Origin of the sequence: Janthinobacterium lividum (assembly GCF_011601275.1) — a bacterium.
Taxonomy (GTDB): domain Bacteria; phylum Pseudomonadota; class Gammaproteobacteria; order Burkholderiales; family Burkholderiaceae_D; genus Janthinobacterium; species Janthinobacterium lividum_E.
Genome location: NZ_JAAOLY010000025.1, coordinates 1 through 57,671, shown reverse-complemented (window position 1 = coordinate 57,671; position 57,671 = coordinate 1). Strand labels below are relative to the sequence as shown.

Below are 57,671 nucleotides of genomic sequence, written 5' to 3'. Positions count from 1 at the left end.
TTCTTCGGCCTGTCGAACGACGTGTACTTCCAGGTGGGCTTGCTCACGGTGGTGGGCCTGTCGGCGAAGAATGCGATTCTGATCGTCGAGTTTGCCAAGGAAATGCAGGAATCGGGCATGTCGCTGCTGGACGCGACCTTGCATGCGGTGCGTCTGCGTCTGCGTCCAATTCTGATGACGTCGATTGCCTTCGGCCTGGGCGTGTTGCCACTGGCTATTTCCAGCGGCGCCGGTTCCGGCAGCCAGAACGCCATCGGTATCGGCGTGCTGGGCGGTATGTTGACGGCCACGTTCCTCGGTATCTTCTTCGTGCCGGTGTTCTTCGTGCTGGTGCGCGGCTTCTTCTCGAAGTCGGACGCGCCGACCACGCCGGCGACGCCTGGTTCTCCAGCCGTCACGCTTTCTAAGGATGCGCATTAATATGAAAAAAACGCTACTCTCCATGGCGGCACTGGCCTTGCTGGCCGGTTGCAGCCTGGCTCCCACGTACGAGCGTCCGGCAGCGCCGGCGCCCACGGCGTGGCCGACCGGTCCTTCCTACAAGGCCGACACGGCCGCCGCCGATGCCAAGCCGGTGGCGGACGTCGCCTGGCGCGAGTTCTTTGCCGATGCGCGTTTGCGCCAGGTACTGGAACTGGCGCTGGCCAACAACCGCGACCTGCGCGTCTCGATCCTGAACATCGAGAAGGCGCGCGCCACGTACGGCATCGAACGCGCCGCCCTGATCCCGACCCTGTCGGCCTCGGGCGGCCAGTCGGCCACGCGCATCTCGAAAAACGCCAGCCCGACGGGTGAAGCGTCGATCAATCGCCAGTACACGGCGAACCTGGGCGTGTCGGCGTACGAGCTGGATTTCTTCGGCCGCGTGCGCAGCCTGTCAGACAGCGCGCTGGAACAATATCTGGGCACGGAAGAAGCACGCCGTGCGCAGCAGATCAGCCTGGTGGCCGAAGTGGCCAGCACCTATCTGAACCTGGTGGCCGACCAGCAGCGCCTGCGCGTGGCGCAAGATACCTTGAAGAGCCAGCAGTCGTCGTATGACCTGGCCGTGCGCCGCTTCAGTGCCGGCGCCACCTCGGGCCTGGACAAGTACGATGCCCAGACCAGTGTCGAATCGGCCCGTTCCGACGTGGCTGTCTACACCAGCCAGGTGGCGCTCGACCAGAACGCGCTGGTGCTGCTGGTGGGCGGCCCCGTGCCGGCCGAACTGCTGCCGCAAGGCGAGTTCGGCGCCGTGACGGCCCTGGCGGACATTCCGTCCGGCGTGCCATCGGACGTGCTGCAACGCCGTCCCGACGTGCTGGCGGCCGAGCGCACCCTGCGCGCGGCCAACGCCAACATCGGCGCGGCGCGCGCGGCCTTCTTCCCGCGCATTTCGCTGACGGCGACGGCGGGTTCGGTCAGCGACAACCTGTCCGGCCTGTTCAAGGGCGGCAGCGGCACGTGGAGTTTCCTGCCGCAGATCAGCTTGCCGATCTTCGATGGCGGCGTGAACCGCGCCAACCTCGATATCGCCAAGGTGCAGCGTGAAATCTCCGTGGCGCAATACGAAAAGGCGATCCAGGTCGCCTTCCGCGAAGTGTCCGATGCGCTGGCCCAGCGCGGCACCATCGACGAGCGCCTGCAGTCGCAGGTCTCGCTGGTCGAGGCGTCGACGAAGAGCTACACCATCCACGACGCGCGTTACAAGCAGGGCGCCGAGTCCTACCTGAACGCCCTGGTGGCCCAGCGGGCGCTGTACACGGCGCAGCAGAGCCTGATCACGGCGCGCCTGGCCAAATCGACCAACCTGGTTACCTTGTACAAGGTGCTGGGCGGCGGTTGGCAGCCTGAGCAGACAGCCGTCGCGGCGGCTGGCGGCGCCCAATAATCACGGGGACGCCGACGCCGGCCTTGCCCTTGTCCGCAGGGGGCAGGGCCGGCGCGCTACTGGAAAATCATGAACCAAGTTGAAAAGAAGCATCCGGACCCGGAGCGCGCCAACACGCGACGCAAGCAGGTGCTCGATGCGGCCGAAAGCTGCTTCAGCCGCCGCGGCTTTCACGGCGCCAGCATGGCCGAGATATCGAAAGCGGCCGGCATGAGCGCGGGCCACATCTATAATTATTTTGACAGCAAGGATGCGATTATCGCCGCCTTCGTCATGCAGAATACGGAGCGGGTGTCGAACCTGATGCAGGACCTGGCGCAGCGCGAAGACCCGCTGCAGTCGGTGATCGACAATGCGGGCGAGCATGTGCTCGAAGCCCTGGATCAGAAATCGTGGATGATGCCGCTGGAAATTTTTGCCGAAGCGTCGCGCAATCCGGTGATCGCGGAAATGCTGCAATGCTCTGACCAGCGTTCGCGCCAGTTATTCCTGGCCATCGTCCGCGACGCGCGCATCAAGCGCGGCTTGCCGGCCGACGAAGAAATGCTGCAAGGACGCCTCGATGCGCTGGTGGCCCTGTACCAAGGCTTGCCCGTGCGCTTCATTCATCATCCGGACGTCAAGGTCGAACCGCTGATCGCCGGTTTTCGCATCGTCCTCACGGCGCTGCTGCTGAGCGAATAGGGCGCCTGGCCGGGGCATGCAAAAAAGTTTGCGCTGTTCGATATGAATCATGCGCAAAGCATGGCAAAAACCTAAAAGCGTCTGCTATAATTCCCACCTCGTCGGGGCGTAGCGCAGCCTGGTAGCGTACATGCATGGGGTGCATGGGGTCGGAAGTTCGAATCTTCCCGTCCCGACCATAAGAATCAAAGACTTAGCAGTTTTTGTGCTGCTGAGATAGAAAGCTGTGTACACAGATGTGTACACAGCTTTTTTTGTGACTATTGTGTTCATGAGGATAGCTTAACGAGAGCAAAGTTTGCCTCCGTTGTAGTCGATCTCTTGAAGTCTTTTTTATTCTGCCGGAAACTTCAAACGCTGGCCTGGGGGTGTTGCCTCGGATGAAAAATGCCGGGCGTTCATCTTTTTTATGAGCGTTATTGTTCGCTTATCTACTGGGACTATTTCTTGGATTGTATAGCAGGAACTATTATCTGAGATTTTAGGAACACCCATAAAGCGCTCAACAGCAAAACCCCTCTTGATGGCTATCTCCCCCAATGACGCCGAGGTTGGGACCGTTGAACAAGCCGCTGGTACGCTTAAACGACAAGTGAACCATGGATATTGGGAGCGGTATTGTGCCGCTACTGTAACGATGGCATGTCGATATATACAGCTCGGCCGCTACAATTGCCTGTTTGCTGGCGGCTGCGGTGGTGAGCGCGCGACTTCGCTCAACTCGCTCATCTGGATCGCCAGGGTAAACGGTGTTGGCCATGATGCCTGGATGCGTCGTGCGCCGGCGCGCATCGCCGAACACTCGGCCAGCCGGGGCGATGACTTCCTGCTATGGAACCGTGCCAAAAAACTTCCCTGCACCTGTGCGCCGCTTACTTGCTGTTTGCATTCATCAATAAGGTGTTAGAGCATCGGCTCCAAGCAATGCTAGGAGGATACCTTTGCCAATGCCGGCACCGCATTTATGGATTCCGTGCCAAGAAGCTATCGCGCGCGTTTCGTTCGCTTGATAGCTTCTCCAAGCCGCTAACAAGCTCTGGTGGGATCGAGGCGTGGCATGCGACGCATCCGGCCAGGAAGAGATTCAGCATCCTCTTGGCCGTTGGCCCCTTGCTACCAATTGCAGACTCGAGCATTGGAATTGTCATGAGCGGATCTACAAGCAGCGCCGGAGTGGAAATATGCTGTCGCCACTGGTTCGAGAAAGCTGCATAGAATGCATCCAGCGAATAATCAAAGAATCGCCACGAGTTTTCTAGACGCTCGCCAGTCGTTCGAAATACTGTTTTTCGTAGTTCATCGGCGATAGCTGTTTGCTGAAGCTATGTCGACGCTTTGGATTGTAGAACATCTCAATGTAGTCAAAGATATCGCGACGGGCTTCTTCTCTTGTGTTGTAGGTTTTTCTGCGGATGCGTTCGCGTTTAAGCAATTGGAAGAAGCTCTCGGCGACGGCATTGTCATGGCAATTTCCGCGCCTACTCATGCTCTGTTGCAGATTGCGGGCTTTGAGGAAGTCCTGCCAATCGTAGCTACTAAATTGACTGCCCTGGTCGGAGTGCACCATCACGGTTTGTTTGGGCTGACGACGCCAGACAGCCATCAGCAACGCATTTAATGGCAGCTCACGATCCATACGCGGTCCCATCGACCAACCGATGACCTGCCTGGAGAACAGGTCAAGCACGGCAGCCAGAAACAGCCAGCCTTCATGGGTTCGGATATAGGTGATGTCGGTGACCCAGACGCGATTGGGCTCAGTCGGCGCAAACTGCCTTTGCAAATGTTTGGGCGCATGAACCGAACTGGGCCCGCTGCGTGTGCGTGGTCGGCGGTGGTACCCTGTTTGCGAACGTAAATGCTCTTGGCGCATCAATCGATGTATGCGATTGACGCCACACCCTTCACCAAGTTCGCGCAGGTCCTGCCAGACTTTACGATATCCATAGATTGAGCCGCTCTCCAGCCACGATTGTTTGACGTGACGCAGCAGTCGCTGGTCTTCAATGGCGCGCTCCGACTGCGGAACTTGTTGCCAGGCGTAGTAACCGCTGGGATGTACTTCCATCACTTTGCACAGTCGCCGTACCGGATAGCTTGACTGGTGCTCTTGCACAAAGGCGTACTTCACCCGGACTGCTTGGCAAAGTACGTTGCGGCCTTTTTTAAGATGTCGCGCGCTTCAGTTCGCTCTTCAGGCGTCGAATCTCCGCTTGCTGGTCGTCGACCGCTTTACGCTCGGCTGGCGGAACACTGAAACGCTTTATCCACTGATAGAGGCTGTGCTGACTTACGTCGAGCCGTGCTGCAACGTCCACAACCGCATGGCCACGTTCTGTGACCTGCTTGACTGCCTCAACTTTGAATTCATCGGTATATCGCTTATTGCTCATCACTTCTCCTGTTGGCCTAAATTATAGGCTGGAGAATGTCTAGGCTACTGGTGGCGATTCAAGCAACGCCTCGTCGACCAGCCACTGCATGTAGAACGGCGCCACCAGCGCGCACACCTGCAAGGCCAGGCCCAGTATCAGCAATTGCAGCAGGCCGCGCTTCAGGCCTACTACACGCCCCATTAGCGACAGCAGGGAAAACTGCTGTTTTTCCGCGGCCTTCTTGAAGGCGGCGGTGGGCGTCAGTTCCAGCGCCACGCCCGTAAAGTGTTTCGCCACTTCCGCCAGCGGCAGGCGCCGCTCGCCCACGGCCGGGTCGTGGATCACCGCATGGCTGCCGGAGACGGACTTGAGCACGACAAAATGATTCAAGTCCCAGTGCAGGATGGCAGGCAGCTTCAGCTCGGGCAGATGCTGCATGTCGAGTTTCAAGGGGCGCGTATGCAGGGCCAGCCCCTGCGCTATCGCCATCAGCCCTTTTAACGTGACGCCCTTGAGGGAGACGGAAAAGCGCCGGCGCATGCTGGAAATATCAGTCTGGTGGCCCCAGTAGCTGGCCACCATCGACAGGCAGGCCAGGCCGCATTCGGCCGCTTCCGTTTGCAGCAGGATGGGCAGGCGCTGGCTGCGCCAGAAGGACAGGTGGGCGAGATGAGGGAGATGCATGCAGCGCGGACGTAAAGTATTGTGGAAAATCAACATGGGGGCTTACAGGCGCCCGGAAATGCTGAACAGGGGTTCGAGCACCCATGCATACAGGCGCCGCTGTTCCAGCAGCACGCTGGCGTCAACCAGCATGCCCGACTTCAGGGGCAGGGTTTCGCCATACGCCTGCACGCTCTGGCGTTGCAGGCTTAAGCGGATGCGGTACAAGGGTTCGCCATTCGTGCCGCTGACGGTGCCCGGCACCGAAAGCTCTTCGGGCCGCAGTGAGGTGCTGGCCACTTCGCGCACCAGCGCCGGATATTGCCCGAATTTCTGGTACGGATACGCCTGGTAGCGCAGCAGCACCGTCATGCCCGGCTTGATGAAGCCTACCGAGCGCGACGGCGCGTAGATTTCCGCCTCCAGCTGGGCGCCTTGCGGCAGGACGGAAGCGAGCATGCTGTTGGCCGCCACCGTCTGGCCCAGTTCGGTGGTGATGGCCGTGACCATGCCATCCTGCGCTGCGCGCACCAGGATTTCACGGCGTACCTCGTTCTCCGTCAGGTCCTGTTCGATGGCGGAGACATTGCGCTGCAAGCCTTCCGTGCCGCGCTGCGCCTGCACCTGCAAGTCGCGCACGTCGGCTTCTGTAGTGGACAGGTCGCGCTGACTGGCAGACTTGGCACGCTGCAACTCAGCCAGACGCTGCTGCTGGTCCAGCAACTCGGCCTGCTTGTCTTGCAGCTGCGCTGACGAGATGTAATTGGTGGCGTTGAGTTCGCTGTAGCGCTTGTAGGACTGTTCCGCCAGAGTAATGCGGCGTTGTTGCATCGCAATCTGATCTTCCGTACGGGCAATTTCAGCTGCCAGATCACTGGCACGGCGTTGCCCAGCAGCCATGCGCTGGCTCGATTGCAGGCTGGACTGTTTCAGTTCCGCATCGTAGCTGTCGCGTCGGCTTCTTAATAAAGTGGACACGACTTCCTGGGGCGAACCGGCATTAGCGCTGCTGCGCTCGCCCGACAGCACGAACAGCACGTCGCCGGCGTGAACCGCTTGTCCTTCCTTGACTCGCACTGCGGCAATGACACCAGCTTGGGCCGCTATGATACGGATCACGCCGCTGGTCGGCAGCAGCATGCCCTGTGACTGCGCCTTGCGGGTAGTGCTGAAGAAAATGAAGAAGGCGATGATGGAAATGGTGATCGCCAGGAACAGATAGCTTACAGGACGCGTGAGTATCACCGTACCGTAATGCCGGGTGCTTATATGTTCAACGGCCTGTTGGCGGAATAATGGTTGGGCAGGCGAGGCAATTCTTGCCCCCGAAAAAGGGGGACTGGGTTGGTCACGAAAAATAATTTACTTTTCAATTAATAATTCCGCAACGAAATAACGGGAAGGTACGGTCAAAGCACAGGCCTGTATGAATTGCGGAAATGTTTATTCTTTATTCTTTATTCTTTATTCTTTAATTTTTTTATTTTAAAAATATATAAAAAAACAAAGGTTGCAAGGATGGATATCAAAATAATGCCGCTTAAAATAGAAGGGTGACTTATCGAGAAATTTATTACTGCATAGGATAAATATGAAACTTTGTCAAATAGAAAATAAAATAAGGTTATTATTAATATTCCGGCGAAAGCTATGATTGTTTTATCTTTATAATTTTTTTTCATTTAATATCATTTGTTTAATGAGCCTATTGGCTTGATTGAAAATTCAGCCGGCAATAAAAAATTATTACTGGCTGAATTACATAATCTATAAAGGCAGGATAAAAATTTTCTGATTTACTCTAGTTTAACGTTAATAAAACAGACGCTGCTTAGCGTGCTGCCATTGGCACTCGCGTTCTTTCAAAGTAACCAATATCGCTCAATACGCCCGCAGCCCACATTCCAGCGGAAACAATGCCATAAGCAGCACCAGCCGCAATAAATTCTGGCGAAGCTACAGCCAATCCAACGGCCCCAAAGACAGCGCCACCAACAGCCGCAATGCCTGCCCCAGCGTTTATCACTTGCCCACTGGTTACGCCACCACTTACCTCATTAATTTCATCCAGAGTCATTTCTTGAATTGCCATGAAATATATTCTTATAAGAATTTAAGTAATAAGTCTTTGCCGTACTTGCCATGAACTAAACTTGGCTAAAATTATTTTTTAAACCAGTCAATTTATACTGCGCGGAGAAAAATTCGTCAAGTTTTTTCTGGAACATATATGTGGCGTAGTTAATTAGTCAATGAAAATATGAAATGTATAATTTTTTAAATCAAGGCTGATCATAAGCAGGGCTAAAAGAGAACTGAATTTGCCGGGCCTGTCGACATCTCCGGGCTGGTAAACGTGGTTCAGGGGAAGTTCAGTGCCCTCTTGCTCAAGCGAGAAGCATGGGTGCCCAGAGGGTGACATTTCCTTGGCCGAAGCAGCCAAGGCTCGGCCAAGGAAGTCTTCAAGGATTCCCGCGCTTGGCGATGGATGTGTTGACTATCGATCGGCTCGTCACGGCAAACCAACGCAATAGAGCTAAATTTAGGATCATTCCTATTTGTAAGATGTAAATCCAGCCTCACAATAAAACTGCAAGAATGAATTTTTATAATTTTAATAATTGTATTGTCCAATAAAAACGTTCGTCAGGTATAAAAAATATTCAATTTAGCTAGGTCATTGAACGTATTAATGGATCGATAAATTTATAGGGCGCTGTTCTTTGCGTCAACCTGAAAATTTTTATGCGATAAATTTAACATGAAAAGAAAATTTTCTATTGAGTACATGCAGTTGGGTGGAAGATCACTCTGTTCACCATTCTTCTTGCCATATTTGGAGTGATTAGTTTCGACTTATTTTGCATTTTTAAAAGGATATAAGGCGCGGGTCGTACGTTGATTGGGGTGCGCGCATGAAAGGTCTGTGTGCGGAAAGCCAATGCTTTGGTTTTTTGGATAAAGGAATCGTAGATATGATGGCACAATATTTTACACGGGCATGCGCATTACGAGGATCTTTTAATTACTCCATTTTGCCCCTAATGTCGGCAATGAAATATTTTATCATTGGTGAATTGTGTGTTCCGGGAGTTGATCGAAAAGGCTGGAAATAGCATAAGTTGATTAATAATTCGCATGCTTAATCGCGGATTTCATTTCATGGAATGACAATATTTTTCTTATTTCCGTCTTTCACAATATTTTATTTGAAAATAAAATTTATGTTTATAGCTCAATGGTCAAAATTGCGTATTTTTAACAGTCGTTTCCCTCTGAGAGATGCTCCATTTTTATTCAATAAAACATTAAGCGCTGTAGGACTCATGGGTCTGGTTGCAATTCCTTCATCAGTCAACGCCATGAATATGCATGTCAATGGCAATCAAATCATTCTGTCCGGGGATGTAACGATGAATGACGCAAACCTTTTCGCCGATATGCTTGGTCGTTTGCGTGAAAGCGGCAACAGGAAAATTGACACCTTGGTATTGCGCAACTCCAATGGCGGTTCGGTATTCTCCGGCTATGCCATTGCCGACCTCGCGCGTCGCCAAGGATTGACAACGGTCGTGTCGGGATATTGCATATCTTCATGCTCCGCCATGCATGTTGGCGGCGTCCAGCGCGCCTTCGCCGATAACGACCAGCCGTGGATGCTACATAGTCCTGTCAGCGATAATGTCGGTCAATTCATCGGCCTTCATGGCATCACTCTGGGGGGTAACTACGCTGATTCCACGCGACAGAAAGACTGGTACGATTTTTTTGTCCGGGCAATTGATACAGTCAGCCGTGACAATTTTCTGGTCAAGGATGCCTTTAGTGAGCATGGCACCGCTTTTGCCAGGCTATGGGATCCAGCAGCAGGCAGGAACCCGGCAATTTACTGGTGTCACTCGGACTGTGCCAAACCGAGCGAGTACAAAGCCTATCCTCAGGACGATGTTTATAACACTGGATTTATTACCGAGCGTAAAGCGGTAGTAACCACCGACACATTGGTAATTAATAGAGATATGTCGGGAAATATTAATCCAAACTATTACAACCCCGATAATCCGGGAACGGGTAATCCGATTACATCGATGTCCAATCTGTTGAGCGATTATGGATATGCCTGGACAGGGGATGGGTATTTTAAGCAGGCAAGCCAAGCAGATATGTTAAGGCAATACTACAATAGCGACCCGCTAGCCGCCGCTGCAGAGTTCAGAAGTCTTCTTCTTGGCCATTACCAGACGGTCTATACCAGTGCCCAGATTGCGGGCTTTCAGGCGGATCCTAACTCTACCTTGAGCAAACAACTGGCAATCATAGACCAGGCAGGAACAGCGCCGTTGATTGATGGGCGCGCCCAATCGATCGACGATGCCTACGGCATCTTGTCGCTGACAAACGGTGCAACTTGGCGCTTGTATCAGAATGAGCACGGTGCGGCCGAGACCTTAATGATCCAGAACGGACGTCTGCTGCTCAATGGCGGAGTACTCAACGTGGTGCAAAACTACATCGGCAAAGACGGTGTTGTCGAGGGCAGCGGCTATATTGGGCAGATTTACTCCAATAACCCCATTCCTCCGATGTTGTGGTTCCGGCAAGGTGGGCGTTTGCATTCGACCGGCGATCTGATAGTTGCAGGGCGTCCAGGCGATGGCAGTGGCCAAAAATTTTCGACGTCAAGCATCGATATGGATGATGCTACGCTAGCGCTGGACGTCACGGCAACCCAGCGCCGCGCGCCGCTGCGCTTTGCCAGCACCATCGTGACTTCGGATCCAGACAAGGTTGTGACGCAGGGGAAATATATACTTTATCGTGGTGGAGAGCTGGTTGTCAGCCCGCAATCGACGCTGGCGCTCAATATACGCCCAGGCTTTTACCAAACAGGCAAGGTTAGTCCTTTGATCAGTGCGGAATTGGACACCTGGTTGGCGTGGTTGCGTGATAACGACCCTGCCGCGTCACAATCGCTGACGCCGGCCATACTTGCCGAATATCATAAAACGATGGCTGGCAAATCCTATTTGTTTGGTCAGTTCAAGCACTTGGCGCGCGCCGATGCGCAGGGCCGCACGATCGCCGGCTACGATATCGATCCCACCGATGCCGACCCCGCCAAAACCGCATTTCAGCCATTCGATGATTCACTGGTGAGTTATCGCCTGCGGCAAAGCACCAACGGGGTCGCATTAACAACAGACGACGCTTTTTTGGGAAAACGGGCGTTCTGTAACGTCGCCGGCTGTGACGTGGGAACTGCACTCAGTAACGCTGCTGGGCAAGATGCCCCGGCCCTGGCACCATTGCTGAGCTCGTTGCAGTTTTCCACCAACAGGCAAGCCGCGCAAGCACGTCAGCAAATCGAAGGCGCTGGCTATGCCGCTCAGCGCAACGCTTCGCTGTATTTGCTCAACAGCTTTAGCAGCGCCTTGACCCAACACCTATCTGCTCCCGACCGGCTGGCTGAACGACAGACTGGCGCGGCTGTAGCAACGGCAATTCCATTAAATGGCCGTAATACCGGTCAGGTACTCGATGTTGCCGGTGTACTTAGCGATATGGAAGGCGCAAACGATGGTGGCGCTGTGGACAGCTCCAGCGCTGCGGGCAGCGACGTCAATCCATGGGGACGGGTATTCGGCCATTACGGGTATCTCAATGGACAAGGCGGGCAAGCTCCAATGTCGGCCTGGCGACAAGACAGTTCAGGCCTGATGCTGGGCCTCGATCAACGCCTCAACAAGCACTTCACCTGGGGCGCCACGCTTGGTTACGGTACACTTGATTTGAAAGGCAGCGGCAACGGCTTTCGCGGCCATACCAAGGCAACCGATGGTCGTGTTTATCTACGCTACGTTAACGGTAACCACTACCTGGATGCATTTGCAGGCGCCACATATTTGAGTAGTTCGGCTGAGCGTTCGGTAAATCTGGAATCGTCGAAACTGCCTTTTTCAGCACATGCTCAGGCACGCAATAAGGGGACGGCACTTTCCTTGCACCTGGAGCACGGATGGTCCGTGCAAGACCAGCGTGGATGGTTGTGGCAGCCTATCCTGCCAGCACTTGACCTGGTACGCCTGCCGACAGTCGACTTCAGCGATAGTGCCACCGATCCATCTATCGCCCTGGCTGTCCATGCAGACAAGGTATTGGATGCTCGCATCGGCATCGGCTTGCAAATGGCCAAGACCTTCACCTCAAACGCATCAGAATCTGGCGCTGTCGCCAGCTGGACGCCGCATGCCCGGATTTTGCTGCAGCATGCAATGAACAGCCGCGTAGGCTACTTTAGCAACAGCTTCGCGAACGCGCCCGAGAGCGGCGCATTCGCGGTGCGCGGGCCGGCAGTTGGCCGTGACCATGTCCAGCTCAATGTGGGTGTTGTGGCGCGCAAGGCAGGCGCTTGGGCTTTCTTGTTTGACTATACCGGGGACATTGCCGCACGTGGCCAGGACCATGGGGTGGCTCTGAGTGCTCGCTACCGTTGGTGAAGCAGAGAGATCTCAGACCGTGCGGCTGACCGAAACTTGATGCGGAAAAAGGCTAAGGTCGGATTCAAACCTGACCTTGCTTATTCGTTGTCTGTCTGATTTTAGAATCGGCAGAGGCTGGGCTCCTGCACACTGAACGCAAAGCAGTCGACGATTAGCAAGCCGAAATTCGATGCCTGACGGCTGCATTGAGGCGCATCACTGGGAACGTGAATCTTAAAAAGGCCGCAACATACTTTGCCGAGCAGCCTGGAAGAAATACCCATTCGTGCAGGCGCTTCCGTCAAGCTATCCGGTACGGCGATTGCGCCAAATGAGGGAAGTCTATCCTATCGGCAGCTACGCTTGGTTGCAGGTGCAGCAATCGGAACGCACCATCGAGGGTCAGCGGCTGCTAGATCACGTCAGGTAGTCCTGGCTCTAAAGCGGTTCAATCTACGGGTATCGTAAAGTTTGGCAGGACCTGCGCGAACTTGGCGAAGAATGCGGCGTTAATCTCGCGTGCGGCGTTCGCCAGGCAGTGGATGGGGGAGCAATCCGAGCGGGTCAATTCGACCGTAAAAAATGCCTTGCCTCTTCTTTAACACTACTTCAGAAAAGACAGTTAAATCATAAATGCAAATTAATTGCATTTATGATTTTGTCTGTATAAAATGCAAGTCAATTGCATTAGTGTTGCGTCAGCCAAAATAGACCGACATTGTCTTACCGGACGGCAGGGACGTTGAGTGCCTGTTTTTTATTACCCTTGTCCCACTTCCTCCTCATGAAAACAACATTGGCGCCTATGGCCATGGCAATTTCTCTCGCTCTCGCAACAAGCAATCAGGTACGCGCCGATGACGTCATCGGCGAATCATCCTTGCAAACAATCACGGTCAACAGCACGCGCAGCACGCTGGATCCGAATTTGCCGGCAAGCAGCGTGAGCAAAACGCAGGAAGAATTGCGCCAGCAACAGAACATCTTCAATCCCGAGGATGCACTACGTAACATGCCAAGTATGACGATACGGAAACGCTATAGCGGTGACCGTAATGCGCTCGTCGGTGGGCGCAGTTTTTCTACCACCCAGGCACCACGCGCGTTGGTTTACATGGATGGTTATCTGCTGTCGAACTTCCTCAGCCGCTTTGACGCACCACGCTGGAACATGATCGCGCCTGAAGAAATAGCCCGTGTCGATGTCCTGTACGGCCCGTTCTCAGCGCTCTATCCCGGCAATTCGATGGGTACGACCATCGCCATCACCACCAGCCGCCCGACAGCGTTATCGGGCTCGGTAAGAGTCGCCGGGCAGGACCAATCCTTCAGTCAATATGGTTTGCAGGACCATTACCGGAATGTTCAGGGATCCGCGCTGATCGGTGACAAGCTTGTTTCCGGGCTTAGTTACAAGCTGATGCTCAACTATCAGAATGCGACCAGTCAACCGATGGGCTATTACACGGTCACGGCGAATGCCGCTGGGGCTTTTACCATCCCGGTTGGAGGCACGGCAACGCCGGTCACAGGCATCGCTTATGACACGGGACCGTTTGGCACCCGCCGCGCCATCTTGGGGGCGAATGCTGGTGCCATTGACCACACCCGGCAAAATACCGCAAAAGTGAGCCTGGGATATGACTTCAGTCCAAGCATCAGCGCTGAGGGGGTTGCGGTATGGTGGGGTAATAAGAGCGTCACCAGAAATCAGACTTTCTTGCATGACTACGCAGGCAGGCCGGTGTGGTCCGGTCGTGTGAACGACAGCAACAATCAATTTGTGATTCCCGTCACCGCCTTTGCGCCATACCGTCGTGACGAAAATCACGCGCTAGCCGGGCTAAACGTCAAGACACGCAACAAGACCGGCTGGAATGGTACTGTTTCCGGCACTTTATATCGGATCCTGGACGACGTGCAACGCAATGCCGGCAGCGCCGATCCCGCTGCTGCCGGCGGCGGTGCGGGTACGGCTGTGCTGCGCGATGGCACGGGCTTTCACTCCTTCGATGTCGTCTCCACTTATTCTCCCAGCAGTGGCGACTGGACCAATGGAGCCCATGCTCTCACCTTCGGTCTGCACTCGGATATGTATCGACTGCGGCAACAGACCCGCAAGACAGCGGACTGGCGCCACGCCAGCGGCAGCGAGATGCAGTTCGTGGCAGGAGAAACGCGGATACTGGCGCTATACGCTCAGGATGCCTGGCAATTGTCGCCACGGTGGCGCGCAGTGTTCGGCTTGCGTGCAGAGTCATGGGAAGCGACGGGCGGCGTGCAGAGGGTCGTGCCAGGCGCTAACTTGAACTATCCGCGCCGCAGCGAACAGGCGTTGTCACCCAAATTGTCGCTAAGCTGGGATCTCGATGACAGCCTGACTCTGCGAGCGTCTGCCGGCCGCGCCACGCGCTTTGCCACCGTAGCAGAACTCTTCCAGGGAACAACTACAGGCAGCGGCATCATTGTCAGTGATCCCCAACTGCGCGCGGAGCGTTCGAATGCGCTTGAATTTACTGCGGAGCATCGTCATGCCTTGGGCAGCATGCGTGCCTCTCTGTTCCAGGATGACATCAGAAACACCATCTGGAGCCAACTCAATCTGAACGTGTTTCCTAACATCACCAATGTACAAAACATTGGCCGGGTGCGCACGCGCGGACTAGAACTCGTCGGACAGTTGGACCGGCTTGGTATCGACGGACTCAGTGCGGAAGCCAATATCGCGTTCACGCGCTCGATCATTATTGAGAATGACAATTATCTTCCGTCAGTCGGCAAAAACTGGCCGCGTGTGCCGCGCGTGCGCGCCAATGGCACGCTGGTCTATGCGCCTGCCGATCTGTGGAGTGTTGCGGCAAGCTACCGCTATTCCAGCGCCCAGTTCAACGAAATCAATAACACTGATGGTAATAGCGACATCTATGGGGGGGTGTCGCGCACCAGTCAGGTCGATGTACGGCTGCGGCTCAAGCCTGTCAAGAACACCGAAGTGGCAGTCGGCATCGACAATCTGAACAACAACCGGGCATATCAGCTGCATCCCTTTCCCGGACGCACGCTGTTTGCCGAAGCGCGCTACGCATTCTAAGGAGCCGGCATGATACATATTGAAAAACTGAGCAAGCTCTATGAAGGAAGAACCGTGCTCGACGGGCTCGACTTGCACGTAAATGGTGGCGAAATCTATGCCTTGCTGGGACCGAACGGCGCCGGTAAGTCGACCACTATCGGCTGCCTGCTAGGCTTTATTGATACCGATGCCGGCAGCATACGCCTGGCCGGCTCAAACTTGCAGCCAGCCCAGGCTGCCATCAAACACGCGGCCTATATCGCAGAAAACGTCGCGTTGTATGAGCGGCTAAGCGGTGTCGAGAATGTCGAATTTTTCATGCGGCTACTGGGCATCAAACCTCGTCGGCACGATATTGAAGCGCTGCTGGCCCGGGCTGGCTTACCCGAACATGCCTGGCATCGCATGACATATGGCTACTCGAAAGGCATGCGGCAAAAAGTGGGCATCGTAATGGCGCTGGCAAAAGGTGCGAAAGTGCTGGTACTGGACGAGCCCACTTCCGGCCTCGATCCGGAAGCGAGCGTGGCGTTCGGTGATCTGGTGCGTTCACTGGCAGACGATGGCGCGGCAGTATTGATGGCAACGCACGATCTGTTCCGCGCGCAGGAATTGGCGGATCGATGCGGCATGCTGGTAGGTGGCCAACTGGCCGGTGAATGGAACTTGGGAGAATTGCATGCAGGCGAACTGGAACGTAACTACCTTGACATCCTTGCGCGCCGGGCGGTGGTTTCGCGCCTTCACTGGAGCATGGCAGGCCGACTGGCGTGAACGCAGACGTGACTGGCGCGTATGGATGGTCGTCTGCGTAGGTTTCGCGCTGGCCGCCTGTGCTGCCCTGTTATCGTCGCTGGAACTGCATGCGACGCTAGACGCCCGCAACAGCGCACAGCAGGCTGAAAAGCAGCGCTGGTCACAACAAGGAGAAAAATATCCCCATGCAGCGGCCCACTATGGCGTGTATGTATTTAAACCGCTATCCGTATTAGCTTCGCTCGACCCAGGCGTTGAACGCTATGTGGGCGCCAGCGTCTGGCTGGAAGCGCATAAGCAGAACGAATTGGTCTATCGCCCGGCTAACGAGGAGGCCGGTGCCATCCGCCAGTTCAGGCTTCATCCTGCGCTTGTACTCCAGGTGCTGGTGCCGATGGGGATGATTTTTCTTGGATTCGGCATGTTCGCCGCCGAACGTGAGCGGGGCACGCTGTTGGCATTGCGCATCAACGCTGCACCGTTCAGTGCCCTTGCGCTGGCAAGGAGCATGGTTCTGCTTTGCCTCGCCATGTCCCTGGCCTTGCCTGCATGCCTCGCGGTGGGTATGCACGAATGGGCGATGGACAATCGCAGTTCCTTCACCGATGGCCCAGTGCGTACCATGCTGTTCGCGCTTGGCTATCTGCTCTACCTGTGCACTTGGGCCGCCTTGATCGCTGCCATCTCGGCCTGGATGCCGAACCTGCGCAGCAGTCTTGCGGTGCTGATAGCCATATGGGCCGTGATGACGCTTATTGTGCCGCGCAGCGCCATCGAGCTGTCGCAACTTGCGGCACCCTTGCCGACCATGCAGCAGTTTCGCGCTGCACTGGATGATGCGCTGGGCATGCCGGACGATCCGGAACAAGCAAAGCACCACAAGGAGCAACTATTGCGCGAGTATGGCGTGTCAGAGGTCAAGGATTTGCCGGTTAACTGGGCGGGCATCAGCCTGCAACGCGGCGAAGAACACGGCAACCGTTTGTTTGACACGCACTATGGCCGCGTATTTGAGGCCATGCGGGATCAGTCGGCCGCCGCTGCCCTGGGTGGGTGGCTGTCGCCTGCCGTGGCCATCGCCGGCCTCTCTAGCTCGGTTGCGGGCAGCGACGTGGAACACCATATCCAGTTTGTGAGCGGGGCGGAACAGCATCGCCGTACGATACAGCAGGTGATGAACCAGGCGATTACCGACCACCGAGAAGAGCATGGTGTACGTCACAACGGGGGCAAAGCGCTCTGGGACAAGGTGCCGCCATTCCACTTCGTTTTCTCCCCTCTTGATATAGGCAGCCTTTTGCTACGACAGCTGCTTCCGCTACTGCTGCTTTTCGGCGCAAGTGTACTGCTGTGCGCCACCGGCTTGCGTCATCTACGAAACGGAAATGTAAGATGAAACAGATCTATACACTCATACATTACGACTTGCGCAACCAGTTGCGAGAGCGCGGCACGCTCATGCTGATGATGGTGGCACTGCTGCTCGCCGCCTTCGGATTATTTGAAGGCGCGCGTTTTGAGCGCAACAGCCGGCAGGCAGTGGCCTTGGCGGCAGCGCAGGAGCACCAGGCCAGGTCGGACGCCAACACGCTGGCGCAGCGTTACTTTTCCAATCCGGCCGCACCGGAATTTGCTGACCTGAAATGGCATCGTACGCCGATCGATATTCGCGGATATGCATTCCGCGAGCACGTGGGGTTTGCCGCCAAGCCTGCTATACCTGGTGCCGGCCTGGCCATAGGGCAGGCCGACTTGCTGCCATCTTACGTGCGCGTGCGCGCCGAATCGATGGACTCGGTGCGAGCCGCGCTCGAGATCGAACACCCGGCACGCCTGGCGTTGGGGCGCTTCGACCTGATGTTCTTTGTCATCTATCTTTGGCCCTTGGTGCTGCTGGCACTGACCACGTCCGTGCTGACACAGGATAGGGAAAGTAGGCGCCTGCGTACCTTGCAACTGCAAGGAGTTCGGCCTGGCCACATGCTGGTGGCACAAATTGCCGCACGCACACTGGCCGCGACTTCGGTGTTGATTACTGCCTGCGTGGCCGGAGCCTTGAGCATTGGCACGGTGGGTTTTGATCTTGCTGGTTTTACCGCATTGTTCAAGTGGAGCAGCGTAGTGCTGTTGTACTCGATGTTCTGGGCATCCGTCACCATTGCCATCGGCGCACTCTGCGGCAATCGCATGACAGCAGCGTTTGCCGGCTTTGGCGCCTGGATTGTGCTGGCGATCATCATTCCAGGTGCCATCGGCGTGGTCATCCGATTGCAAGCCCCTGTGCCGCCACGCGAAAGTTACGTTCAGGCCATGCGGGACGCCGGCGACATGGTCGCCGCAAACCAACTCGTTAGCCTGGCCCGATTCTACGACAGCCACCCCGAATGGCGCCCGGCAACAGGACTCGACAAGCTTGCATCGACTATCTCGCGGCTACAGCGGGCACAGGAACTGGAACGCGTCATGGCCGGCGTTGATCGGCAGTTTGAGCAGGCTAGGCAGCGCCAACAGCGCCTGTTCGAGAGTTTGCAGGTGCTCAGTCCCGTGACGATGTCTTACCAGGCGTTGGTCAATATCGCCGGTAACGACAGTGAGCGCCATCAGCGCTTCCTGCTGGAAGTTCAGCAACACCAGCAGCTTCTGCGCGAGTATTTTCAGCGCGCAATACAGTTATCCGCGCTTGGCGATGAGCGATCGCCGTGTACTGTCACCTGCCTGGGAGGGTACGGCTTTCTCGACTTCGACCGCGTTCCTGCTTTCGAAGCATCAGATGCCTTATCTACCGTGTCAGATAGTGGCGCGCAGTTGATTCCACTTCCTTTGTGGATGGCAGGATTAATAGGACTGGCGGCCTTGCTACTGACGCGACCGTGGTCTACAGGAAAACAGAAGCATGCCGGCTCCGATATTCACCGTTCGTGAAGGGCCTGCCATTCCTGCCCATGACCCTGACGCCCTTCGGCATAGCCTTATGCGTGCCGCGCTTGCCATGTCGCGTGGACATGCCTACCTGCTGGGCAATTTCCTGGGACTCGCGGCGCTGGGGCTGTGGCTGGCTAGACGCGAGCCTGCTGGCGCTAGCCTCGTTGCTGGTATTGTCATGCTCCCGCCGTGGCCATTCGTACATCGATTTCCCGACCGCATCTGCCTCCGCCGTGTTGCTGGTGGCGAGCAAGAGCAGCTGGAAATAGGGACCGTGGCCTGGCGGAAATGTTGCGTGGCGTGGTACATCGATATCCGGCCTGTCGATTTTTAGCTTGCTTAATGATAAATTTTTTGTGGCTTATCCGTTTTTCGGAGTATTCCCATATTGCATGTGTTATGCGGGCCATATACTTCATCTCAGTACCATAGGAGCACTTCCCCGGATAGATGCTTTCCCGTTGAATGGCATTCATATCCAGTGGAACGATTGCTGTACCGCCTTCAAAAACCGGCGTGGCTTTAGCACCAATTAAGATAAAGGCATCGTTATGAATGTTGGCTCTTTGCTCAAATCGGGGGTGGCCGTCGCGGTACTGTGGGCAGCGACCGGCACTGCCTTCGCGGTCACCTGCACCTATATCAATAAACGCGGAGTCGTAAAGGGGACGATGTACGTGAGTGCGGCTATTACTGTGGGGCGCGATGTGCCAGTAGGCACTGAGGTGTTTCGCCAGAAATTCGCAGTGACTCCAGGTGGGGCCGCACAGATTGAATGTGATGGTGGGCCGTTTGAAAGGACTGTCGAATTCGAGCTTGGTTCTAGTTACAGCCAGGCCAACTGGCCTAGTGGGACGTACGCGAATAAAGTCTATAATACCGAGATTAAAGGGCTGGGGGTTGTTTTCAAAGCTTATAAAGGTCTGTTGCCAAGACGTGATGTGAACCCGAGCATCTGCGTGGAGAAGAGAAAATGTGTTGCTGACTTGGATACGATATCCGATTTTGAAATTATAGTGATCAAGATTGGCGACGTGGTGCCTGGGATCTTGTCGGGCCGCTTACTGCCGACTGTCCGCATGTTTATTAATTTTGGCAGTGTCAAAATGCAGGGCCTCGAGATAGACATGTCCGGCGGTGTCCAAGTTTTATCGGGAACGTGCAGTACGCCGAATGTGCCGGTGCGCATGGGCACGCACTTGGTATCAAATTTTACTGAGCCTAACTCTGCTACCGCCTGGACGGATTTTTCCATTTTCTTGACGAATTGCCCGCCGTTCCGAGGAACCGTAAACCAGACCCCTGCAATCTGGGTATCAGAGGGTGGGACCGATTCCGGCGGCAGCGCGGGTGACAACAATGGATCCTATGATAATAACCGCCTGCAGTACCGTATCGATCCGGTTCGAACAGCCATTTCCCCAGGCACTGGCGTGCTGAGCCTGGAACCCACTGCCGCAGGCAAGCCTTCGGCCGCTTCCGGCATAGGCGTGCAGGTGGCGACCAAGGACGGTGCCCCGTTGCCGTTGGCAACTCTGCAAAGCAGTGGCTTGACCTTGCTCGACCGCGCAAGCAGTTATTCCATTCCCCTGCGCGCGCGCTACCTCAAGACCGGGAACGTCGTGACGGGGGGGGCGGCAAATGCATCGGCGACTTTCACGATTAGTTATGAGTAAGTTCAATACATCAGCAGGAAGGCAGCGCAAGCCTCAGAACGGCTTTCATCGTGTTCCATGGTTTGCTCCGGCTGCTGTGTCGGCAATGCCTGGCGGCTGGCGTACAGCCGCCAGACCGGGGCGTCGCCTTGGACTTCCATGACTAAGGTGGTCAAAGCTTTGCACTGTCCTATCATGCGCTGATCAATATCGCCGGCAACGACAAAGATTGCCATCAGCGCTTCCTGCTGGATGTTCAGCAACACCAGCAGTTCTGCGCGAGTATTTTCAGCGCGCAATACCGTTATCCGCGCTTGGCGATGAGCGATCGCCGTGTACTGTCGCCTGCCTGGGAGGGTACGGCTTTCTCGATTTCGACCGCGTTCGTGCTTTCGACGCATCAGATGCCTTATCTGCCGTCTCAGATAGTGGCGCGCTGTTGATTCCACTTCCTGCTGGCGCACCTGTGCAGGATGCGGGCGCCGCCTCGGGCAAATCGTCACCGTGGCCCACCTGCTGGGCAATTTCCTGGGACTCGCGGCGCTGGGGCTGTGGCTGGCTAGACGCGAGCCTGCCGGCGCTAGCCTCGTTTCTGGTATTGCCATGACCCCGACGGGGCCATTCGTGCATTGATTTCCCGACCGCATCGGCCTCCGCCGTATTGCTGGTGGCGCGCGAGAGCAGCGTGAACCGGGGGCCGTGGCCCGGCGGAAATGTTGCGCCGCGTGGTACATCGATATCCGGCCTGTCGATTTTTAGATTGCCCAATGATAAAGTTTTTGTGGTTTATCCGTTTTTCGGAGTGTTCCCATATTGCATGTGTTATGCGGGTCATATACTTCATCTCATTGCCATAGGAGCACTTCCCCGGATGGGTGTTTTCCCGCCGAATGGCATTCATATTCCGTTGGGCGATTGTTGTACCGTCTACAAAAACTGCAGTGGCTTTTTTTGTAGGTCCAGGCACCCTCGTCAATTCCATGATTTACTTCACTCGTTATCAGTAAGTTGCACCAATTAAGATATAAAGGTAGCGTTATGAATGTTGGCTCTTTGTTCAAATCGGCGGTGGCCGTCGCGGTACTGTGGGCAGCGACGGACACGGCCTTCGCGGTCACCTGTACTTACGAGTCGGGCCGTCCGGCGACAGAAAGCGCCATGCCCTTGCAGGTGTCGGCCATTTCCGTTGGGCGCGATGTGCCGGTGGGTACCGAGGTGTACCGTCAGACATTTAAGATTGCCGCAGGCAAGGCAGCGAAAGTGGACTGTAGGAATGCCCCGTTCGATATGAGTAGCGAATATCTGGTGGAAACAGATTACGGCCGGGCCGACTGGGGCAGCGGGGTGTATGCGGGGAAGGTCTATAAAACCGGTATCTCTGGGTTGGGGGTTGCTTTCAACAATTTGGGTGGTATGCTGCCGAGAAAAACAGGTAAGAATGCGAGCGCATGTACGTCTGGGGAGCGCTGTCTTGTTCCTTTTGACAGTGCGAGCGATTTTGAATTGATACTGATCAAGGTGGGCGACGTGGAACCGGGAGTGCTGCATGGCTACACATTGCCCATCGTCACCATGTTTGCTTATTTGGGCGATGCCAGAATGATGGGCTTCTCGATTCGCATCTCGAGTAGTCTGCAGATTGTTTCGCGCACTTGCACCACGCCGGATGTCGAGGTGCGCATGGGCACGCATTCGCCCTCAAAATTTACTGCAGCCAACAGCGCTACCGCCTGGACGGATTTTTCCATTCAATTGAATAATTGCCCGGCATTCCATGGAACAATAAACAAGAGCCCCGCAAGTTGGGTATCGGTGGGCGGCACATCTAGTAAGGGCACGGGTGGTGTCGGGTCCAGCGATAATAACAAACTGAGCTATCGCATCGATCCGGTTCGCACAGCCATTTCCCCAGGCACTGGCGTGCTGAGCCTGGACCCGACTGCCGCGGGCCGTCCTCCGGCCGCCACCGGCATAGGCGTTCAGGTAGCGATCAAGGACGGTGTCGCGGTGCCCTTGGCAAGCAAGCAAGGCAGCAGCCTGGTCCTTCGCGCCAGCGAAAGCAGTTATTCCATTCCCCTGCGCGCGCGCTACCTCAAGACCGGGAACGTCGTGACGGGGGGGCCGGCAAATGCATCGGCAACGTTCACGATTAGTTATGAATAAGCTCAATGCATCAGCAGGAAGGCAGCGCAAGCCTCAGAACAGCTTTCATCGTGTTCCATGGTTTGCTCCGGCTGCTGTGTCGGCAGTGTCTGGCGGCTGGCGTACAGCCGCACGACCTGGGTATCGCCTTGGACTTCCATGACGACCGAGGTCTAAGCTTTGATGCTACTTACTACTTCGCAATAAAATGCCCTGTCCATGCCCTTTCTGGGCTCTGCCTGGCCACGCCCGTACCCATCGCCCGGACGCGACAGGTCATACAGTTACTGCGCTCGCCCTTTTTTCCTGCTTCGACCGGCATCCTCGCCATGGCGTCGCCCGCTTAAATGATACAGATGACGATGCCGCCGTGCCTGCAACCATCGGGCAGGTGGGCAGCCTTCATCCACCCCGGCATAGCGCTTCCATGAGTGTCGTGGCATGGGCCAAGCGTTGCGGCTGACTCATCTACTGCAGGCGATGGGCATGGACTTGCCCGTGCTGGCGCGCTCGGCTGCCGGCTATCTGCTCAGCGGCATCCTCGTTGGCGGTACCTTCGTCGAGACGTGACCATGGCCATGCCGGCTGCGCAGCGGACCGCGATCAAGGCGGGCGCCACCATGATGACCTTCCAACTGGTGGTATTTGGCATGGGCCGTATCAACCGCTATGTGCTGAACGGCAACGTGTAGGTGCAGTCGCGCAGTTGCAACTGCACACTATTGATGGTGGCAGCTGCACTGCGGCGGGCCACAGCTATGAACGAACGGCTGTCGATTCAGCTCCATGCCGTTGTCGGCCGCGCCGAATTCACTTCTCATTGATAATTTAGGACTGCTCTGATTTCGGTCAGGAAACTATGTCGCTACACTTGAACAAGTCAGCTGTACCCGGCCTTGCCGTATGTACATGCGGAATTGGTTCCTGGTCTTCTTTACTCGAAAGTAGCGGCAATGAGAAAACAATTACAGCTTCCTCCCCCACGCGTAACCGGATTACGCAATCACCCTCCGACTCTTGAGGCCAATCGCTTTCGCAGCGCGGATTTGCTCGATGTGCTCATCGATTTTCTGGGATTGAAGAACGATGCGGCTCTCGGGCGCGAGTTGCAGGTTTCGCCCCCGATCCTGTCCAAAATCAGGCATGGTGCATTGCCCGTCAGCGCCGCCATACTTATACGCATGCATGAGGTGAGCGGGCTGAGTATTTTTGAATTACGGGCGTGCATGGGGGATCATCGCAAGCGCTTTGGCCTGATGGATGAACAAGAATGAAAATAAAGACCTTACCGCCCGCCATCTCTTTGGCCGAAAGGATGCCAGCTGGCAGGCCGCTTCCAAGAGAATTCTTTGTTTGCTTATGTTTTTAACTCTAGGAAAATTTCCGTGAAAGCCATCAGCTCCCTTATGCGTAGCGAATTTCATTCCCTGCGTGTGCTGACCTTGACGTCCGATTCAGATAAGGATGGTGCGCGATGGCTTAGCACGATGCTGAGTGCCATCGATATTGTCAATGTGAACAATGTCCACTCATTGAGTATGTTGCCCGCTTTTGTGCGCGAAGTAGAGGTCGATGTAATTGTCGCGGATGTCAAACATGGTGGCCTGATGGTGCCGACTTTGCTCAAGGCGCTCGACGCGGCCAACCCGTTGGCGCGTTTTCCGCATGTCCTCTTGGTAGGGCAGCCAACGCTGCTCGATCTGTTTCATGGGCAAGCGGCAGGGACGCAGGAGAAGTCGGCGGTCCCCCGCATAGGCGGTCTGTCCGTGACCGCATTATTGGCACATGCCCGCCTGGCGTATCGCGCCGGCATCAATGTCGGCATGGTCTACACCGGTAGCAAGGCCGCGTTCACCGAGGCCTTGCGCGCTTTGTTGCTGGTTCCGCCGATCAAGCTGCAGGAATCCCGTTTTGCCCCACCCGATGGCCCGACAGAAGTCGACGTGATCGAGGCGTTGACTACAGGCAAGAACCTGCGCGTCATGCTGCAGCCGCAGTACGATTTGCGTACGCGGCGTATTACCGGAGCCGAGGCGCTGTTGCGCTGGCATCATCCAGGCGTTGGCGAAGTGCCGCCATCGGTGCTGATTCCGATGGTCAATCGCCTTGGCCTGCATCTGCTGTTGTTCAGCTTTATCGAGACGCGTGTCATCGACGTACTGCTTGTGCTCAAGAGCCGACGGGTGACGTTGCCCATCGCCCTGAATGCTTCTGCTGAAACGGTGTGTACCCCGGGTCTTGCTCAGCGTCTGGCAGAAAAGATGCAGCGGGCAGGTTTGCCGCCGCATCTGCTGAAAATTGAACTGACCGGAGATTTTCCGAGCGCAGACGATCTCTTGCTCTCTGCCTCGCTCAATACGCTGCGGACGAAAGGGTTTCCCGTTTCGCTCGATGATTTCGGACAAGGTACATCGACCCTGAGTCTCCTAGCCAGGATGTCTTTTGATGAGGTCAAGATCGATGGGGCATTTGTCCGCGACATGCAAACGAGTACTTCCGCGCAGGCCGTGATTGCCGCAACGGTGAATCTCGCAAGGCTGATGAATCTGAAAGTGGTGGCAGAAGGTGTTGAAGAATCGTCGTGTATCGAGGCGTTGTGTCACCTTGGCTGTCCAACGGGGCAAGGCTATGCACTGGCGCGCCCCATGGAGCTGCGGGACTTTTTCGATAGCGTCAGCAATAATTAAGGCGAGTCTTTGCATGATGCAAAATTGAAATTTCAGTGCAACCCGTGATTGAGTATAGCGAATGGGGGGCAGGAGCATTTATGCTAAAAAATAGCGTTTTCGATAGCGGTAAAGACATAAATAGGAGTAACCTCATCAAAAGAAATCTTTTCCATGCGTTATATCCCCCTTGCCCCTCCTGCCAATGAAACGTTTACGTATTGCTCTGCTCGATGATCATGCCGTGGTGCGGCACGGTCTTGTAGCTCGTTTCACTGTGGAAGCGGATATAGACGTCGTGGGTGCCTATAGTACCAGCCGCGAGTTGATAGCGGGACTGCTCCTGACGCCAGCAGACGTCCTGTTGCTTGACTACGCACTGGGACCCGACGAGCTTGATGGGGTGTCGCTGATCCGCGTGCTACGGACCAAGTTTCCCGATTGCCCCATCCTGGTATTGTCTTCGCATCATGAACCTGCCACGGTGGCACTTGCCTTGCGCGTCGGCGCCCGTGGTTTCGTTGGCAAGGGCGAGGACATGGCGGAATTGGTCAAGGCACTGCGCAAGGTGGTGTCGGGTGCCGTATATTTGAGCGCCGAGATGTCCTATCGGGTAGCGGAAGCCAGCACTGCCTTCGATTCACGAGAGGGTGCTGGTGGCGAGGACGCGCTGCTGCTGGGTGCGGCATTGTCAGCGCGCGAGCGTGAGGTGATCCGCTGCTATCTGGCAGGGATGACTGTCACGGAAATTGCCGAAAAATTTAAGCGCAGCATCAAGACCATCAGCTCGCAAAAGGCCAGCGCCTTCCGCAAGCTGGGTGTCACGTCAAACAATGAGCTGTTCAAGATTCGCCACACCATAGGGGACGCATGAGGTGTTGGTGCGTCGCCGCCTGCCTGATGGTCATCTGCTGCACTGCGGCGCAGGGGCAGCAGATGCCCTTTGCGCTCAGCGCTGAGGAGCAAGCCTGGGTGCGCGCGCATCCAGTCTTGAAGCTAGGCATGGTGCAGAACCGGCCACCGTTTGAATCCATCTTCCGCGGAGCGATCGGGGTTGGGATTGGTCCGGATTACATTAAAGTCATTCAACGGCATAGTGGTCTCACATTTGACATCGTGACCTTGGCCAATGTGGACGGGGGCCTAGACTCGTTGCGTGAAGGACGCGTTGACTGCCTTCCAACGGTGTTCAGTATTGGCAAACAGCCGCAGGCGCACGGTATCAGCTACAGCGTGCCGTATCTCTCGCTCACGGCAATCGCTGCTACGCGTAAAGAGGATGAACCCGGTACCGATGGTATCGCATTCGTTGGCAAGATAGTGGCGCTACCAGCCGCGGAAGCTGAGCTTTACAGCACCTTCCTGCGTCAGCGCTACGGCGGTATACAAATTGTCGTCAGATCCACCATGGGACAGGCGCTCGCTATGCTCTCGAATGGTGGCGCCGACGTCGCCATCGGTAGCAAAGCACAGTTATTACCGAGCGTCATGCGCGAGGAAGGCGCTGGCCTGCAATTTACTGCGCTGCCCGCGGCGATGACGTCCGACGTGCGCATGGCGCTGCGCGATAGCGACCCTATGCTGGTATCGATCGTGAATAAGTCGCTGGCCGCGATGACCCCGGCCCAAATCCGGCTGGTACGCCAAGACTGGCTGGGAGCGCCGGTCGAGGATCACTCGGGCATGCTGTTCGCGGTGGACCACTTTGGCGAGCATGTGGGCCTTGCTGTCGCCTTGCTACTGATTCTGGCGGCCCTGGCGTTTCAGGCCTACAGCGCGCATCGGAGTGCCTTGCGCAACGAACGCAGGGCGGCCATGTTCCTGGCCGTGATGAGCCACGAAATCCGCTCGCCCATGAATGCCGTGCTCGCTGCAGTGGAATTGCTGCGCTCTACGTCCATCAATGCGGAGCAGCGTTACTTTGTCGACCTGGCCAGCAACGGAGGGAATATCCTGCTGCGTTTGCTTGACGATGTGCTTGACGTTTCCAAGCTGGAGGCCGGGCAGCTCACGCTGAGCGTGGATGCGGTCAATGTCGTGGCCTTGGCCAACGACGTGGCGGCCTTACAGCAGTTACGGGCGCGGGAGAAGGGCATTACGCTCGATGTGGCGGCCCACATGACGGTACCGTTGCTGATGCTGGACGAGGCCAGGCTGCTGCAGGTGCTGCAAAACCTGGTCTCGAATGCCATCAAGTTTACGTCAACAGGCGGCGTGGAGATTCAGATTGCTATGCTGGAAAATGGACAGGGGCAGACGCGGCTGGAGATTGCCGTTGCCGATACCGGCATCGGCATCGGCGCCGCTGTACAAGCGACCCTGTTCCGGCCGTATGTGCAGGTCGAAGGGACCTATAAGCGCTCCGGTGGCACCGGACTGGGCTTGGTCATTTGTCGTGAATTGGTGAGTCTGATGGATGGCACGATCACCATGGATAGCGAAATTGGCCGGGGAACGCGCATGGTGATTTCCTTGCCTGCGATTATAGCGGCGAGGACTGCTCCGACGGTTGATGTGGTCGCGGCCCGTCCTGTCCCGGCGGGCGGCGTGGCGGCGCAGCGTCTGTCCATCCTTGTCGTCGAGGATGTGCCGGCCAACCAGGCCGTGCTGCGGGCACAGATTGCCCGCCTCGGCTGCGATGCTTACATTGCCGAGAGTGGCACCAGAGCATTAGCCTGCTTAAGCATGCGCGAATATGATCTGGTACTGATGGATTGCGACTTGCCTGACATCGACGGGTATAGTCTGACGGCCGAATGGCGCAGGCGAGAGGCTGACCTGGAACATGCACGCTGCCCGGTCATCGCGATTTCCGCCTCGACGGGGTCTGAGCATGCCGCGCGCTGTTTCGATGCAGGTATGGATGGCATATTGAGCAAGCCGATACGGCTGGCAAAATTGCAGGATATTCTCGAGTTGTGGTGCGACGTGCCGCTGACGGTATCTGCACCGCCGGTGGAGACGTTGTCGGTATTTGATATGCCGCAAGTGCGTGCGTCGTTCTCCAACGATATCGGAGAGCTACTGCAGGCCATGGTCCTGCAGGAACGGGATGCCGCCTTGCGAGCCGCGCACCGCCTGCATGGCGCGGCCCTGACCATGCAATGGACGGAGGTGGCGCAGCCGGCGGGGAAACTGGAAAGCCTGTTGCGCGACGCTGTAGCGCTGAACGATGCGCGTTGTAGCCAGTTCCTGCATGACGTGGTCGCAGCCTGGCGTGCCTGTGGCGAGCATTGATTTCAATCGAAAGGAGCATCATGTTGCGTGCGATGAACAAGAATAGAAAAGAGGCAATGGGGATGTTGGGGTTGATGTTGCCTACCACCTTGCTATTCTCGGTGCTCGCCGATATGGATCCGACGACATTGCCGTTAGTATCACAGCCCTTGCCATTCGGCTTGCCTGCGACACTCGGCAATTTCCCGATGACCACAGTGATCTTATACGTCAGCATGGGTTTAACGGGGCTGGTAATTGCCCTTCTGCCGACAACCCTGTCGCGCAAGAAAACATTGCTGACCGGATTTATGTTACTGGCGGTAGCTGCGTTAATGGGGCTGTTTTCGCGCTCGCCCTTCGAGCTGTGCTGCTGGAGTTTGTTGGGTGGCATTGGATGCACCATGAATGTATGTGCCTGGATCAGTATAGGGGTCGCTCATTTTCCACGTCATTGCGCGATGGTGGTGGGGCTCATGAACTGCCTTATCGTTGCCAGTAGCATCGTCGCTACCCAACTCGGTGCGATCCACGAGGCCTTCAATAAGCAGGGGAAACTGCCCTTGTTGCCGGGCGTAACCGGCATGCTAATGCTGGTCCTTCTGTATATCCTGATCTGGCATTTTCTTCAGAAAATCAGCGTCGCCGGTGAGCGGCGTTTCATCCGTTCTGAGGCCAGAAACCCGGTGCGGTCCGTCTGGTCCCGGGGGCCGCTGCTGTTGTTTTTGGCTGCCGTGTGCCTGCCATTTAGCACCGGCAACTTTAGTTATTTTTATGGCGTTTACTTCCGCGAGACACTTGGATTACCGATCAGGACGACACAGATGCTGATGGGAGTTGGCGTGATTTCAACTTTGCTGTCGCCGCTGGCTGGCTGGCTGGGGGACCGCTATGGCGCCATGAAAACACTGTTGATTACGCTTCCCATCACGGCTGCTGTCGGTGGCCTGATATTGTTGGGATGGCGCATGCCCTTGAGTGTCCTCATGTTGATGGTCTTTCTAATGGGCGTGGGCTTGACTGCAGTGTTCTATGGCAATATCCTGGCGGCCTTGATTCAAGCAGTGGCACCCATGCAGAGCATGCGGGCAGTTGGCATGTTTTATGTCGCGTTTAACCTGGGTGTTCCTGCCACGGATGTCCTTTTCACGCATCTGAAAGAGATGTACGGCGGGCCGGCGGTGACACTATTGCTGTATGTCTTACCCCTGGTGCTGGCGACCGTTCTGGTCTGGCTGGCGCAGAGAATATTGATGCAGGCTGACAAGGCGGCGATGCCTGGCTGATAGGCCAGCAGGCCCATCTGCATCGTCTGCAAGCGCTGTCTTGCAGACGTCCTTGTGCCCGCAAGTACATGCGGGACGTATACCTACCTTGCAGTTTCTCCCCCCAAGCTTTTATACCTGCCTTACTTTCCTCATTCGCGCTAGCCATGCCGCAACGCCGGATTGCCGGGCAGCTTGCAACTTGCGGGTGCAGTAAACATTCGCCAAAAACACCTCCCATTCCACGTCGCGGCTTTTTAAGACCATTCCCATATCGACAACTATGTCGACTCTGTAAAGTACGAATCTGCTTCAACAGCCGCGTTCCTACTTTAATGGTGCGCATTTACCTTACTTTCTAGGAGTAGTATCAATGAAATCCCAAGCCCGTATCTTTGCCGTTCTGCTGGCCGCCGCTGCAACCCAATCCGCTTTCGCCTCCGATGGCACGATCAATTTCTCGGGCGAACTGGTGGATTCGACTTGCGTCGTCACCGTCAATGGCCAGGTTGCTCCGGCGCCTGCCGTCGTTACCTTGCCAAAGCTGTCGGCTGCCTTGCTGAAAACGGCAAAAAGCGTCGCCGGCCAGACCGGTTTCAACATTCAGTTGAGCGCGTGCACCGGCACCACGACAACGGCGGCCGCGTTTTTCGAAGCGGGCCCTGGTGTCGACCCACTGACCAGCAACGTGAAAAGTACCGGCACCGCCAAGTTTGTTCAATTGCAATTGATCGATGCCAATAACGGCAGTGAGATCAAGGCTGGCGATTCCGGCCAGGTCGCGTCCACCAGCCGCATCACGAAAAATTCTGCCGGCAACACGGTACTGCCGTACGCCGTGCAATACGTTTCCACCGGCGTCGCCACCGCCGGCACAGTGGCCGGTACCGTGACGTATTCGATTAATTATCAGTAATTAACCACTACGCAGGCACGTCCTCGCCGCAAGGTTGGGGCGGGCTTGCGGCATCTATCGGGGAATCTGCGTATGTCTTACCACTCTTCACTGCAACGTCCGATCCTGTTCAGCCTGGCCTTGCTGTTTTGTTCTTCTTCCATGGCCAGCGTGGTGATTACCGGTACGCGTCAGGTGTACCCGGCCAAGCAGAAAGAAATTACCGTCAAGCTCAATAACGATGGCGGGCAGCCGGCGCTGGTGCAGGCGTGGGTCGATAGCGGCGATGCCGCCTCGACACCGGCCACGGCCAAGGCTCCCTTTGTACTGACGCCGCCGCTGGCGCGCATCGATCCAGGCAAGGGCCAGAGCCTGCGCCTGATGTTTTCCGGCACACCCTTGCCATCGAATAAGGAATCCGTGTTCTGGTTGAACGTGTTGGAAATTCCGCCGAAGGCGCAGGAAACCGATGCAAATACCCTGCAGATGGCGTTTCGCTCGCGCATCAAGGTTTTTTATCGCCACGAGGGGCTGGCTGGCTCCCCTGACGAGGCAATCGAACAAGTGCAATGGCGTGTCGTTTCCGCCAGCAATGGTCAGGGTCTCGCCCTGGAAGCCTACAATCCATCCGCTTTTCACGTTTCCCTGGTGGGACTGACCCTGGTGGCTGGCGCCGAGCGCAATGACAGCGAAGATGGCATGATCCCGCCTGGCGAAAAGAAGCAGTTTGCCTTGCCGACCTTGAAGTCCTTGCCGGCAGCTGGTGCGCAAGTGGAATTTAGCGCGATCAATGATTACGGTACCCAGGTACCGACCCGCCGCGTCCTGTCGTCGGCCGCTGCCGCACGGCTGGTTCCTTGAGGTGTCACGTCATGCATAGCCGCTTCCAGATCCGCCATCATCGGCCGCCGCATCATCGCCTGGCCGTCTCCGCACTCACGAAGGCGATGTTCAAGGCAGTGGCGCTGAGTTCCTGCGTCCTGGCCCTGCCGGCCGCGCAGGCAGATGAAGTGGAGTTCAACGGCGCGTTTCTGCCGGAAGGCTCTCGCAGTCTGGATCTGGCCGTGTATCAGAAGGGAAACCCCGTCTTGCCGGGTACTTACCGTGCCGACATCGCTCTCAATGGCCAGTTGAAGAACCGCCAGGATATCCAGATTCATGCCAATGACGACGGCAGCAATCCCGTGGTGTGCGTGTCGCGCAAGCTGCTGGAACTGCTGGGTGTCGACCTGGCACGCCTGTCGCCGGAAGCAAGCGCCTTGCTGGAAGCGGGCAGCTGTGCCGAGCTGGGCAAGCTGATCGAGAATGCGACGGCCAAATTCGTGCCGGAAAGCCAGCAGGTCGACATCAGCATTCCGCAGATTGCGCTGCGGCGCGATGCGCGCGGCTATGTCAGCCCGGAACTGTGGGACAGCGGCGTGACGTCCGGCATGCTGGGCTACAATTTCAACAGCAATCACAGCAAGAGCGGCGACGCCACCTACAATTCTGCCTATCTGGGCCTCGACGGCGGCTTCAATCTGGGCGCCTGGCGCTTGCGCCACAAGGGAGCGCTGAGCTGGCAGCAAGCCGGCGGCAGTCACTATCAGGTGCTCGACACCTATCTCCGGCGCGACATTACCGTTATGAAAAGCCAGCTGACTCTGGGCGATGCGAACACCAGCGGCGAGATTTTTGATACCCAGTCTTTCCGCGGAGTGCAATTGGCCAGCGATGACCGGATGCTGCCGAACTCGCTGCGCGGCTATGCGCCCGTGGTGCGTGGCATTGCCCGCACCAGCGCCCGCGTGACGATACGCCAGGCGGGCAATATTCTGCTGGAAACGACGGTGGCGCCGGGCGCCTTCGTCATCGATGATCTGTATGCTACCGGTTACGGCGGCGACCTGAATGTAACCGTGTCTGAAGCGGACGGTAGCGAACAACGCTTCGTGGTGCCGTATGCCGCCGTCACGCAGCTGCTGCGCCCTGGGACGTTGCGTTTCGGCGCGACGGCTGGCGTGACGCGCAACAATTTTTTGAGCCAGCAGGCGCGTTTTCTGCAGGGTACCGTGCAATACGGGTTGAGTAATAGCGTGACGAGCTATGGCGGCGCGCAAGCCAGCGCTGACTATCTGGCGTTGCTCGGTGGCATGGCGTTTGCCACGCCGATCGGCGCCATGTCCGTCGATGTGAGCCATGCGCAGACGGATCTGGCCGCCAGCAAGGCCAAGGGCCAGAGTATGCGCGTATCGTACAATAAGAATATCCTCAGCACCGGCAGTAATTTTTCGATGGCCGCCTACCGTTTTTCCACCAGCGGCTATCTGGATTTCGCCAATGCCATGCAGATGCTCGATGCCGAGAAGAGAGGCTATGCCACCAGCATGCTGGACCGTCCTCGCAACCGGCTGTCGCTGACTGCCGACCAGAGCCTCGGCGAGTGGGGCAATCTCAGCTTCAGCGGCTATGCACAAAACTATTGGAACCGATCCGGGCAGGATTTGCAGTACCAGTTCAGCTATAACAAGCGGGTTGGGCGCATCAGCTACGGTATCAGCGCCAATCGCGGCAGAATGTCGTATGGCGGTATGGAAAACCGCTTGCTGCTGTCCGTGAACTTGCCGTTGGGCAGCAGCGCCACTGTGGATGTGCCGCAAATGTCGGCCCAGTTATCGCGCAACGCCGATGGCCGCTATAACCAGCTGGTCACTGTCAGCGGCACGGCGGGCGAGGAGCGGCAGTACGGCTATGGCGCCTCGGTCAGCCGCGACGGCGCCAGCGGCACCAACAGTGCCACGCTGAACGGTCAGTACACCGGGGCGCGGGCGTTTGTCGGTGCCTCCATCGGGCGCGGCCAAGACTATACCAATGCATCGTTCAACATGAGTGGCAGCGTGGTAGCCCATCCGGGCGGGGTGACACTGTCACCTCACCACGGAGAAACCGTTGCCGTTGTGCATGCGCCTGGCGCCGCCGGCGCCCGCGTGTCCGGTTATCCGGGACTCAGGCTTGATGCCAGCGGCAATGCAGTAGTACCGTATCTGCGTCCGTATGAGTTGAACGAAGTGGCAATTGATCCCGTGGGTTCGTCGATGGACGTGGAGCTGCGTGAAACGAGCCAGCAGGTGGCGCCGCGTGACGGTGCCGTAGTGTTCCTTAAGTATGGCACCAGCACGGGCCGCGCGGTTCTGTTCCAGGTGCGCCTGGCCGGCGGCGAAGTGCTGCCGTTTGGTGCCGCGGTGAAAGATGAGCGAGGCCAGACCGTGGGCATGGTGGGTCAGGATGGTCAGTTATATGCGCGTTTGCAGGAATACAGCCGGCAATTGTCGATCTCCTGGGGTAGCAAGTTACATGAGCGCTGCCGCATGTCCATCGCCGCCGAACTTCTGCAAGGCCAGGACGGACAACTGCAGAAGGCCGATGCCGTATGCGTGCCTGAACTGATTAATGCAAAGGGGGCGCCCAGCGACGAACGTAGCGCTGAATTGCTTGGCGGTACATATTCGGTCGATATTTTTCTCAATGGCCGCCGCATGGAGCGACGCGATGTGGCGTTCATGCCGGTGGCCGGCGAAAGCCGCCCATCGCCGTGCATGAGTATGGTGGATTTGCAGGAGTATGGCGTGCGTTTGACCAAAGAGCAGTTGCTGCTGCCGTGCCAGCAAGTCCTGGCGTCGATTCCCGGTGCCAGCTGGCGTCATGACGCTGCCGTCCATCGTCTCGATCTGCAAGTTCCGACGGTGGCGTTGGCGGCGCGGACGCCACATCATGATTTACAGATGGCGGCGGTGGCCGTCCGGCAAGATACGAGGACCAGGAACACTGTTAAAAAAGGAGCGCCATGATACTCCGTGCGGTGGCTGGCTCCGGCCGTACTGAATGCCGTCCGATCAATGGTACGGGGGCGCTCAGTATTAAGTTGGATGCATGCTAGCTGAACATGACGGCGCGCCTATGAAGGCGCGCCGTTCCTGCATGATAAGTGCTCGTGCCACTGGCGACAGCTTAGCGTCGGGTGTTTGCCAGTGCCCGGAGTTCACCGATGCTCAGGCCAGATACCTCGTGCATGCGTATCAGCATGTCGGTATCCAACGCCGCGCCACTTCTTCTCAGCTTGCTGACCTTGAAGGGCGGCACCCCCAGCTCACGCGCCAGGCAGGCATCATTGCGCAATCCCATGTAATCGAGCAGGCATTTGACCAGTACAGCCGCATCATGCGTGTGGATGGTCGATGCGGTTTCCATGGGCTCGGTGATTATTGAGCGCGCTGACATTTGCTCCTTAATGTGCATCTCATTCCGCCTTTGCTGCCACGATCCCAGGCGCTGCCAGTTGACCCTGGAGAAATTCCTCACGTTCCATCGGGCGTGCCAGCGCATAGCCCTGGCCGATACGGCAACCAATTCCCAGCAGCGCCTTGAGCAAGGATTCGCTCTCGATACCTTCGGCCACTAGTTTGAGATTAAGTCTTTGTGCCAGGGAGACGAGGGTGGCGACGATTGCATACGAATGGCTATTGGTTTCCATGTCACGAACAAAGGCACCGTCGATCTTGACTTCATCGAAAGGCATCTTGAACAGGACGTTGAAAGTAGCGGAACCGGCACCGAAATCATCGAGCGACAGGGAAAAGCCTTTTGCCCGCAATGTGTTGAGGCATCCCGAGAGGCGCAGTTCATCGAGTACCGGCAAGTCTTCGGTGACTTCGACTTTCAGCAGCCGCGTAGGCAGGCAGGCATGGCCCATTTTCATGGCCAGCAGATCGGCCATGCCGGGCTCGCACACAGTATCGATCGAGGCGTTGACTGCAACGGGCACGTCGGCGTCTTGACGGCGCAAGTAGTACAGTACATCGATGACTTCCTTGACGACCCAATCGAATAGCTGCTGATGCAGGCCGAGCCGGTTGACCATAGGAATGAGTACCGTAGGCGGTACATTGCCAAAACGTGGGTGCTGCCAGCGCAGTAGTGCTTCTGCGCTCACAATCCTCCTGCTGTGCAGGTCATATTGTGGCTGGTATAGCACACGCAGGCCCTCGCCCGTGCATATTGCATGCAATACGTCGGCGTCGCTGGGACGTGCCGGGGGAGAATGCTTGGGCGCTTGCAGTTGCTGCTTGTGTTCCTGCGGCACGACGTCTGGCATGGTCAAGCAGGGCAGGCGCTGGTGCACCATATTGGAAGGAATGGCATACACGGTGGCGCTCATGGCGATTTTCCCGACAGGTTAAGATAAACGAAGTATAGGGATGGTGATTTCAGCGAGGAATCGGACTATTCTGAAATGTCGCCATGCTGGCGTCGTCCTCCGAGGCTGGCTTTTATGCCGGCCAGCGGTGACTCACAACCTAAGGCGCGGCGCCGGGGCGATATGGCGGTCGATGTCGTGGTACACCATCTCGTCCCACTGGATGTTGCTTACCTTGGATCAGCGGCGACCCCTCGCTCATCGCCGCCATCCATTCCAGGGTGTCGACTGTTTGGAGAGAACAAGGCGTTGCTGCATAAATCGTCCCCATCAGCGGCCGAGCCTTACCTCGCGCAACTGATGGCATGAATGGCTCGCTACTTCGACCGGTACGTGGGGGGAGGGGACATCAATGCAAGCAGCGATTACCTTAGGTGTGAGAACTGGAAAATCGAAGAGGGGCAATTTCGACCGGCACGATCGCATGAAAAACTTAGCGTGCTGATTTCTCACTTCTCTATTTCCTTTGAACGCTCGATCATCTGTCACGCTCACTCAAGGAGGTGCTGAGCTTGATGGACGGAGCAAACGGTTGGCACGGGATTTTTCAGCCTGGCTGAAACCCTCGATATGACGCGGGCCAGCAGCACGATAATGTCGATCATGGGATTGTTGGCCGACTTCGCGAGTGGCATGTTATGTGGTGCGAACGTACCTGCAGCGGCTTGGTTGCCATCCAGTAGAGGCTCGCCTTGAAGAGGCCCAAGCTCACGCCACGGCAACAAAAAATCCTTCATCTGGTCGACTTTTTGTCAGAGGACGGTCGCCGATACTTTAGACTTTTTTATATCTATTCGTCAATAGTGGGCCGGTTACGTGCCCGCAGCAGGCTGATAAAGCAGTCGCAGCCTGTTGCGGGCAAGGCTAAAAATCATTAGCGTATTACTTTTTTCGATTCTCCTATTCTCACCCTTATGCAACAAACCATCTCGGACATGTCGTCATGCCGGTAGCTTATCGAAACCCAGGATCATCTGCAATTGAAGGCGATTTGTGCAACCAAGCCAATCGGAAGTGCAGTATAGCGTCACGGCTAATGCAGTTGATCAAGAAGAAAGGTATAAGTTAGCGTCCACATCAGCGCCTGTTGGGAAATGTTCGCGGCGCCCGCATGGCCACCTTCCACATTTTCCCAGTACAAGACGTCGTGGCCTTGCTCTTCCATCTTGGCCACCATTTTGCGCGCGTGGCCGGGGTGAACCCGATCGTCGCGCGTCGAGGTAGTAAACAGGACGCGCGGGTATTTCTTTGCCCTGAAGACATTCTGGTAGGGCGAATACTTGCTTATGTAAGCCCATTGCTCAGCGATATCTGGGTCACCATATTCGCCCATCCACGAAGCCCCCGCCAGTAGCTTGTTATAGCGGCGCATGTCGAGCAGCGGTACTTGGCTGACGACAGCATTGAACAATTCGGGGCGCTGCACCATTACGGCGCCGACTAAGAGGCCGCCATTGCTGCCGCCGAGAATGCCCAAGTGGCGCGGACTGGTCACTTTGCGCTTGATCAGGTCCTGCGCCACGGATATGAAGTCATCATATGCCCTCTGGCGGTGATCTTTTAGCGCCGCCTGATGCCAGCGAGGCCCGAATTCGCCGCCGCCGCGGATATTCGCCAGCACGTATACACCGCCGTTATTCAACCATCCCTCACCGACGATGGCGTTATAGTTAGGTTTCAGTGATATTTCAAAGCCACCATAACCATATAATAAGGTCGGGTTGGTTCCATCGAATTTCGTGGTCTTGTTCATGATAATGAAGTAGGGCACTTTCGTGCCATCTTTCGATGTCGATTCGAACTGTTCGACTTTGTACGGAGCGGCGTCGAAGTGGGCGGGCAATGACTTGATTTTCGTCCGTTGGTCGCTTTGTGCCGTGGCCAGGTACAGCGTGGTTGGATTGAGGAAGTCAGTGACGGTGAGGAAATATTGCTCGGACTCCACATGGTCGAGCGCGCTTACTACCAGGGTGCCGAGCCCGGGCGCATCGACGTTGCGGCGCACCCACTTGCCGTTCACACGGCGTAATTCCGTTAGACGGTTCTTAACTTTGTCTAATTCCGTGACCAAGACGGCCGATTTCGTGACTGTGACGGTGTCTAGCGAGGACGTGGCTGTGGGGGCGAATAGCACTTCCAACTCTTGCTTACCCTGCATGAAGGAATTGAAGTCCGTGGCCAGCAAGGCACCTTGCGGATAAGTCGTGCCATTGAGTTTCCAGTCCGAGCGTAGAGTGATGAGCAACTGGTCGCGGACTGTGAAGGCAGTGGCATCGTCCGGTTTAGGTACTTTTTTCAAGCCGGCTTCGCCGCGCAAAAAAAGCTCACTGTTATAAAAATTTATCTGGCGATTGATAAATTGATATTCGTGGCCTGGTGTGAAATCCTTGGAGGCGATCGCCCTCATATCTTCAGCCGTAGCTTCGTAAACAGTCTGTGCCTGCGTGAGCAGCGTGCCACGTTGCCACTGCTTAATGATTCTGGGATAGCCGGAGCTGGTCATCGAGCCGGGACCAAAATCCGTGGAAACGAAAAGGCTGTCCTGATCTATCCAGCTGACGCTGCTTTTCGCTTCCGGCAGCTTAAAGCCATCGTCAACGAATGTGCGCCCAGCAACATCATATTCGCGTACCACTTTGGCGTCACCCCCGCCGCGCGACAGAGAAATCAGGCAACGTTCAGCCTTCGGATACAAGCAGGTGGCACCAGCCCACACCCAGTTCTCCTTTTCAATGTTAGCTAGCTGGTCTAGGTCGATCACGGTCTCCCAGACAGTATCAGGCAGAAGGAATTGGGCCAAGGTGGTGCGTCGCCAAATGCCGCGCACATGTTGTGAGTCGCGCCAAAAGTTATAGTAAAAATCGCCTTCCTTCTTGACAGATGGGATACGCTCTTTCGAACTGAGAATGGTTTCCAGGCGCGCCTGCAACACTGGAAATAATGGTTTAGCTTCTAGTTCCTTAACTGTGACGGCATTGTGCTGTTTAACCCAAGCCATTGGCTTGTCGCCGAGCACATCTTCTAGCCATAGGTGGGGGTCAGCATTTAAGGAGGAAGGCCCCGTGGTTTGTGCATGAGCCCCGCTAACAGCGGCCAGGGCAAGCAGTACCGTTTGAGAAAAAATTAGACGCACTGACATTAAAATTCCTTAATATTTTTCGGAGAAATAATTCGACGATATTTATTACGCCAACCAAAATAATCTAAAATCATGTATTTGCGGAGAATATGTGAATTTGCATGCTTCGATGAATTACAAAAATCACCCATAAAAACATCCGGAAATTTATAGAAATAAATAAATAAAATAATATATTCATCCGCATAGTAAAAAATGCAAAATTTCCGGGTTGCAATACTCAATAGAAAATAAAAAAAACAATAATCCAGATTAAATGTCGAAAGCGTATTGTTTTTTGCCATTATTTATATTCAAAATAAATACTATATATATGAATATAATATTCAAATATAGCTCCTGCCTAATGCATCACGTATAGGACTGGTCCTAAATTTCGAATCTAATGTTGTTAAAGGGGGAGTATTGCTTCTCTGGCATGGAAAATTCCTGAGTGTCATGAATTGCTTCATATGCAAGGATTGCACAATTTATGCAACAGGCTCGTTGGTCGCAGAAGATGGCTTTTAGGACTATTCCTATTTGCAAATTGAGGTGTTTGCCGCAAAATCCGTCGAAATGCTATTGATTGCTCTGGATTCTTACTCCATTTTTTGATCGCGTGAACCGATGTTTTATCAAAATGGCATTTCGGACAATCTGCTAGTAGTGCAGTCCGCCGGGATGATGGCGGTATGTATTGCAGAAATTGCGTGATATGTATCCGATTGTTTTCGTGTAGATCATATTATTTCACCGCTGGAAATAGTTGTACCGACAAGCCGCGTAAAGTGTAGTTGTTTGGTCCAAATTCGGTTGGTGCCCCCTCATGGTGCCTGCTGAGAATATTGGCGGATCACTGGACGCATAGGTTGATGCTGACTTCCCACCATCTTAAAAATAGAACTTGAATGAAAAAATCTCTCATCGCGCTCTCCATCCTGAGCAACTTCGCACACGCTGACGAAGGCATGTGGATGCCCCAACAGCTGCCACAAGTAGCCAAGGAACTGAAAGCAGCCGGACTGAAACTCGATCCGACCTCCCTGACCAAACTGACCGAGTTCCCGATGGGCGCCATCGTCAGCCTGGGCGGCTGCTCGGCCTCGTTTGTCTCGCCGCAAGGCCTGGTTGCCACCAACCACCATTGCGTCTACAACAGCGTGGCGGTCAATTCGACCAAAGAGCGCGATTTGCTGGCCAACGGTTTCCTGGCCAAGACGTTCGCTGAAGAATTGCCGGCCGCCCCAGGCAGCCGCATCTTCGTCACCTCGGCCGTGACCAATGTCAGCGACAAGGTCATTACCGCCGACGTGGTCAAGCTGCAAGGCAAGGCACGCATCGACGCGATCGAGAAAAACCAGAAGAAACTGGTCGCCGAATGCGAAAAAGAAGCGGGTTTCCGCTGCACCGTATCGAGCTACTACGGCGGCCTGGAGTTTTACCTGATCAAGCAACTGGAAATCCGCGACGTGCGACTGGTGCACGCGCCTCCAGGAGGTGTGGGGGACTTCGGTGGCGACACCGACAACTGGATGTGGCCACGCCACACGGGCGACTACGGTTTCTACCGCGCCTACGTCAGCAAAGATGGCAAGGCTGCCGACTTCAGCAAGGACAACGTGCCGTACCAGCCGAAACACGTACTGAAATTGGCCAAGGATGGCTTGAAAGAAGGCGATTTCGTGATGGTTCTGGGCTATCCTGGCCATACCAACCGTCACCGCCTGCCATCGGAAGTGGCGTACACGTTTGACTGGAACTACCCTGCCTTCGTGAAAGCGTCGGGCGAAACCCTGGCCATCATCGCGCGCGAAACCAGGGACAACAAGGATGTTGATCTGAGATACGCGGGTCAGGTCGCTGGCGTCAACAATTACTACAAGAACCGCCAAGGCATGCTGGACTCGTACGCCGGCAGCGACTTCCTGGCGCGCAAGACGGCGGAACACGAAGCCTTGAAGACCTGGGTCAACGCCAATCCTGCGCGCAAGGCGGAATTTGCCGGCGACATCGAGCAAGTGGAAAAGCTGATCGCCGAGCGCGATGCCGACACCAAGCGCGATTTCTTCCTGGGCTACGCACAGCCACGCCTGCTGAACATGGCACGCAGCCTGTACCGCCTGTCCAACGAAGGCACCAAGGCCGATACGGAACGCAAGTCCGGCTATCAGACGCGCGATTTGCCGCGCCTGACCTCGAGCGTCACGGCGGTCGAACGCACCTACGACGAAAAAGTCGACAAGGCACTGGTGCTGAACAGCCTGACCAAGTACGCCGCGCAACCGGCAGCACAGCGCCGCGCCAGCTTTGACGCCGCCATCGGCATCAAGGACGGCATGTCGCCAGCCGACCTGTCCGCCGCCTTGGACAAACTGTATGCGGGCAGCAAGCTGGCCGACAAGGAAGAGCGCGCAGCATGGCTGAAACGCACGCCAGCCGAATTCCAGGCCAGCAAGGACAGCTTCATCCAGGCCGCCGTCGCCATGTATCCGGATTCGCTGAAAAACGAAGCGGAAGACGAAGAACTGGCAGGCAAGATCCAGCAAGCCTACGCCAACTACATGAAAGCCAAGATCGCCTTCATGAAGAGCAAAGGCCAAGCCGTCTATCCTGACGCCAACAGCACCTTGCGCGTCACCTTCGGCAAAGTTGCCGGCCGTGACCATGGCGCCGATGGCACCACCTGGTCTGCCTTCACGACCGTCAATGGCGTCGTTGCCAAAGCCACGGGCCAGGGCGAATTCAATGCACCGGCAAATCAACTGGCCGCGATCAAAGCCAAGGACTTCGGTAAATTCGTCGATCCCAAGCTGAAAACCGTACCGGTCGACTACCTGGCTACCCTGGACATCACCGGCGGCAACTCCGGTTCGGCTGCTCTGAACTCGAAAGGCGAATTCATCGGCCTGGCCTTCGATGGCACCTTGGACTCGATCATTTCCGATTGGGACTACAACAAGGCCAACACCCGTTCTATCCAGGTCGACCTGCGCTACATGCTGTGGAACATGAAACACATCGACCACGCAGATAATCTGCTGAAAGAAATGGGTGCCGAGTAATTGTCCTGTTCCGTTTCGGATCAAACGGAACAGGACGCTTAATATGCTCTTCCGCATCGTAGAAACGAATTCAACAGCGCACGGTTCTGATGATCTCGGCGCTCGTATCAAAAATGCGCCAGAAATTGATTGCGGACTCGATACGCACAGTGGAAGATATAATGGTTATTTTGGCAACGCATGATGAGGTCGACTAATTTTTACGAGGAATATATGGGGAGCTAGATCGGGCATCGCCACATGTAGAAAATTTTGAGCTAGAAGCGATCCAAAATCTTCAACCCGGCCAGTTCGGATGCCTCCGGCACATGGATCAACTGCTGCACCACGAATCCGACAGTGAGGTAGCCTGTACAACTGAGGCAAGACCGTGATACCCACCAAGGACGAAAAGTAAAGTGCAGGGTTGATCGAAGCGAAAAGTGAAATTTTGCGAATGCGTTCCCAAATGCACCGATTGGAAGAAGAGCGTGCTCTCATAAAAAAAGTCGAGCGGTACTTTGCCAAGGAGTCCGAGTAAAGTACCGATTCATGAATGAGCATCGGCAGGAATTTGCGCTGGAGCTGATGTGCCGCGTATTGAAAGTGGCTAGGGCTGGGATTTATCAATGTCTTAACGAGAGCAAGAGCTGTCTTGAACGCCGCAGGAAGCGTCTGCAGTCTCTTTTAGTATCCGCGATGAAGCACGACTTCACCACAAATATAGTGCGCTGGCTTGATGCTTTGAACACCTTTTCCACCATATGCGCCGTCAGTGTTTGTTTGCTGGCCGGATTGCCCCCTCAGTTTGCCCCTCTCTCCATGTCCTCGCGAACGCCGCGCCCTTGTCGTAAGATACCTCGAATCCCAATTCCTTCAAGTCTTCATGGATCTGTTTCAGCGTGCGCCGTTGCTTGCGTGATCGCGTCGCCTCGGTTTTCAGGAGCGCAGAAAGCTGGGACGCGTATTTGTCGATGGCCCGGGTGGAGCGCCGCTCAGAGTAGGCTGGCCCAATGGTTTCCGACGCAGGTAGCGTCGTCCAGAAATGCGCTTGATCGACGTGCTGTTTGGCCACTTTGCGCCAATGCCGCTGAAAAAATGGATTGATCAGCGCTTTCCTAAGCTATTCCCCTCAAAGCATTTGCCGACAGGCGCCCGGCGGCTTGCCGATGACGCGCTTGAAAGCACGGCTGAACGCGGCTTGAGATGTATAGCCAAGGCGTCGGGCGACGACGTCGATGGACACTCTTTCGTGAGTGAGCAATTGTGTGGCAAGACGCATTCTCAATTCCGTGGCATAGCGCAGGGGCGGCACTCCGATGGTGGTTTCAAAGCGTCGCGCGAAGACAGAGCGGGAGATATGACACTCCGCAGCCAGCTGTGCAACTGTCCACTCACGGCCAGGCTGGCGGTGCAGCGCCAATATGGCACGAGCAAGGCGCGGATCACGCAATGCGGCGAGGAGGCCAGAAGCGTTTTCACAACCGCATTCAATCCAGCCGCGCACGATCATTGCTGCCGCGACCTCCGCCAGGCGAGCCAGAATGCCTGCAAAGCCAATACGGCCGGCGCAGATTTCACGCTTCATTGAATCAAGAACAGGCAGTAGCCCAGGATAGCCTTGCGCTTGCGTGTCAGCCACCATGACGGTTGGCATCAGTTTGCCGATCCCTTGCATCCCGCCGAGATCGAATTCCATGCAGCCGTAAAAAATAACCGCACTGGGCATGGGGTGCGTACTGGGACATGTGTCCACTCCGCTAACGGATTCACCGAGGGGCGCGGCATCGAACTTTGCGATGTCCTGAAATGCAATACCCGCATCCGATAGAAGCTGATGCCTCCCACCGTGAGGCATGAACGCCGCGCTACCGGCGGACAGCTTGTGCAACTCACCATCATCCGTACATATGAAGGCAGTGCCAACGGCCAGGAAGTGGAAGTAGGCGTGGCCTGGCTTGTCTTCAAAGCCTATGCCGAAAGCTGGACCGGTCTGAATGCGGCGGTACTGGACTCCACGCAGGCGCATGCCTGTCAATAGTTCACTGACGAGATTAGATGCTAGGGGCATTTGATTTTTCTTGCGCATTTTAGGTGTTTCGATCAAAACATCAGGATTTACTATCATAGATCATCCTGAATTTTACCTCTAGACTTTCGATTCTGATTGTTTTAGGGATTTTAGAGATGAACAACGATGTTTTTGCTACCGGGCAAACGCCCAACGCGAAAGATGTGTCTGTTGTCGAGCCAGCGGCGGCAGCATGGATGGCAGTGTTTTCACTGGCAATGGGGGTTTTCGGTTTACTGACGGCGGAGTACCTGCCAGCCAGTCTATTGACCCCGATGGCCTTCGACCTTGGCGTATCGGAGGCACTAGCTGGTCAGGCAGTGACGGTGACGGCCGTCGTGGCCATGTTCGCCGGGCTGTCGGTGCCAGGTCTCACGCGTCATTTTGACCGGCGTGTCGTCTTGTTAGCTTTCACAGTGCTGATGATCGCCTCCAACCTGCTAGTGGCGTTGTCCTCAAGCTTGACAGTATTGCTGGTGATGCGCATTCTTCTGGGCGTCGCGTTAGGCGGCTTTTGGAGCATGGCGGCAGCCGTGGCCATGCGGCTGGTGCCGGCAAAGTTGGTGCCGCGAGCGCTATCCATCATATTCAGTGGCATCGCCATCGGGACGGTCGTTTCTGTACCGTTGGGCAGCTACCTGGGGGGGCTATATGGCTGGCGCAGTGCATTTATAGCAGCCGCGGCTGTCGGAGGGCTAACACTTTTGTTTCAATTGTTCACGCTGCCCCGTATGGCGCCGCGCACCATGATGCGCACCACATCGGTACTGGGATTGCTCCGTCGCCCGGGGATCGGGATCGGGATGTTGGGCTGCGTACTTGCCCATACGGGGCAATATGCATTGTTCACCTATATTCGCCCCGCGCTTGAAAGCGTTGGCCATATAGATGTAAACGGTTTGTCTCTGATGCTCCTGGGTTTTGGTGTCGCCAACTTCGTTGGCACGCTGCTGGCCGGCTGGCTAATGGAGCGTAGCCTGCGTGCTACTTTAGTACTCATGCCTGCGCTGGTGGGCTTGGCGGCATTCGGCATGATCCTACTGCCAGTCCAAGGAACAGGCCTGATGCTTTTGGTCGCTCTGTGGGGCCTGGCGTTCGGCGGCGTACCTGTCGCCTGGTCCAACTGGGTAGCCCGTGCTGTCCCTGATCAAGCGGAGACAGCTGGTGGCATGGTTGTCGCTGCGGTGCAATCTTCAATAGCTGCCGGCGCTGCATTGGGTGGCATTATGTTCGGGTTTGGTGGAGTCACGGGCGTTTTCATTATTGCTGGCGTTGTGATGCTGTTCGCTGCTCTCGTTATCGCTTTAAGAGTGCGAGTCGAATTGCCGCGGCACGGTGCGACCGCAGCCCCTGTGCTGCACGGTTGAGCGTAAGCGATATCCGAATTTTCAATATTTGGGTCATGTCAGCCGAAATTTTTCCCGTTACCGTCGGGCTTTGCGCTGCTGCGTATCGTCGGCACCATAGCAAGCCGATGCGGCAGTTACAAGGATCCGACGTTGATGGGTGTCCAGACCTTCGCCATTGCATTTCTCCTTCAATACGTGGCTTGAAAAAAGGGCGGCAATCTCTTTGGCGCTTGCCGTCCGCGAGCAATTCGCGGGTGCGTTTCACATGTCGTAGGCCATCCAGCTCGGCATGAACTGCCGTAAGTTCTGCTCGAACGCGGCGGGGTCATCGCCAGGACAGGCGATCGTGTAGGCGCCACCTTTTTGCGGCGGGAGCACGGACGGACTGATCAACCCATACTTGATTTTTAGTCCACGGGCGCGGGCGATCACTTCGGCAGGTTCAGGCGTGATGACGATATCGACAGCTTTGCCACTGTTTTTTGTGTATTTTGTCTGGTTTGATCCTGATCCGCCCACCCTCGATCTGTGATTCTTTCAGTATGTGCATATCTATGCCGCACGCCCACGGAGGGTTGTCCTGGCGCAGGCCCAGATGCGGCGTTTCCCACTCCATACACGCCAAAGAAATATCGACGCGATGACCGTGCGCACCAATACATCGCTCCGCCACAGCCCTCAAATTTATAAAAAGCTTGACCTTCCAAGTGTGTCAGGTCGGATAAAGGCAATGGGAGTTGTTTCAGCTCAACAAAACCATGTCGACTCCAGTCGCGAAAGGCACAATGATGAAAGTCACACCAATAACCCTGATTACCGTGGTGCTGGGCACCGCGCTTGCCGTCAGCGGATGCAAGCAGACGGCATCGCCTGCCGCTGCGGCCAAGCCGCCCAGCGTTCCCGTTGCCGAAGTGATCGTTCGCCAGGCAACACCCTACGTCGAGTTCAACGGTTCGCTGACCGCCGTCAAGCGGGTTGAGTTGCGCCCGCAGGTGGCCGGCTACCTGCAGGACGTGAGCGTGCCGGAAGGCCGCTTTGTCGAGAAGGGCAGCAAGCTCTTTGTGATCGATCCACGCGTGTTCCAGGCGGCGGTGCATGCCGCCACGGCGCGCCTGCGTGAGGCTGAAGCGGCATCGATGCTGGCGCAGGCCGAGCATGCACGGGCCGAACAGCTGTTCGCCACGAAGATCGTCGCGCGCGACCGTCTCGACGTGGCAACGGCGGCCCTGCATGCTGGCAAGGCACAGGTTGACGCCGCCAAGGCCGCGCTCGACGCCGCGCAGCTGGAACTCGGTTTCACGCGCGTCACGGCGCCGATCAGCGGACGAGTCGGCCAAGTCCTCGTCACCGAGGGCAACTACGTCGCCAGCGGCGTGACGCCCCTGACGACGATCGTTTCCATCGATCCCCTGCACGTCTATTTCGATGTCGATGAACGCACCTATTTGCGCTCGCTCGCCGCCGGCCGGGCCAGCGCCAGCGCGCGTGGGGCGCAGGCGGCCAAGGTCATGGTGGCATTGGCCACCGACAAGACATACACGCGCCACGGCCGTGTCGATTTCCTGGCCAACGCCGCTGACCGCGGCACGGGAACGGTGCGTGTCCGCGCCGTGGTCGACAACCCCGATGGAAAACTCACGCCCGGCCTGTTTGCCAAGGTCAGGCTGGAGACGGGGGCGCAGCAAGCCAGGGTGCTCGTTTCCGATCAATCGATAGGCACGGACCAGGGGCGCCGCTATGTGCTGGTGGTCGGCAAAGGCGACAAGACGGAGTTCCGGCCCGTCGAGCTTGGCCCGATGGTCGACGGTTTGCGCGTGATCGAGCAGGGGTTGCAGCCCGGCGAGCGCATCGTCGTCAAGGGCCTGGTGCGTCCGGGCATGCAGGTGACGCCGCAGTCGGCCGGCATCGACGGCACGCCCATCGCCGTGCCGAAAACCTCGGGAGCCGCGTAATGTCCTTCCCACGTTTCTTCATCGACCGCCCGATCTTTGCCATCGTCCTCTCGGTCCTGATGGTGCTCGCCGGCATCGTTGCTTTTTTCCATATGCCGCTCAGCGAGTATCCCGCGGTAACGCCGCCGACCGTGCAGGTGAGCGCCGCCTATCCTGGCGCCAATCCCAAGGTGATCGCCGAAACGGTGGCGGCGCCGCTCGAGCAGGCCATCACCGGGGTCGAGGGCATGCAGTACATGTCGTCGCAATCGGCAACCGACGGCCGCATGACCTTGACCGTTACTTTCGCGCAGGGAACGAATGCCGACATGGCGCAGATCCAGGTGCAGAACCGGGTCGCGCGCGCGCTGCCGCGTTTGCCTGAAGAAGTCCAGCGCCAGGGCGTCGTCACGCAGAAAACCTCGCCTGACATCCTGATGGTGGTGCACCTGCTGTCGCCCGACAAGCGCTACGATCCCCTGTACATATCGAATTACGCCTACCTCCAGGTGCGCGACGAGCTGTCCCGCATCCCCGGCATCAGCGACGTCCTCGTCTGGGGCGCGGGCGAATACAGCATGCGGCTGTGGCTCGATCCGAACCTGATCGCCGCACGCGGCCTGACGGCCGGCGAGGTGATTGCCGCCGTGCGCGAACAGAACGTGCAGGTGGCCGCCGGTTCCGTCGGCCAGTCTCCCGACTCCAGCGCCGCCTTCCAGGTGACGGTCAACACGCTCGGACGCTTGACCGACGAGGAACAGTTCGGCGACATCATCATCCGCACGGGCGCCGAAGGCCAGGTGACGCGCTTGCGCGACGTGGCCCGCATCGAGATGGGCGCCGACGCGTATGCGCTGCGCAGCCTGCTTGACGGCGAGCCGGCCGTCGCCTTGCAAATCATTCAAAGCCCAGGCGCCAATGCGCTCGATGTTGCGCAGGCGGTACGCGACACCATGCAGCGGCTGGAGGAAAATTTCCCCGCAGGACTGAGCTCGCGCATCGCCTATGACCCGACGGTGTTTGTGCGTGCCTCGCTGGAGTCGGTGGCAACGACCTTGCTGGAGGCGATCATTCTCGTCGTCATCGTGGTGGTGCTGTTCCTGCGCAACTGGCGCGCGTCGCTGATTCCCCTCATGGCGGTGCCCGTGTCGCTGATCGGCACCTTCGCCGTCATGCATCTGATGGGCTTCTCGCTCAATACCCTGTCCTTGTTCGGCCTGGTGCTGTCGATCGGCATCGTCGTCGACGACGCCATCGTGGTGGTCGAGAATGTCGAACGCCACATCGAAAATGGCGAAGAGCCGAGGCAGGCGGCGAGGCGCGCCATGGACGAGGTCACGGGTCCCATCATCGCGATCACCTCGGTGCTTGCCGCCGTGTTCATTCCGACCGCCTTCCTGAGCGGCTTGCAGGGCGAGTTCTACCGCCAGTTCGCGCTGACGATCGCCATCTCGACCATCTTGTCGGCCGTCAATTCGCTCACGCTCAGCCCGGCGCTTGCCGGCCTCCTGCTTCAGCCACGCAAGGCCGAGGCCGTGCATGACCCGCGCAGCCTGCGTGGCCGCGCCGAGCGCCTGTTGCGGATGCTGGGCCGGCCGTTCCAGCGTGCGCCGGATGCCTATGGCAACACGGTGCGCAAAGTCGTCAGGGTCAGCGGCGTGGCCTTGCTCGTGTACGGCGGCCTGCTCGCGTTGACCTTCTTCGGCTTCAAGGCCGTGCCGCCGGGCTTCGTGCCGATGCAGGACAAATACTATCTGGTGGCGATCGCTCAATTGCCCAACTCGTCATCGCTGGACCGGACCGACGCCGTCGCCAAGCAGATGTCGAAGATTGCGCTGGCCGAACCTGGCGTTGAAAGCGTCGTCGCCTTCCCCGGCTTGTCGATCAACGGCTTCGTCAACGTGCCCAACGCGGCCGTCATGTTCGTCATGCTCGACCCGTTCAAGGCCCGCACGACGCCCGATCTCACGGCGAATGCGATCGCCGGGCGCCTGCAAGCGAAGTTCGCCGGCATTCCCGACGGTTTCCTCGGCGTGTTCCCGCCGCCGCCAGTGCCCGGCCTGGGCGCGACCGGCGGCTTCAAGATGCTGGTCGAGGACCGCGGCAGCGCCGGGCTCGATGCCCTGGTCCAGCAGACGCATATCCTGATGACCAAGGCAAGCGAGTCGGGACAGGTGGCCGGCCTCATGACCAGCCTGGACGTCAATGCCCCGCAGCTCGAGGTCGCCATCGACCGTACCCAGGTCAAGAGCCAGGGAGTGCGGCTGGCCGACGTATTCGAGTCGCTGCAGATCTATCTCGGTTCCCTCTACGTCAACGACTTCAACCGCTTCGGCCGGACCTACAAGGTGACGGCCCAGGCCGATGCTGAGTATCGCATGCAGGCCGAGGCCATCGGCCGCTTGCAGGTGCGTAATGCGGCCGGCGACATGCTGCCCTTGTCGTCGTTTGTCACCGTCACGCCCAGTTCCGGTCCGGACCGCATGGTTCACTACAATGGCTATCCGTCGGCCGACATCTCGGGCGGCGCGATGCCAGGCGTCAGTTCCGGGCAGGCCGTGGCTGTCATGGAACGGCTGGCGAAGGAGGTGCTGCCTGAAGGCATGAGCTTTGAATGGACTGATCTTACCTACCAGCAAAAGCTGGCCGGCGATTCGGCGCTGTTCATCTTCCCGCTGTGTGTGCTGCTCGCCTATCTGATCCTGGCCGCGCAGTACAACAGCTGGCTGCTGCCGCTGGCCGTCCTGATGATCGTGCCGATGTGTCTGCTGAGCGCGATCATCGGCGTGTGGCTGGCGGGCGGCGACAACAACATCTTCGTGCAGATCGGACTGATCGTGCTGGTCGGACTGGCGGCCAAGAATGCCATCCTCATTGTCGAGTTCGCACGTAGCCTGGAAATGGAAGGATCGAGCGCGCTCGATGCGGTCATCGAAGCTTGCCGGCTGCGGCTGCGGCCCATCCTGATGACCTCGCTCGCCTTCATCGCCGGCGTCGTGCCGCTGGTCTTCGCCAGCGGCGCCGGCTCCGAGATGCGCCAGGCCATGGGGATCGCGGTGTTCGCCGGCATGCTGGGCGTGACACTGTTCGGACTGTTCCTCACGCCCGTGTTTTATGTGGTGATGCGCGCCCTGGCGGTCCGCTTCGAACGCCACACGCCAATTACCAAGACAAGCATGGACAGGAGCACGACATGAATCGCCCGTATCAAACAATTTTAGCCTCATTGAGTGGGCTCGCGTTGCTGGCCGGCTGCGCGGTCGGCCCCGATTATGCGCCGCCGTTGCCGCCGCCGCTGTCCGCAGCGCAGTTTTCCGGCGGCTTGGGCCAGGCCCGCGCCGGTCTCGCGCCGGGAGCGGTCGAGGTGGAGTGGTGGCGCAGCTTCGACGACCCGGCGCTGGTCACTCTGATCCAGCGGGCGCTGGCGGCGAACCACGACGTCGGTATCGCTGCCGCCCGGCTCGCGGAGGCCAAAGCCTTGCTGCGCGAAGACAGGCAGAGTTTCCTGCCGCAGGGCGGAGCCGCGCTCGGGTATGAAAAGCGCCGTTTGAGCAAGATCGAGACGCTGCCCGGCCAGCCGCGCCGGAGCGAAAGCTATCGTGCCACCGTCGATGCTTCCTGGGAGATCGACCTGTTTGGCCGCGTGCGGCGGTCCGTGGAGGCGGGCCAGGCACAGGCGGGCTCGCGCGAGGCCTTGCTGCGCGGCGTGCAGGCGGGCGTCGCTGCCACGGTGGCGGCCACCTGGTTCGAGCTGGGCGGCATCGAGGCTGAACAAGCTGTCGTTGCCAGCATCACCCAAAGCCAGCGCGACAGCCTGGCTCTCGTCGAACGCATGGTAAACGCTGGCTCTGCCAGCGAACTCGACCGCCTTCGCGCCGAGGCCTTGCTGCGCTCGGTGGAGGTGGCCGTGCCCGAACTGGAGCGCCGCCGCGCGGCCTCCGTCAACGCACTGGCCGTCCTGCTTGGCGAAGTGCCGCAGACGTTCAGCCTTCCCGCCGCCACGCCCGCAAGTGACGCGCTGACGGTGCGGACGATCACCGTGGGCGATCCCGCCGGGCTTCTCGCGCGGCGCGCCGATATCGCGGCGGCAGAACGTAACCTGGCTGCCGCGACGGCCCGCATCGGGGTGGAGACGGCAGACCTGTATCCCGAGATCCAGGTAACGGGGTCCATCGGACTTGTTGCGGGCAGCCTCGATGCGATGGGCGACGCTGGCATGCAATCGAGCTTTCTCGGCCCCGTCATCCGCTGGCATCTGCTCGATACGGGGCGCGTGCGTGCCCGGATCGCCGCCAGCGAGGCACGCGCCCAGGCAGCTCTGCTCGTCTACGACCAGACCGTCTTGCGCGCACTCCAGGAAACGGACGATGCCTTCAAAGCGTATGGCAGCGCAGGCGGCACGCTTGGGCTACGGCTGCTTGAGGCGGCGGCAAACCGCGAGGCTGCGCGTCTTGCCAAGCTACAGTTTTCGGCAGGCGCGGGCCTGTACCTGGACGTGCTCGAAGCGGAACGGGCCGACTTTGCCAGCCGTCGCGCGCTGGCCGTCGCGCGCACCAGCCAGCGGCTTGCCGTTGTCAGCATCTACAAGGCGCTGGGCGGCGGCTGGGAGATCTGCGCGCAGGCAAGCTACGACTGTGATGGTGCCGGGTCGCCTCCCAGGACGACGCAGCTCGCCGGCAGGCCTTGATCTTCCGTGCGCGAGCGGCATGCTGCCAGTGAGGCTGGAGCAGCGGCACGCGCATTGCAGATTGTGAATTTGTGCCGGGCATGGACCTACGTTGAATTGTTCCATGCCGGCACATTCGTGAACAGCGTCCATTGTCCATCATCGGTGCCATACATCCGTTAGGGGTATAGTTCAAAGTCGTACTGTATGTCTGTGAAACACACCTTCGCGTAGAGGACAACTTTGATGACATTTTGCACCTTGATACTGGATGCGCCTGCTCCCCCATTGCTCTTTGATGAAATCGACAGATTTCTCGAGTACGATCTGGCAGTTACCCTTAACCTTCATTACTTTAGCGACCAGGACAGCATCGTGGACCACTACGGCGACCGGCTGTACTACGTGAATATCAATTGCCACGATAAGCTGGCATTGATTGCCGCTATCCAGGGAGCCGGTGGATACAGTGTATTGAAGACGCGTCTGAATATTCCACTCGATGACGAACTGATACAGGCCGCCGCATCTCATGCTCTTCCGTATCCGTTGCGCGCGATCGCGCAGGCGGGAATCGGGGTCAACCATATCGATATGCAGGCAGCCAAGCGATGCGGTGTCGTCGTGTTGAATACGCCAGGTTCCAACGCGACGGCGGTCGCCGAATATGTCCTCGCCCAAGCGCTGTTCCTGTCCCGGGACCTTAATCAGTACAACACCCAAACTCATGCGGGCCATTGGTCAAAAGGCAGACTGGCGCCTGCTGCGCAAATCGCCGAGCTCACCCTGGGACTGGTAGGGACTGGCAGTATTGCCCAAACCGTGGCCCGGAAGGCCCAGGCGCTGGGCATGAGGGTGATTGCGACGGGGTCCGAGCGTTTCACCGAGCAGCTTGCCCGCGACCTGGGCATGCACAGACGAGCAACTCTGGAGCAACTATTAGCCGAAGCTGACGTGGTGTCCATTCACACGCCCCTCACTCCGCTGACCAGAGGCTTGTTCGGCAGTGCCGCCTTTGCCCGAATGCGTCCCGGCTCGATCCTGATCAATACTGCCCGTGGCGGCATCATAGACGAGGATCAACTGGCGACTTTCATGACTCAGTTTCCCGGGCATCTCAAAGCCATAGCCATCGATACATTCTCCCACGAAAAAGATCAGTTCAATTCCCCCTTGGTGGGGATTGCCAATGCGATGCTGACGCCCCATATCGCTGGCAACACCCGTGCGGCGATCAGCCTGGCATCAAGGCAAATCGTCGACAAGATCCACGCCTTTAGCACCGGCAATACGGGCAGCTCAACCGTATAGGGTTTAACCCGGTGTATTCATGCAGGAACACCAAGGCTGCGCTGGCACACGTCCGCCAGCCATCCCCCGCTTTCCCCATCCTGTCCCCCGATTTTTGTCTCCTGTCGCTGTAGTCAACCCGGCAATGCCACTTTGGCCTATGATTTGCTGGCACATGCACAATTATCAAGTTTTCCTTCATCCTACAACCATGAGGTGTCCATGATTCGCTATGTCCTGCCTGCCCTGTTGTTCGCCAGCGTGCTGCCGGCGCACGCCCAAGCCCCTGTCAATGAAACGCCGCTGATCGAGCGGGCCAAGCTGTTCGGCAATCCCAGCAAGTCCGGTGGCAAGCTCAGCCCAGATGGGCAGTGGCTGTCATGGATCGCGCCGCGCGACGGCGTGCTCAATGTGTGGGTGGCGCCGGCCAATGACCTGGCGCAGGCGCGGCCGCTGACGGAAGAAAAGGTGCGGCCCATCCGCAGCAGCTTCTGGTCGCCCGATTCGAAAACCCTGCTGTTCATCCAGGACAAGGGCGGCGACGAGAATTTCCTGCTGTACGGCGTGAACGTGGCGAGCGGCAAGCAGATCAGCTACACGCCGTTCGAGAAGACGCGCGTGCGGATCGTCCAGATCAGCAGCAAGGTGAAGGACCGCATCCTCGTCGGCATCAATAATCGCGATGCGCGCTGGCACGACGTGTACAGCCTCGACCTGGCCAGCGGCAAGTTGACCCTGGTGCAGCGGAACGATGGCTATGGCGGCTACCTGGCCGATGAATTGCTCAATCTGCGCATCGCCAGCAAGGCGCGCGCCGATGGCGGCATGCAGTATTTCCGCCTGACGGACGGCAAGGTCGAGAGCGCGCCGCTGGCCGAAGTGGGTCTGGAAGACTCGCAGACGACGGCGCCGCTGGCCTTCACGGTCGATGGCAAGACTCTGTACTGGACCGATTCGCGCGGCCGCAATACTTCGGCGCTGCTGGCGCAGGACGTGGCCAGCGGCAAGAGCACGGTCGTGGCGCAAGACCCGCGTTCCGACATCGCCGATGCGCTGTACGACACGCGCACGGGCCATGTGCAGGCCTATACGGTCAATTATCTGCAGCAGGAATATCTGCCGCTGACGAACGACCTGAAAGCCGACCTGGCCTTCCTGAAAAAGCATACCCAGGGCCAGTTCACGGTAACGTCGCGCACGGATGCCGACGATAAATGGCTGGTGAGTATCGACGCCGTCACGGCGCCGCCGTCGAGCTGGCTGTATGAGCGCAAGACCAAAAAACTCACGCGGCTGTACGTCACGCGACCGGAACTGGAAGGCGCGCCGCTGGTGCCCATGTATCCGCAGCAAATCAAGGCGCGCGACGGCCTGACCCTGGTGTCCTACCTGACCTTGCCGCAGGCGTCGAAGGCGACCGCCGACGGCAAGGCCACGCAGGCGGTGCCGATGGTGCTGCTGGTGCATGGCGGCCCGTGGGCGCGCGACACCTATGGCTACAACGGCTACCACCAGTGGCTGGCCAACCGCGGCTATGCCGTATTGTCGGTGAACTTCCGCGGCTCGACTGGCTTCGGCAAGCAGTTCATCTCGGCCGGCGACCTGCAGTGGGGCCGCAAGATGCATGACGACCTGCTCGACGCCGTGCAATGGGCCGTCAAAAGCGGCGTGACCACCGCCGACAAGGTGGCCATCATGGGCGGCTCGTATGGCGGCTACGCCACCCTGGCCGGCATGGCGTTCACCCCCACCACATTTGCCTGCGGCGTCGACATCGTCGGCCCCTCGAACCTGTTTACGCTGCTGCAAACGATTCCGCCGTACTGGGAAGCGGGCAAGCAGCAGTTCTACAAACGCATGGGCGACCCGACCACGGAAGAGGGCCGCGCACTGCTGAAGGAGCGCTCGCCGCTGAACTTTGCGCAGAACATCCAGCGTCCGCTGCTGATTGGCCAAGGCGCGAACGACCCGCGAGTCAACGTGGCGGAATCGGACCAGATCGTGGCGGCCATGGCGGCAAAGAATATCCCCGTCACGTATGTGCTGTTCCCCGATGAAGGCCATGGCTTTGCCCGGCCCGTGAACAACATCGCCTTCAATGCGGTGACGGAGAACTTCCTGGGGCAGTGCCTGTCTGGCCGCGCAGAGCCGATCGGCGCCACCCTGAAGGCGTCCACCGCACAGGTCAAGCATGGCGCCGAGTTTGCGCCGGGCTTGGAGCAAGCCATGCAGTAAAGCTGCCACCACGTGATGTGGCCTGCCCGGCAAGCTGCCTGGCAGGCCATGCTGCCTGCCAGCGAGAAATTCTGCGCGGGTGGCTTGCAAGGTGACAGTCTCCGGCGTTGCGCGCGTACAACTGACGGCAGGGTGCGCGAGGCCGGTTCGCTGCGGCCGTCGCCGATGAGCGGCGGGCATGACACACGTCGAATGGGTCAATCCCACCTTCCCAAGACCTTCTTTTTCTCATTTGTTGTTAATAAATACATCATTTCAACAATAATTGTTTTCGTTAAAAAACTTCCCTATTTGATAATATTTTTGGAATTGCTTTCCTTGTAAGTCGTAGTAGCATGGATTGACGTAAAGCAATGTTCAACCATGCTGGGAAGCCATTATCAGTCCTGTTGACGGTCGCTGTCATCGGCGTGCAGGTTTGTCATGAGCGTTATCCGTACAAGGCCCAGCGCCCGGATAAATGTATCGAGGGAAGACAAATGTTTCTAAATTTCACGAAATTTGGATGGGCATCCACGCCTGTCAGCGGTGTTGATTGTCTCGTTGCCGGAGACCCCGGCACACCGGCTGTCCAGACCCTGGCGCGATCATGGCTGACGTGCGTGGCGGGAACCCTGCTGTTTGTCTTGCTGTCCCTTTTTTCCAGCCTGGCTTCCGCCGCCAGTACCTGCCCGAGCCCGCGCGCCGTCAGCATCGTCGCGGGGGGCGAATATTATGAAGATTACACCAATGCGCCTTGCTCCCAGTTCGGCCTGACGGGCACCCTGGTGGCGCCGCTGTATGGCACGCTGGAAGATTCGAATGCCACGAATGCCGTGCGCTACCGGAATACTAATCTCAGCGCCACCTCGGACACGTTTACCGTCAGGGACGATGTGGGGCAGCCCATCGTGTACAACGTCACGATCACGTCCGCCATCGTGCTGGCGCCGACCACCGTGCCGAATGCCACGGTGGCGCAGGCTTACTCGACGACAACCTTGACGGCGACGGGTGGCGCGGCGCCATACACCTACGCGGTCAGCGCGGGTGCCTTGCCGGCTGGCATGAGTTTGAGTGGCGGCGGTGTGCTGTCGGGTATGCCGACATCGGGCGGCACCTTCAACTTTACCGTGCGCGCCACGGACTCGCTGGCCGTCAGTGGCACGCGCGCCTATACGCTGACGGTCTCCGCGCCCACCATCGCCATCGCGCCGACGACCCTGCTGGCGATGACGTTCGGTGTCGCCTATAGCGAGACCATCACTGCCAGTGGCGGGGCGTCGCCGTATGGCTATGTCTCCAGCGGCAGCCTGCCGGCGGGCCTGAGCCTGGCGCCGAACGGCACCTTGTCCGGCACGCCCACGGCGGCCGGCGCCTACAGTTTTACCGTCACCGCGACCGACAGCAGCACCGGCGCCGGTCCCTATTCGGGCTCGCGCGCGTATTCCGGCACGGTGGCAAACGTTGCGCCCATTGCCGGCGCCGTCAACGCCACGGTGGCCTATGGCAGCAGCGTCCAGCCGATCACCCTGAACCTGAGCGGCGGTGTCGCGACATCGGTGGCGGTGGCCTCCGCCGCTTCGCACGGCACGGCGACGGTCAACGGCACCAGCATCAGCTATACGCCGGCGGCCGGTTATGCCGGTGCCGACAGCTTTAGCTACACGGCCAGCAATGGCGCCGGTACTTCGGCGCAAGCTATCGTGACAATCACGGTCAGTCCGCCGGTGATCACGTTGGCGCCGACGGGTTTGCAGGCGATGACGTTCGGTGTCGCCTACAGCGAGACCATCACTGCCAGTGGCGGGGCGTCGCCGTATGGCTATGTCTCCAGCGGCAGCCTGCCGGCGGGCCTGAGCCTGGCGCCGAACGGCACCTTGTCCGGCACGCCGACGGCGGCAGGCGCGTACAGTTTTACGATCACGGCGACCGACAGCAGCACCGGTACAAGCGCTCCGTTCACGGGAGCGCGCACCTATTCCGGCACGGTGGCAAACGTTGCGCCCATTGCCGGCGCCGTCAACGCCACGGTGGCCTATGGCAGCAGCGTCCAGCCGATTACCTTGAACCTGAGCGGCGGTGTCGCGACAT

The 57,671-nt window shown here is 57.5% G+C and carries 39 protein-coding genes, 1 tRNA gene and 1 pseudogene (1 of these 41 running past the window's edge); 29 read left to right on the top strand and 12 right to left on the bottom strand.

Annotated elements, in window-relative coordinates:
- From GYK42_RS26370 to GYK42_RS26355, 4 genes are all read left to right on the top strand, one after another.
- Nucleotides 1-420 carry the 3' end of an efflux RND transporter permease subunit gene (locus GYK42_RS26370; protein ID WP_166449906.1) on the top strand. 2,745 nt of this gene lie to the left of the window's left edge, so the window shows 420 of its 3,165 coding nt (coding positions 2,746-3,165); its start codon lies off the left edge, out of view; it ends in the stop codon at nt 418-420.
- 1 nt (nt 421) lies between these two features.
- The gene (adeC, locus tag GYK42_RS26365; protein ID WP_166449905.1) at nt 422-1,870 is read left to right on the top strand and encodes an AdeC/AdeK/OprM family multidrug efflux complex outer membrane factor; all 1,449 of its coding nucleotides are present in this window, start codon (nt 422-424) and stop codon (nt 1,868-1,870) included.
- Between the two features lie 69 nt (nt 1,871-1,939).
- Nucleotides 1,940-2,554 carry a TetR/AcrR family transcriptional regulator gene (locus GYK42_RS26360; protein WP_166449904.1) on the top strand — a complete coding sequence of 205 codons (615 nt, stop codon included), beginning with the start codon at nt 1,940-1,942 and terminating at the stop codon, nt 2,552-2,554.
- A gap of 102 nt (nt 2,555-2,656) precedes the next feature.
- Nucleotides 2,657-2,733 (top strand) — tRNA-Pro (locus GYK42_RS26355).
- A 1,076-nt stretch (nt 2,734-3,809) separates the two neighbouring features.
- Here GYK42_RS26355 and GYK42_RS26350 read toward each other — a convergent pair.
- From GYK42_RS26350 to GYK42_RS26335, 4 genes and pseudogenes are all read right to left on the bottom strand, one after another.
- Nucleotides 3,810-4,947: pseudogene (locus GYK42_RS26350) on the bottom strand (IS3 family transposase).
- Nucleotides 4,948-4,986: 39 nt separating this feature from the next.
- On the bottom strand, nt 4,987-5,613 hold the full coding sequence (locus tag GYK42_RS26345) for a cysteine peptidase family C39 domain-containing protein (protein ID WP_240943843.1): 627 nt from the start codon (nt 5,611-5,613) through the stop codon (nt 4,987-4,989).
- Nucleotides 5,614-5,655: 42 nt separating this feature from the next.
- Nucleotides 5,656-6,837: an HlyD family secretion protein gene (locus tag GYK42_RS26340; protein WP_346768165.1), complete on the bottom strand. Its 1,182-nt coding sequence runs from the start codon at nt 6,835-6,837 to the stop codon at nt 5,656-5,658.
- A 586-nt stretch (nt 6,838-7,423) separates the two neighbouring features.
- Entirely contained in the window at nt 7,424-7,684 is a 261-nt protein-coding gene (locus GYK42_RS26335) for a hypothetical protein (protein ID WP_166449903.1), read from the bottom strand.
- Between the two features lie 1,132 nt (nt 7,685-8,816).
- Here GYK42_RS26335 and GYK42_RS26330 point away from each other — a divergent pair.
- From GYK42_RS26330 to GYK42_RS26305, 6 genes are all read left to right on the top strand, one after another.
- Entirely contained in the window at nt 8,817-12,089 is a 3,273-nt protein-coding gene (locus GYK42_RS26330; protein WP_166449902.1) for an autotransporter domain-containing protein, read from the top strand.
- 793 nt (nt 12,090-12,882) lie between these two features.
- Nucleotides 12,883-15,162, top strand: a complete 2,280-nt coding sequence (locus GYK42_RS26325; RefSeq protein ID WP_166449901.1) for a TonB-dependent receptor — start codon at nt 12,883-12,885, stop codon at nt 15,160-15,162.
- A gap of 9 nt (nt 15,163-15,171) precedes the next feature.
- Nucleotides 15,172-15,918, top strand: coding sequence for an ABC transporter ATP-binding protein (locus GYK42_RS26320; RefSeq protein WP_166449900.1), 747 nt, complete (start codon nt 15,172-15,174; stop codon nt 15,916-15,918).
- Entirely contained in the window at nt 15,824-17,296 is a 1,473-nt protein-coding gene (locus GYK42_RS26315; protein ID WP_166449899.1) for a DUF3526 domain-containing protein, read from the top strand. Before GYK42_RS26320 ends, GYK42_RS26315 begins: the two co-directional genes overlap by 95 nt.
- The gene (locus tag GYK42_RS26310) at nt 17,293-18,822 is read left to right on the top strand and encodes a DUF3526 domain-containing protein (protein WP_166449898.1); all 1,530 of its coding nucleotides are present in this window, start codon (nt 17,293-17,295) and stop codon (nt 18,820-18,822) included. The genes GYK42_RS26315 and GYK42_RS26310 overlap by 4 nt, the downstream gene beginning before the upstream one ends.
- A 551-nt stretch (nt 18,823-19,373) precedes the next feature.
- Nucleotides 19,374-20,498 carry a fimbrial protein gene (locus GYK42_RS26305; RefSeq protein ID WP_166449897.1) on the top strand — a complete coding sequence of 375 codons (1,125 nt, stop codon included), beginning with the start codon at nt 19,374-19,376 and terminating at the stop codon, nt 20,496-20,498.
- A 2-nt stretch (nt 20,499-20,500) separates the two neighbouring features.
- Here the strand turns inward: GYK42_RS26305 and GYK42_RS26300 are convergent, their stop codons facing one another.
- Complete coding sequence (locus GYK42_RS26300; protein WP_166449896.1) at nt 20,501-20,776, bottom strand: hypothetical protein; 276 nt, start codon at nt 20,774-20,776, stop codon at nt 20,501-20,503.
- A 739-nt stretch (nt 20,777-21,515) separates the two neighbouring features.
- Here GYK42_RS26300 and GYK42_RS26295 point away from each other — a divergent pair.
- Nucleotides 21,516-22,640 carry a fimbrial protein gene (locus GYK42_RS26295; RefSeq protein ID WP_166449895.1) on the top strand — a complete coding sequence of 375 codons (1,125 nt, stop codon included), beginning with the start codon at nt 21,516-21,518 and terminating at the stop codon, nt 22,638-22,640.
- A gap of 2 nt (nt 22,641-22,642) precedes the next feature.
- Here GYK42_RS26295 and GYK42_RS26290 read toward each other — a convergent pair whose 3' ends face one another.
- Nucleotides 22,643-22,780 (bottom strand): hypothetical protein, encoded by a 138-nt coding sequence (locus GYK42_RS26290; protein ID WP_166449894.1) that lies wholly within the window; start codon nt 22,778-22,780, stop codon nt 22,643-22,645.
- 280 nt (nt 22,781-23,060) lie between these two features.
- Here GYK42_RS26290 and GYK42_RS29625 point away from each other — a divergent pair, with 280 nt between their 5' ends.
- The 9 genes from GYK42_RS29625 to GYK42_RS26250 all read left to right on the top strand — a co-directional run bounded on the left by GYK42_RS29625 (nt 23,061) and on the right by GYK42_RS26250 (nt 34,488).
- Entirely contained in the window at nt 23,061-23,189 is a 129-nt protein-coding gene (locus GYK42_RS29625) for a hypothetical protein (protein ID WP_277346689.1), read from the top strand.
- Between the two features lie 383 nt (nt 23,190-23,572).
- Nucleotides 23,573-23,893, top strand: coding sequence for a hypothetical protein (locus GYK42_RS26285; RefSeq protein WP_240943841.1), 321 nt, complete (start codon nt 23,573-23,575; stop codon nt 23,891-23,893).
- Between the two features lie 111 nt (nt 23,894-24,004).
- Nucleotides 24,005-25,306 carry an EAL domain-containing protein gene (locus GYK42_RS29415; protein ID WP_205711569.1) on the top strand — a complete coding sequence of 434 codons (1,302 nt, stop codon included), beginning with the start codon at nt 24,005-24,007 and terminating at the stop codon, nt 25,304-25,306.
- A 184-nt stretch (nt 25,307-25,490) separates the two neighbouring features.
- A complete protein-coding gene (locus GYK42_RS26275) occupies nt 25,491-26,159 on the top strand; it encodes a response regulator transcription factor (protein ID WP_166449893.1) in 669 nt (222 codons plus the stop codon).
- Nucleotides 26,160-26,221: 62 nt separating this feature from the next.
- Nucleotides 26,222-28,522 (top strand): ATP-binding protein, encoded by a 2,301-nt coding sequence (locus GYK42_RS26270; protein ID WP_166449892.1) that lies wholly within the window; start codon nt 26,222-26,224, stop codon nt 28,520-28,522.
- A gap of 20 nt (nt 28,523-28,542) precedes the next feature.
- Entirely contained in the window at nt 28,543-29,787 is a 1,245-nt protein-coding gene (locus GYK42_RS26265) for an MFS transporter (protein WP_166449891.1), read from the top strand.
- Between the two features lie 352 nt (nt 29,788-30,139).
- On the top strand, nt 30,140-30,682 hold the full coding sequence (locus GYK42_RS26260; protein ID WP_166449890.1) for a fimbrial protein: 543 nt from the start codon (nt 30,140-30,142) through the stop codon (nt 30,680-30,682).
- A gap of 72 nt (nt 30,683-30,754) precedes the next feature.
- Nucleotides 30,755-31,522: a fimbrial biogenesis chaperone gene (locus GYK42_RS26255; protein WP_166449889.1), complete on the top strand. Its 768-nt coding sequence runs from the start codon at nt 30,755-30,757 to the stop codon at nt 31,520-31,522.
- Between the two features lie 11 nt (nt 31,523-31,533).
- Nucleotides 31,534-34,488, top strand: coding sequence for a fimbria/pilus outer membrane usher protein (locus GYK42_RS26250; RefSeq protein ID WP_166449888.1), 2,955 nt, complete (start codon nt 31,534-31,536; stop codon nt 34,486-34,488).
- A gap of 160 nt (nt 34,489-34,648) precedes the next feature.
- Here the strand turns inward: GYK42_RS26250 and GYK42_RS26245 are convergent, their stop codons facing one another.
- The 3 genes from GYK42_RS26245 to GYK42_RS26235 all read right to left on the bottom strand — a co-directional run bounded on the left by GYK42_RS26245 (nt 34,649) and on the right by GYK42_RS26235 (nt 39,033).
- Entirely contained in the window at nt 34,649-34,888 is a 240-nt protein-coding gene (locus GYK42_RS26245; protein WP_166449887.1) for a hypothetical protein, read from the bottom strand.
- Between the two features lie 49 nt (nt 34,889-34,937).
- Nucleotides 34,938-35,855: an EAL domain-containing protein gene (locus GYK42_RS26240; protein ID WP_166449886.1), complete on the bottom strand. Its 918-nt coding sequence runs from the start codon at nt 35,853-35,855 to the stop codon at nt 34,938-34,940.
- 1,072 nt (nt 35,856-36,927) lie between these two features.
- On the bottom strand, nt 36,928-39,033 hold the full coding sequence (locus tag GYK42_RS26235; protein WP_166449885.1) for a prolyl oligopeptidase family serine peptidase: 2,106 nt from the start codon (nt 39,031-39,033) through the stop codon (nt 36,928-36,930).
- Nucleotides 39,034-39,923: 890 nt separating this feature from the next.
- Between GYK42_RS26235 and GYK42_RS26230 the strand changes: the two genes are divergently transcribed.
- Nucleotides 39,924-42,077: a S46 family peptidase gene (locus GYK42_RS26230; protein WP_166449884.1), complete on the top strand. Its 2,154-nt coding sequence runs from the start codon at nt 39,924-39,926 to the stop codon at nt 42,075-42,077.
- Nucleotides 42,078-42,828: 751 nt separating this feature from the next.
- Here the strand turns inward: GYK42_RS26230 and GYK42_RS29770 are convergent.
- Both GYK42_RS29770 and GYK42_RS26220 read right to left on the bottom strand, forming a co-directional pair.
- On the bottom strand, nt 42,829-43,131 hold the full coding sequence (locus tag GYK42_RS29770) for a hypothetical protein (RefSeq protein ID WP_166449883.1): 303 nt from the start codon (nt 43,129-43,131) through the stop codon (nt 42,829-42,831).
- Nucleotides 43,132-43,188: 57 nt separating this feature from the next.
- The gene (locus GYK42_RS26220; protein WP_166449882.1) at nt 43,189-44,184 is read right to left on the bottom strand and encodes an AraC family transcriptional regulator; all 996 of its coding nucleotides are present in this window, start codon (nt 44,182-44,184) and stop codon (nt 43,189-43,191) included.
- 59 nt (nt 44,185-44,243) lie between these two features.
- Between GYK42_RS26220 and GYK42_RS26215 the strand changes: the two genes are divergently transcribed.
- Nucleotides 44,244-45,494, top strand: a complete 1,251-nt coding sequence (locus GYK42_RS26215) for an MFS transporter (RefSeq protein WP_166449881.1) — start codon at nt 44,244-44,246, stop codon at nt 45,492-45,494.
- Between the two features lie 243 nt (nt 45,495-45,737).
- On the opposite strand, the gene GYK42_RS29405 is transcribed toward GYK42_RS26215, so the two are convergent.
- Nucleotides 45,738-45,995 (bottom strand): hypothetical protein, encoded by a 258-nt coding sequence (locus tag GYK42_RS29405; RefSeq protein WP_240943839.1) that lies wholly within the window; start codon nt 45,993-45,995, stop codon nt 45,738-45,740.
- 266 nt (nt 45,996-46,261) lie between these two features.
- Between GYK42_RS29405 and GYK42_RS26205 the strand changes: the two genes are divergently transcribed.
- The 7 genes from GYK42_RS26205 to GYK42_RS26175 all read left to right on the top strand — a co-directional run.
- The gene (locus GYK42_RS26205) at nt 46,262-47,428 is read left to right on the top strand and encodes an efflux RND transporter periplasmic adaptor subunit (RefSeq protein ID WP_277346685.1); all 1,167 of its coding nucleotides are present in this window, start codon (nt 46,262-46,264) and stop codon (nt 47,426-47,428) included.
- Nucleotides 47,428-50,604 (top strand): efflux RND transporter permease subunit, encoded by a 3,177-nt coding sequence (locus GYK42_RS26200; protein WP_166449880.1) that lies wholly within the window; start codon nt 47,428-47,430, stop codon nt 50,602-50,604. Before GYK42_RS26205 ends, GYK42_RS26200 begins: the two co-directional genes overlap by 1 nt.
- The gene (locus tag GYK42_RS26195) at nt 50,601-52,094 is read left to right on the top strand and encodes an efflux transporter outer membrane subunit (protein WP_166449879.1); all 1,494 of its coding nucleotides are present in this window, start codon (nt 50,601-50,603) and stop codon (nt 52,092-52,094) included. Before GYK42_RS26200 ends, GYK42_RS26195 begins: the two co-directional genes overlap by 4 nt.
- A gap of 225 nt (nt 52,095-52,319) precedes the next feature.
- On the top strand, nt 52,320-53,384 hold the full coding sequence (locus GYK42_RS26190) for an NAD(P)-dependent oxidoreductase (protein WP_166449878.1): 1,065 nt from the start codon (nt 52,320-52,322) through the stop codon (nt 53,382-53,384).
- A gap of 201 nt (nt 53,385-53,585) precedes the next feature.
- Entirely contained in the window at nt 53,586-55,598 is a 2,013-nt protein-coding gene (locus tag GYK42_RS26185) for a S9 family peptidase (RefSeq protein ID WP_166449877.1), read from the top strand.
- Nucleotides 55,599-55,646: 48 nt separating this feature from the next.
- Nucleotides 55,647-55,922 carry a hypothetical protein gene (locus tag GYK42_RS26180; RefSeq protein WP_166449876.1) on the top strand — a complete coding sequence of 92 codons (276 nt, stop codon included), beginning with the start codon at nt 55,647-55,649 and terminating at the stop codon, nt 55,920-55,922.
- A gap of 278 nt (nt 55,923-56,200) precedes the next feature.
- Nucleotides 56,201-57,671, top strand: a 1,471-nt coding sequence (locus tag GYK42_RS26175; protein ID WP_205711568.1) for a putative Ig domain-containing protein, incomplete at its 3' end; no start/stop codon positions are given.

Bases quoted from the DNA above. Each gene is read 5' to 3' on its own strand.
- GYK42_RS26260 (WP_166449890.1), top strand. From the start codon at position 30,140: ATGAAATCCCAAGCCCGTATCTTTGCCGTTCTGCTGGCCGCCGCTGCA.
- GYK42_RS26230 (WP_166449884.1), top strand. From the start codon at position 39,924: ATGAAAAAATCTCTCATCGCGCTCTCCATCCTGAGCAACTTCGCACAC.
- GYK42_RS26320 (WP_166449900.1), top strand. From the start codon at position 15,172: ATGATACATATTGAAAAACTGAGCAAGCTCTATGAAGGAAGAACCGTG.
- GYK42_RS26345 (WP_240943843.1), bottom strand. From the start codon at position 5,613: ATGCATCTCCCTCATCTCGCCCACCTGTCCTTCTGGCGCAGCCAGCGC.
- GYK42_RS29625 (WP_277346689.1), top strand. From the start codon at position 23,061: ATGGGCCAAGCGTTGCGGCTGACTCATCTACTGCAGGCGATGGGCATG.
- GYK42_RS26310 (WP_166449898.1), top strand. From the start codon at position 17,293: ATGAAACAGATCTATACACTCATACATTACGACTTGCGCAACCAGTTG.
- GYK42_RS26275 (WP_166449893.1), top strand. From the start codon at position 25,491: ATGAAACGTTTACGTATTGCTCTGCTCGATGATCATGCCGTGGTGCGG.
- GYK42_RS26195 (WP_166449879.1), top strand. From the start codon at position 50,601: ATGAATCGCCCGTATCAAACAATTTTAGCCTCATTGAGTGGGCTCGCG.
- GYK42_RS26245 (WP_166449887.1), bottom strand. From the start codon at position 34,888: ATGGAAACCGCATCGACCATCCACACGCATGATGCGGCTGTACTGGTC.
- GYK42_RS26180 (WP_166449876.1), top strand. From the start codon at position 55,647: ATGCTGCCTGCCAGCGAGAAATTCTGCGCGGGTGGCTTGCAAGGTGAC.
- GYK42_RS26270 (WP_166449892.1), top strand. From the start codon at position 26,222: ATGCCCTTTGCGCTCAGCGCTGAGGAGCAAGCCTGGGTGCGCGCGCAT.
- GYK42_RS26215 (WP_166449881.1), top strand. From the start codon at position 44,244: ATGAACAACGATGTTTTTGCTACCGGGCAAACGCCCAACGCGAAAGAT.
- GYK42_RS26315 (WP_166449899.1), top strand. From the start codon at position 15,824: ATGCAGGCGAACTGGAACGTAACTACCTTGACATCCTTGCGCGCCGGG.
- GYK42_RS26335 (WP_166449903.1), bottom strand. From the start codon at position 7,684: ATGGCAATTCAAGAAATGACTCTGGATGAAATTAATGAGGTAAGTGGT.
- GYK42_RS26220 (WP_166449882.1), bottom strand. From the start codon at position 44,184: ATGATAGTAAATCCTGATGTTTTGATCGAAACACCTAAAATGCGCAAG.
- GYK42_RS26255 (WP_166449889.1), top strand. From the start codon at position 30,755: ATGTCTTACCACTCTTCACTGCAACGTCCGATCCTGTTCAGCCTGGCC.
- GYK42_RS26240 (WP_166449886.1), bottom strand. From the start codon at position 35,855: ATGAGCGCCACCGTGTATGCCATTCCTTCCAATATGGTGCACCAGCGC.
- GYK42_RS26295 (WP_166449895.1), top strand. From the start codon at position 21,516: ATGAATGTTGGCTCTTTGTTCAAATCGGCGGTGGCCGTCGCGGTACTG.
- GYK42_RS26200 (WP_166449880.1), top strand. From the start codon at position 47,428: ATGTCCTTCCCACGTTTCTTCATCGACCGCCCGATCTTTGCCATCGTC.
- GYK42_RS26185 (WP_166449877.1), top strand. From the start codon at position 53,586: ATGATTCGCTATGTCCTGCCTGCCCTGTTGTTCGCCAGCGTGCTGCCG.
- GYK42_RS26250 (WP_166449888.1), top strand. From the start codon at position 31,534: ATGCATAGCCGCTTCCAGATCCGCCATCATCGGCCGCCGCATCATCGC.
- GYK42_RS26360 (WP_166449904.1), top strand. From the start codon at position 1,940: ATGAACCAAGTTGAAAAGAAGCATCCGGACCCGGAGCGCGCCAACACG.
- GYK42_RS26330 (WP_166449902.1), top strand. From the start codon at position 8,817: ATGTTTATAGCTCAATGGTCAAAATTGCGTATTTTTAACAGTCGTTTC.
- GYK42_RS26305 (WP_166449897.1), top strand. From the start codon at position 19,374: ATGAATGTTGGCTCTTTGCTCAAATCGGGGGTGGCCGTCGCGGTACTG.
- GYK42_RS26285 (WP_240943841.1), top strand. From the start codon at position 23,573: ATGAGAAAACAATTACAGCTTCCTCCCCCACGCGTAACCGGATTACGC.
- GYK42_RS26190 (WP_166449878.1), top strand. From the start codon at position 52,320: ATGACATTTTGCACCTTGATACTGGATGCGCCTGCTCCCCCATTGCTC.
- GYK42_RS26205 (WP_277346685.1), top strand. From the start codon at position 46,262: ATGATGAAAGTCACACCAATAACCCTGATTACCGTGGTGCTGGGCACC.
- adeC (WP_166449905.1), top strand. From the start codon at position 422: ATGAAAAAAACGCTACTCTCCATGGCGGCACTGGCCTTGCTGGCCGGT.
- GYK42_RS26325 (WP_166449901.1), top strand. From the start codon at position 12,883: ATGGCAATTTCTCTCGCTCTCGCAACAAGCAATCAGGTACGCGCCGAT.
- GYK42_RS26290 (WP_166449894.1), bottom strand. From the start codon at position 22,780: ATGGAAGTCCAAGGCGATACCCAGGTCGTGCGGCTGTACGCCAGCCGC.
- GYK42_RS26265 (WP_166449891.1), top strand. From the start codon at position 28,543: ATGTTGCGTGCGATGAACAAGAATAGAAAAGAGGCAATGGGGATGTTG.
- GYK42_RS26235 (WP_166449885.1), bottom strand. From the start codon at position 39,033: ATGTCAGTGCGTCTAATTTTTTCTCAAACGGTACTGCTTGCCCTGGCC.